48 protein-coding genes (2 of these 48 cut by a window edge) are annotated in these 57,671 nt (G+C 68.9%); 31 read left to right on the top strand and 17 right to left on the bottom strand.

What is annotated here, in order from left to right; translation table 11 throughout:
- Nucleotides 1–1,305, bottom strand: the 5' portion of a protein-coding gene (locus tag HALOF300_RS04445; protein WP_156739665.1) for a peptide MFS transporter. 171 nt of this gene lie to the left of the window's left edge; the window shows 1,305 of its 1,476 coding nt (coding positions 1–1,305); its start codon is at nucleotides 1,303–1,305; its stop codon lies off the left edge, out of view.
- 120 nt (nucleotides 1,306–1,425) lie between these two features.
- Here HALOF300_RS04445 and HALOF300_RS04440 point away from each other — a divergent pair, with 120 nt between their 5' ends.
- The 4 genes from HALOF300_RS04440 (at nucleotide 1,426) to HALOF300_RS04425 (ending at nucleotide 6,349) form a co-directional block, all read left to right on the top strand.
- Nucleotides 1,426–2,379 (top strand): GAP family protein, encoded by a 954-nt coding sequence (locus HALOF300_RS04440; RefSeq protein ID WP_156739662.1) that lies wholly within the window; start codon nucleotides 1,426–1,428, stop codon nucleotides 2,377–2,379.
- Between the two features lie 111 nt (nucleotides 2,380–2,490).
- The gene (locus HALOF300_RS04435; RefSeq protein ID WP_269455261.1) at nucleotides 2,491–3,948 is read left to right on the top strand and encodes a VOC family protein; all 1,458 of its coding nucleotides are present in this window, start codon (nucleotides 2,491–2,493) and stop codon (nucleotides 3,946–3,948) included.
- Entirely contained in the window at nucleotides 3,945–5,516 is a 1,572-nt protein-coding gene (gene amaB, locus HALOF300_RS04430) for an L-piperidine-6-carboxylate dehydrogenase (RefSeq protein WP_156739660.1), read from the top strand. The genes HALOF300_RS04435 and amaB overlap by 4 nt, the downstream gene beginning before the upstream one ends.
- A gap of 74 nt (nucleotides 5,517–5,590) precedes the next feature.
- The gene (locus HALOF300_RS04425; protein WP_156739658.1) at nucleotides 5,591–6,349 is read left to right on the top strand and encodes a hypothetical protein; all 759 of its coding nucleotides are present in this window, start codon (nucleotides 5,591–5,593) and stop codon (nucleotides 6,347–6,349) included.
- A gap of 27 nt (nucleotides 6,350–6,376) precedes the next feature.
- On the opposite strand, the gene HALOF300_RS04420 is transcribed toward HALOF300_RS04425, so the two are convergent.
- Genes HALOF300_RS04420 through HALOF300_RS04410 form a run of 3 tightly spaced genes read right to left on the bottom strand, consistent with a single transcriptional unit; the run spans nucleotide 6,377 to nucleotide 8,924 of the window.
- Entirely contained in the window at nucleotides 6,377–7,066 is a 690-nt protein-coding gene (locus HALOF300_RS04420; RefSeq protein ID WP_156739657.1) for an SGNH/GDSL hydrolase family protein, read from the bottom strand.
- On the bottom strand, nucleotides 7,063–8,052 hold the full coding sequence (locus HALOF300_RS04415; protein ID WP_156739655.1) for a Gfo/Idh/MocA family protein: 990 nt from the start codon (nucleotides 8,050–8,052) through the stop codon (nucleotides 7,063–7,065). Before HALOF300_RS04415 ends, HALOF300_RS04420 begins: the two co-directional genes overlap by 4 nt.
- Entirely contained in the window at nucleotides 8,049–8,924 is an 876-nt protein-coding gene (locus HALOF300_RS04410; protein WP_197522304.1) for a Gfo/Idh/MocA family protein, read from the bottom strand. Before HALOF300_RS04410 ends, HALOF300_RS04415 begins: the two co-directional genes overlap by 4 nt.
- A gap of 89 nt (nucleotides 8,925–9,013) precedes the next feature.
- Between HALOF300_RS04410 and HALOF300_RS04405 the strand changes: the two genes are divergently transcribed.
- Entirely contained in the window at nucleotides 9,014–10,039 is a 1,026-nt protein-coding gene (locus tag HALOF300_RS04405) for a Gfo/Idh/MocA family protein (RefSeq protein ID WP_231955007.1), read from the top strand.
- Nucleotides 10,036–11,031 carry a Gfo/Idh/MocA family protein gene (locus HALOF300_RS04400; protein WP_156739650.1) on the top strand — a complete coding sequence of 332 codons (996 nt, stop codon included), beginning with the start codon at nucleotides 10,036–10,038 and terminating at the stop codon, nucleotides 11,029–11,031. The genes HALOF300_RS04405 and HALOF300_RS04400 overlap by 4 nt, the downstream gene beginning before the upstream one ends.
- A gap of 39 nt (nucleotides 11,032–11,070) precedes the next feature.
- Here the strand turns inward: HALOF300_RS04400 and HALOF300_RS04395 are convergent, their stop codons facing one another.
- The 3 genes from HALOF300_RS04395 to HALOF300_RS04385 form a co-directional block, all read right to left on the bottom strand.
- Nucleotides 11,071–11,754: a GntR family transcriptional regulator gene (locus HALOF300_RS04395; RefSeq protein WP_156739648.1), complete on the bottom strand. Its 684-nt coding sequence runs from the start codon at nucleotides 11,752–11,754 to the stop codon at nucleotides 11,071–11,073.
- Between the two features lie 14 nt (nucleotides 11,755–11,768).
- Nucleotides 11,769–12,572, bottom strand: coding sequence for a creatininase family protein (locus HALOF300_RS04390; RefSeq protein WP_156739646.1), 804 nt, complete (start codon nucleotides 12,570–12,572; stop codon nucleotides 11,769–11,771).
- 65 nt (nucleotides 12,573–12,637) lie between these two features.
- Nucleotides 12,638–13,939 (bottom strand): aspartate aminotransferase family protein, encoded by a 1,302-nt coding sequence (locus tag HALOF300_RS04385; RefSeq protein WP_156739644.1) that lies wholly within the window; start codon nucleotides 13,937–13,939, stop codon nucleotides 12,638–12,640.
- A gap of 135 nt (nucleotides 13,940–14,074) precedes the next feature.
- On the opposite strand from HALOF300_RS04385, the gene HALOF300_RS04380 reads away from it, so the two are divergent.
- The 6 genes from HALOF300_RS04380 to HALOF300_RS04355 all read left to right on the top strand — a co-directional run bounded on the left by HALOF300_RS04380 (nucleotide 14,075) and on the right by HALOF300_RS04355 (nucleotide 21,672).
- Complete coding sequence (locus tag HALOF300_RS04380; protein WP_197522303.1) at nucleotides 14,075–14,488, top strand: RidA family protein; 414 nt, start codon at nucleotides 14,075–14,077, stop codon at nucleotides 14,486–14,488.
- A 238-nt stretch (nucleotides 14,489–14,726) separates the two neighbouring features.
- A complete protein-coding gene (locus HALOF300_RS04375; protein WP_156739642.1) occupies nucleotides 14,727–15,833 on the top strand; it encodes an ABC transporter permease in 1,107 nt (368 codons plus the stop codon).
- Nucleotides 15,830–16,810, top strand: coding sequence for an ABC transporter permease (locus HALOF300_RS04370; RefSeq protein ID WP_156739641.1), 981 nt, complete (start codon nucleotides 15,830–15,832; stop codon nucleotides 16,808–16,810). Before HALOF300_RS04375 ends, HALOF300_RS04370 begins: the two co-directional genes overlap by 4 nt.
- Nucleotides 16,807–18,675, top strand: a complete 1,869-nt coding sequence (locus tag HALOF300_RS04365) for a dipeptide ABC transporter ATP-binding protein (protein WP_156739640.1) — start codon at nucleotides 16,807–16,809, stop codon at nucleotides 18,673–18,675. Before HALOF300_RS04370 ends, HALOF300_RS04365 begins: the two co-directional genes overlap by 4 nt.
- A gap of 92 nt (nucleotides 18,676–18,767) precedes the next feature.
- Entirely contained in the window at nucleotides 18,768–20,564 is a 1,797-nt protein-coding gene (locus tag HALOF300_RS04360) for a peptide ABC transporter substrate-binding protein (protein WP_197522302.1), read from the top strand.
- A 16-nt stretch (nucleotides 20,565–20,580) separates the two neighbouring features.
- Nucleotides 20,581–21,672 carry an SGNH/GDSL hydrolase family protein gene (locus HALOF300_RS04355; RefSeq protein WP_331716204.1) on the top strand — a complete coding sequence of 364 codons (1,092 nt, stop codon included), beginning with the start codon at nucleotides 20,581–20,583 and terminating at the stop codon, nucleotides 21,670–21,672.
- A gap of 5 nt (nucleotides 21,673–21,677) precedes the next feature.
- On the opposite strand, the gene HALOF300_RS04350 is transcribed toward HALOF300_RS04355, so the two are convergent.
- From HALOF300_RS04350 to HALOF300_RS04330, 5 genes are all read right to left on the bottom strand, one after another.
- A complete protein-coding gene (locus tag HALOF300_RS04350) occupies nucleotides 21,678–22,496 on the bottom strand; it encodes an SDR family NAD(P)-dependent oxidoreductase (RefSeq protein WP_156739634.1) in 819 nt (272 codons plus the stop codon).
- Between the two features lie 75 nt (nucleotides 22,497–22,571).
- Nucleotides 22,572–25,001, bottom strand: a complete 2,430-nt coding sequence (locus HALOF300_RS04345; RefSeq protein ID WP_156739632.1) for a DUF4838 domain-containing protein — start codon at nucleotides 24,999–25,001, stop codon at nucleotides 22,572–22,574.
- Nucleotides 25,002–25,224: 223 nt separating this feature from the next.
- A complete protein-coding gene (locus HALOF300_RS04340; RefSeq protein ID WP_156739629.1) occupies nucleotides 25,225–26,982 on the bottom strand; it encodes a right-handed parallel beta-helix repeat-containing protein in 1,758 nt (585 codons plus the stop codon).
- 36 nt (nucleotides 26,983–27,018) lie between these two features.
- Nucleotides 27,019–28,080, bottom strand: a complete 1,062-nt coding sequence (locus tag HALOF300_RS04335; RefSeq protein ID WP_197522301.1) for a Gfo/Idh/MocA family protein — start codon at nucleotides 28,078–28,080, stop codon at nucleotides 27,019–27,021.
- Nucleotides 28,077–29,993: a glycosyl hydrolase family 28-related protein gene (locus HALOF300_RS04330; protein ID WP_197522300.1), complete on the bottom strand. Its 1,917-nt coding sequence runs from the start codon at nucleotides 29,991–29,993 to the stop codon at nucleotides 28,077–28,079. Before HALOF300_RS04330 ends, HALOF300_RS04335 begins: the two co-directional genes overlap by 4 nt.
- Before the next feature lie 213 nt (nucleotides 29,994–30,206).
- On the opposite strand from HALOF300_RS04330, the gene HALOF300_RS04325 reads away from it, so the two are divergent.
- The 12 genes from HALOF300_RS04325 (at nucleotide 30,207) to HALOF300_RS04270 (ending at nucleotide 44,664) form a co-directional block, all read left to right on the top strand.
- Nucleotides 30,207–31,382, top strand: a complete 1,176-nt coding sequence (locus HALOF300_RS04325; RefSeq protein ID WP_156739623.1) for a mandelate racemase/muconate lactonizing enzyme family protein — start codon at nucleotides 30,207–30,209, stop codon at nucleotides 31,380–31,382.
- Nucleotides 31,379–32,329, top strand: coding sequence for a dihydrodipicolinate synthase family protein (locus HALOF300_RS04320; RefSeq protein ID WP_197522299.1), 951 nt, complete (start codon nucleotides 31,379–31,381; stop codon nucleotides 32,327–32,329). The genes HALOF300_RS04325 and HALOF300_RS04320 overlap by 4 nt, the downstream gene beginning before the upstream one ends.
- Nucleotides 32,326–33,639, top strand: a complete 1,314-nt coding sequence (locus tag HALOF300_RS04315; RefSeq protein ID WP_156739619.1) for a mandelate racemase/muconate lactonizing enzyme family protein — start codon at nucleotides 32,326–32,328, stop codon at nucleotides 33,637–33,639. The genes HALOF300_RS04320 and HALOF300_RS04315 overlap by 4 nt, the downstream gene beginning before the upstream one ends.
- 75 nt (nucleotides 33,640–33,714) lie before the next feature.
- A complete protein-coding gene (locus HALOF300_RS04310) occupies nucleotides 33,715–34,428 on the top strand; it encodes a FadR/GntR family transcriptional regulator (RefSeq protein WP_156739617.1) in 714 nt (237 codons plus the stop codon).
- A 33-nt stretch (nucleotides 34,429–34,461) separates the two neighbouring features.
- Nucleotides 34,462–35,349, top strand: coding sequence for an NAD(P)-dependent oxidoreductase (locus HALOF300_RS04305; protein WP_156739615.1), 888 nt, complete (start codon nucleotides 34,462–34,464; stop codon nucleotides 35,347–35,349).
- Entirely contained in the window at nucleotides 35,346–36,128 is a 783-nt protein-coding gene (locus HALOF300_RS04300; protein WP_156739613.1) for an amidohydrolase family protein, read from the top strand. Before HALOF300_RS04305 ends, HALOF300_RS04300 begins: the two co-directional genes overlap by 4 nt.
- Nucleotides 36,125–37,075 (top strand): Gfo/Idh/MocA family protein, encoded by a 951-nt coding sequence (locus HALOF300_RS04295; protein ID WP_197522298.1) that lies wholly within the window; start codon nucleotides 36,125–36,127, stop codon nucleotides 37,073–37,075. Before HALOF300_RS04300 ends, HALOF300_RS04295 begins: the two co-directional genes overlap by 4 nt.
- Nucleotides 37,072–37,794 carry an NAD-dependent epimerase/dehydratase family protein gene (locus tag HALOF300_RS04290; protein WP_156739609.1) on the top strand — a complete coding sequence of 241 codons (723 nt, stop codon included), beginning with the start codon at nucleotides 37,072–37,074 and terminating at the stop codon, nucleotides 37,792–37,794. The genes HALOF300_RS04295 and HALOF300_RS04290 overlap by 4 nt, the downstream gene beginning before the upstream one ends.
- A gap of 43 nt (nucleotides 37,795–37,837) precedes the next feature.
- Nucleotides 37,838–39,358 (top strand): M81 family metallopeptidase, encoded by a 1,521-nt coding sequence (locus HALOF300_RS04285; protein WP_156739608.1) that lies wholly within the window; start codon nucleotides 37,838–37,840, stop codon nucleotides 39,356–39,358.
- Between the two features lie 543 nt (nucleotides 39,359–39,901).
- Nucleotides 39,902–42,421 carry a DUF4838 domain-containing protein gene (locus tag HALOF300_RS04280; protein WP_156739605.1) on the top strand — a complete coding sequence of 840 codons (2,520 nt, stop codon included), beginning with the start codon at nucleotides 39,902–39,904 and terminating at the stop codon, nucleotides 42,419–42,421.
- Between the two features lie 376 nt (nucleotides 42,422–42,797).
- Nucleotides 42,798–43,784: a LacI family DNA-binding transcriptional regulator gene (locus HALOF300_RS04275; RefSeq protein ID WP_197522297.1), complete on the top strand. Its 987-nt coding sequence runs from the start codon at nucleotides 42,798–42,800 to the stop codon at nucleotides 43,782–43,784.
- 118 nt (nucleotides 43,785–43,902) lie between these two features.
- Nucleotides 43,903–44,664, top strand: coding sequence for a 6-phosphogluconolactonase (locus tag HALOF300_RS04270; RefSeq protein WP_156739601.1), 762 nt, complete (start codon nucleotides 43,903–43,905; stop codon nucleotides 44,662–44,664).
- 331 nt (nucleotides 44,665–44,995) lie between these two features.
- On the opposite strand, the gene HALOF300_RS04265 is transcribed toward HALOF300_RS04270, so the two are convergent.
- Both HALOF300_RS04265 and HALOF300_RS04260 read right to left on the bottom strand, forming a co-directional pair.
- Nucleotides 44,996–48,049, bottom strand: a complete 3,054-nt coding sequence (locus HALOF300_RS04265; protein ID WP_156739600.1) for a right-handed parallel beta-helix repeat-containing protein — start codon at nucleotides 48,047–48,049, stop codon at nucleotides 44,996–44,998.
- A gap of 193 nt (nucleotides 48,050–48,242) precedes the next feature.
- On the bottom strand, nucleotides 48,243–48,602 hold the full coding sequence (locus HALOF300_RS04260) for a VOC family protein (protein ID WP_156739598.1): 360 nt from the start codon (nucleotides 48,600–48,602) through the stop codon (nucleotides 48,243–48,245).
- 53 nt (nucleotides 48,603–48,655) lie between these two features.
- Here HALOF300_RS04260 and HALOF300_RS26905 point away from each other — a divergent pair, with 53 nt between their 5' ends.
- From HALOF300_RS26905 to HALOF300_RS04245, 3 genes are all read left to right on the top strand, one after another.
- A complete protein-coding gene (locus HALOF300_RS26905; protein WP_197522296.1) occupies nucleotides 48,656–49,378 on the top strand; it encodes a TetR/AcrR family transcriptional regulator in 723 nt (240 codons plus the stop codon).
- A 52-nt stretch (nucleotides 49,379–49,430) separates the two neighbouring features.
- Nucleotides 49,431–50,426: a cation diffusion facilitator family transporter gene (locus tag HALOF300_RS04250; RefSeq protein WP_231955006.1), complete on the top strand. Its 996-nt coding sequence runs from the start codon at nucleotides 49,431–49,433 to the stop codon at nucleotides 50,424–50,426.
- Nucleotides 50,427–50,810: 384 nt separating this feature from the next.
- On the top strand, nucleotides 50,811–52,778 hold the full coding sequence (locus tag HALOF300_RS04245; RefSeq protein ID WP_156739692.1) for a beta-galactosidase: 1,968 nt from the start codon (nucleotides 50,811–50,813) through the stop codon (nucleotides 52,776–52,778).
- Nucleotides 52,779–52,835: 57 nt separating this feature from the next.
- On the opposite strand, the gene HALOF300_RS04240 is transcribed toward HALOF300_RS04245, so the two are convergent.
- Nucleotides 52,836–53,753, bottom strand: a complete 918-nt coding sequence (locus tag HALOF300_RS04240; protein WP_156739595.1) for an NADP-dependent oxidoreductase — start codon at nucleotides 53,751–53,753, stop codon at nucleotides 52,836–52,838.
- 174 nt (nucleotides 53,754–53,927) lie between these two features.
- Between HALOF300_RS04240 and msrB the strand changes: the two genes are divergently transcribed.
- Complete coding sequence (msrB, locus tag HALOF300_RS04235; protein WP_156739593.1) at nucleotides 53,928–54,407, top strand: peptide-methionine (R)-S-oxide reductase MsrB; 480 nt, start codon at nucleotides 53,928–53,930, stop codon at nucleotides 54,405–54,407.
- Nucleotides 54,404–54,958: a peptide-methionine (S)-S-oxide reductase MsrA gene (msrA, locus tag HALOF300_RS04230; RefSeq protein ID WP_156739591.1), complete on the top strand. Its 555-nt coding sequence runs from the start codon at nucleotides 54,404–54,406 to the stop codon at nucleotides 54,956–54,958. Before msrB ends, msrA begins: the two co-directional genes overlap by 4 nt.
- Nucleotides 54,959–55,050: 92 nt before the next feature.
- Here the strand turns inward: msrA and HALOF300_RS04225 are convergent, their stop codons facing one another.
- Complete coding sequence (locus tag HALOF300_RS04225; protein WP_156739590.1) at nucleotides 55,051–55,545, bottom strand: winged helix-turn-helix transcriptional regulator; 495 nt, start codon at nucleotides 55,543–55,545, stop codon at nucleotides 55,051–55,053.
- Between the two features lie 105 nt (nucleotides 55,546–55,650).
- Between HALOF300_RS04225 and HALOF300_RS04220 the strand changes: the two genes are divergently transcribed.
- Both HALOF300_RS04220 and HALOF300_RS04215 read left to right on the top strand, forming a co-directional pair.
- Nucleotides 55,651–56,145, top strand: coding sequence for an SRPBCC family protein (locus tag HALOF300_RS04220; protein WP_156739587.1), 495 nt, complete (start codon nucleotides 55,651–55,653; stop codon nucleotides 56,143–56,145).
- Nucleotides 56,146–56,191: 46 nt separating this feature from the next.
- A complete protein-coding gene (locus tag HALOF300_RS04215) occupies nucleotides 56,192–57,301 on the top strand; it encodes a mandelate racemase/muconate lactonizing enzyme family protein (RefSeq protein WP_156739585.1) in 1,110 nt (369 codons plus the stop codon).
- Here the strand turns inward: HALOF300_RS04215 and HALOF300_RS04210 are convergent.
- Nucleotides 57,298–57,671, bottom strand: partial view of an SDR family NAD(P)-dependent oxidoreductase gene (locus tag HALOF300_RS04210; RefSeq protein WP_156739583.1) — the 3' portion only. The gene runs 547 nt beyond the window's last position; 374 of the gene's 921 nt are visible here — the last part of the coding sequence; its start codon lies beyond the right edge, outside the window; the stop codon is at nucleotides 57,298–57,300. The two genes, HALOF300_RS04215 and HALOF300_RS04210, sit on opposite strands and share 4 nt — an antisense overlap.

Raw genomic sequence — 57,671 nt, 5'->3', positions numbered from 1 at the left:
GAACAGCGCGATCATCTGCGTGTGGAACGCGTCGGGCGCCAGCTTCGTGGACAGCGACTGGCCCACCGGCGACAAGCACAGCTCTGCGATCGTGAACAGGAACAGGATCAGCACCAGCCACAGCAGCGGCGTGCTGTTCGGGCCGCCGCCCGCGAACGGGATGAACAGCAGGAACGCGATCCCCATCACGACCGTGCCGATGGCGAACTTCCACGGGCTGGTCGGCTGCCGCGGTCCCATCCGCTGCCACATCGCCGCGAACACACCGGCGAAGATGATGATGAAGATCGGGTTGATCGACTGGATCCAGCTCGGCGGCATCACCCAGCCGAAGACCTCACGGTTCAGCCGCTCGTCGGAGTACACGGCCACCACGGTGAACTGCTGCTGGAACAGGGACCAGAACGCCGCGCTCGCGACGAACATCGGGATGAAGGAGATCACCCGGCTGCGTTCGACGTCGCTGAGCCGCGACGAGCTCAGGATGATCGCGAACAGCGCGATCGTCGCGGCCAGGGTCACCACGACCACGATCGTGGACAGGTTGCCGGCCGTGATCGCACCGGCCAGGGCGAGGATCGCGATGACGACGACCGCGCCGATCGCAATGCCGAGGTACCGGATCCGGCCCCGTCGGTCCAGGGGGTTCGTCACTACCTTGCCGGCATCACCGATCGTGGACCGGCGCAGCAACAGGTACTGGATCAGCCCGGCCGCCATGCCGAGCGCGGCGAGCCCGAACCCCCAGTGGAATCCCTGCATCTTCCAGACGAGCCCGGTCAGCAGCGGCCCGAGCAGGGCGCCCAGGTTCACGCCCATGTAGTAGATGGAGAACCCGGCGTCGCGGCGCGTGTCCTCCTTGGTGTACATGTCGCCGAGCACCGAGCTGGTGGTCGCCTTCAGCGTGCCGGAGCCGAGCGCGATGCAGATCAGGCCGATGCCCACGCCGATGAACTCCGGCACGACCGCCAACGCGATGTGCCCGCACATGATCAGCACGGCGGCGCTGAGCAGGGTGCGTTCGGCGCCGAGCAGCCGGTCCGCGACCCACGCGCCGAGGATCGAGGAGAGGTAGACCAGGCCGCCGTACGCACCCACGATCGAGGTCGCCTCGGCCTTCGTCAGCCCGAGACCGCCCTCGGTCGCGGAGTAGTACAGGTAGTAGACGAGGATGCCCTGCATCCCGTAGAAGCTGAACCGCTCCCACATCTCGACGCCGGCCAGGTTCGCCAGCCCCCAGGGGTGTCCGAAGAACGTACGCGTCGGTGCGGCAGCCGGCGCCGTGGCGGTGTCCTCATCCGTCATCAGACGAGCGTGGCACCGAAGGTGAAGGGTCGCACGCGGGAGAATCTCCATCGAAGGGCTGAGGCCACTGACCTGCCTTTGCCCGATGTGGCCGGGGTGGGCGGGCTCCAGGGTGATGGCATGTCACTCTCCTTGCTCGGCCCGCTCGCGGTCCTCGCGCTCATCGACTCCACGAGTTTCGGCACCCTGTTGATCCCGATCTGGCTGATGCTCGCGCCCGGCCGCCTGCGTGCGCAGCGGGTGATCGTGTTCGTCGCGACGGTCGCGGTGTTCTACTTCGGCGTCGGCCTGGCGCTGTTGGCCGGTGCGAGCGGGCTGGCCTCGATCATGGAGTCGGACTCGCCGGTGCTGCTCTGGGTGCAGCTCGCCGTGGGGGTGGCGCTGTTCGTGGGCTCGTTCTTCGTCGGGCGGAAGAAGAAGACGTCCGACGGCGGCGCTGCGGCCGGGGCGGGCGGTGTCGCCGTGAGTGGTCGGTCGGCAGGAGCCGCCGCCGAGGGCGGCGCTGGTGCGAGTGGGTCCGGAACGGGTATGGGTGCGCGTGCTGGTCGTGCGGGAGCCGGCGGCGCTGAGGGTGGAGTCTGGACCGCCGCCGCCGCCGCTGCCTCGGCCGGCACGGCGCCGGGTGTCGGCGCCGACCAGACGGCCCCGGCGCTGACCGGCCGGCTGGCCCGCTGGCGCGAACGCACCGTGGCCACCGAGGGCCGGGGCGGCTACCTGGCCCTGATGGGGCTCGCGCTCGGCGCCGCGGTCCTCGAGGTCGCGACGATGCTGCCCTACCTCGGCGCGATCGGCCTCATCACCGGGGCCGACCTCGCCGGGCCCGAGCGGGTCCTGGTGCTCGCGGGCTACTGCCTCGTGATGATCACACCGGCGCTGGTGCTCCTCGCCGGGCGGGTCCTGGCCCGCCGTGCGGTCGAGCCGGTGCTGCAGCGGCTCTCGGACTGGATGGCGAGGTCTGCGGGGGAGACCATGGCCTGGATCATGGGCATCCTCGGCTTCCTGATCGCCCGGGACGCCGCGTTCCAGCTCGACCTGTTCGCGTTGATCGACTCCTGGTCCGACTCCCTGGGCTGACGACGAGTGGTCCTGCGGTGACCGGGCCAGCGGCTCCTGCGGCCGCGACGGCTGTCCGCATGGTGAGATCTCGACTAGCCTGAGGGCTGGCGTCGAGGCGAGGAGGCGGGCGTGCCGGAGCTGGTCACCTGGGAGCTGCGGGCGGCGTTCGCACGCACTCTCTCCGACATGTACGGCCGCGAGGTCCCCGCCTACACGACGCTGCTGGACGTCGCCCACGAGGTGAACTCCGACGTGATGGCGGCGGATCCCGCCGCGGCGCAGCGGCTGGGCAGCATCGACCGGGTGACCGCGGAGCGGCACGGCGCGATCCGGCTCGGCACCCCCGTCGAGCTGAGCCAGGTGGCGCGGGTGTTCGGTGCCATCGGCATGTACCCGGTGGGGTTCTACGACCTGCGCGACGCCGGCTCCAGCGCCATCCCGGTGGTGTCGACGGCGTTCCGGCCGGTCGACGCCGAGGAGCTCGCGCGCAACCCGTTCCGGGTGTTCACCTCGGTGCTGACCCCGGGGGACCGGCGGTTCTTCTCGGCCGACCTGCAGGCCCGGATCGAGGAGTTCCTGGGCCGTCGCCGCATCTTCTCCCCGGACCTGCTCGCGCTCTCCGACCGCGCCGAGGCGAACGGTGGACTCGACTCCGCGGACGCCGAGGAGTTCCTGCACCTGGCCACCGCGACGTTCGAACTCTCGCCCGAACCGGTGGATCGCGCCTGGTACACCGAGCTGGAACGGGTCTCGGCCGTCGCCGCGGACATCGGTGGCGTCGCCAGTACCCACATCAACCACCTCACCCCGCGGGTGCTCGACATCGACGCGCTCTACGAGCGGATGTCGGAGCGCGGCATCACGATGATTGACGACATCCAGGGCCCGCCGCGGTGGGACGGCCCGGACCTGCTGCTGCGCCAGACCTCCTTCCGCGCGCTCGCGGAGCCGCGCGCGTTCCGGATGCCCGACGGCGAGATCGTCACCGACGCGCTGCGGGTCCGGTTCGGGGAGGTCGAGGCGCGCGGCATCGCGCTCACCCGCGCCGGGCGGGCACGCTACGACGCCGCGATCGTCGAGGCTCGCGAACGCGCCGAGGCGAGCGGTGAACCCGACGCGGTGGCCGGGGCGCCCCGCGTTGGCGGCACAGGGGGCAGGGGCGCGGGGGGCGGCGGTGCGGCGAGGATGCCCGGCGCGGCGGGCGGCCCCGTGGGCGCCGCCGGCAGCGCCGCGGCCGTCCGCCGACAGGAGATCCTCCGCGAGATCTGGGCGCGCGACTTCCCCCGCACCGAGGCCGAGCTCGACGAGGAGGGCCTCGCCCACTTCACCTACGACACCTACAACTCAGACGGCACTGTCGGCGCCCGCACCCCGATCGTCTACGAGGACTTCCTGCCCGCCTCGGCCGCGGGCATCTTCGCCTCCAACCTCACCGACCGCGGCGCGAAGGACAGCACCCAGGAGGCTGCGACACTCGACGCGGACTGGTTGGCCGGAGCGCTCGGCCGCGACCTCCTCGACCCGTTCGACCTGTACGCCGCACAGAGCGAGGCCTCCCGCGCCCGCCTCACCGAAGGACCACGATGACCACGAACGCCACCCCCGCCGTCGGGCACCTCGAGGACGCGGGCACCGACCTGCCGGACCCGCGCGACCAGGCCCTCGAGGCACTGCGCCGGCTCGGCGCGCAGCTGCCGTCGACGCCCGACGGCGCAGCCTCCTTCACGCCGACGTCACCGGTGTCCGGGCGGGCGCTGTTCCCCCTCCCGGTGACGTCGCCCGTGGACGTGGACGCCGCCGTCGAGGCCGCGCACGAGGCGTTCACGGCCTGGCGGATGGTGCCGGCCCCGGCACGGGGCGCGCTCGTACGCCGCTTCGGTGACCTGCTCCGTGAGCACAAGGCGGACCTGGCCACCCTGGTCACGCTCGAGGCTGGCAAGATCACCGCCGAGGCACTCGGCGAGGTGCAGGAGATGATCGACATCTGCGACCTCGCCGTCGGGCTGTCCCGCCAGCTCGAGGGTCGCACGATGCCGTCCGAACGCGCCGGGCACCGGCTGATGGAGACCTGGCACCCGCTCGGCGTGGTCGGCATCATCAGCGCGTTCAACTTCCCGGCGGCCGTGTGGGCGTGGAACACGGCGGTGGCGCTCGTGTGCGGTGACCCGGTGGTCTGGAAGCCGTCCGAGACCGCACCGCTGACCGCGCTCGGGGCGACCGCCCTGCTGCGCCGTGCCGCCGCCGAGCACGGCGCCCCGGAGGGCCTCGCCACGGTGATCCTCGGCGGGCGCGAGACCGGTGCGGCGTTGGTCGCGCACCCGAGGGTGGCGCTCCTCTCGGCGACCGGGTCGGAGCGGATGGGCACCGAGGTGGCGCCGGTCGTCGCGGCCCGGATGGGACGCACGCTGCTGGAACTCGGCGGCAACAACGCGGCGATCGTGACGCCGTCGGCGGACCTGGACCTGACCGTGCGCGGGGTGGTGTTCTCCGCCGTCGGGACCGCGGGGCAGCGGTGCACGTCGTTGCGGCGGCTGATCGTGCACGCCTCGGTCGTCGACGAGGTGCTCGAGCGGCTCGCGAGCGCCTACCGCGGCCTGCCGATCGGGGATCCACGCGAGGGTGGCACGCTCGTCGGGCCGCTGATCTCGGTGGCCGCGCGCGACCGCATGCTCGCGGCGCTGGAGCAGGCCCGGACCGAGGGCGGCACCGTCGTCACCGGTGGCGAGGCCCACGACGTGTCATCCGCGCCCGGCGCCGCGTACGTCACCCCCGCCCTGGTGCGGATGCCGGAGCAGTCGCCGATCGTGCACACCGAGACGTTCGCGCCGATCCTTTACGTGCTCACCTACGCCGACCTGGACGAGGCCATCGCGATGCACAACGCGGTGCCGCAGGGACTCTCGTCGTCGATCTTCACCCTCGATCAGCGCGAGGCCGAGCGGTTCCTCGGGCCCGACGGTTCGGACTGCGGCATCGCGAACGTCAACATCGGCACCTCCGGCGCGGAGATCGGCGGCGCGTTCGGCGGCGAGAAGAGCACGGGCGGCGGGCGGGAGTCCGGGTCCGACGCCTGGCGGGCCTACATGCGCCGCGCCACGAACACGATCAACTACTCGACCGAGCTGCCGCTGGCACAGGGCATCGACTTCGGGTGACCGGCCGGCCTGCCGACTCCTCGAGCGTGGAGGGCGGTCCCGCTACCATCGGGCGCCGAGGCGAGGGGGCGAGCATGGGTGAGGTCGGTCAGCGATCCGAGGTGTCCGGTTCGGAGGATCCGGACGAGCGCGTGGAGGTCATCGCGGTCGTCGCCGTGATCTCGATCATCGCCGTGCTCATCGCGGCCGTGCCGCTGCTCCTGCTCGAGCCGCAAGGGGGCGACGGCGCCGCGCCGATCGGCGCGATCTTCGGCGTCCCGATGGTGGCGTCGGCCCTCATCATCGAGGTCGTGGTCCGGGCGCACATGTCGAACCGGCCGCTGAACCGGATGATGCTCTGGTGGGTGCTCGGCGTGCTGCCGGTGGCCATCGTGGCCTGTGCCATCCCGGCGGTCCTGGACGATCCGGAGTACTTCGCCTACGAGACTCCCTTGGGAGCGGTCGGGACCCTCGGCGGGATGCTCGTCCTGGCCTACGTCGGGATCCTCATGGGTGCCCTGCTGTGGTTCTTCGTGGTGTTCCCGCTCGCGCACCTCGTGATGGCGCTCATCGCCCGGGCGCGGGGCGACAAGGAGGGCGGCAGGATCGGGGTCGGGTCCTTCTTCCTGTTGGCGCTGGCCGCGGTGATCATCATCGGGGCGCTCTCCCTCGACGGGCTGGCGGCCGGCCGCGCGGGCTTGGGCCAGATCATTGCGGCCCTGCTCGGGATTCCGGGTTCCTATGAGGTGGTCTGGCCGGCGGGCCTGTGGATCGTCCGCGGGATCGTGGTCGGGCTGGTGCTGACCTTCGGTGGCTGGCAGGCGATCATGCGGCGGGTGCGACGGCGCCCCTAGCCGGCCGGCTCCGGCGGGTCCGCCGGATCACGGAATGGTCAGGCGCCTGCTCCTGGCGTCCTCGCTCCACACCCCGAAGGCCCGCATCATGGTGCGGGCCATCGCGCGGTGGCCGTAGGCGTTCGGGTGGCAGCCGTGACCGAGCCAGTGGTACCAGGTGTTCGGATCGGTGGCTTGCCACTCGGCGTGATGGTCCACCAGAGGCGCAGCCAGGTCCCGAGCGACGGCGCGGATCTCCGCGGCGTAGGCGTCCAGGTGGGCCAGCACGTGCTCCGGCCCGGTGGGCAGGGTGCCGTTCGGGGTCGCCAGGACGACGACGGCGTCGCTCGCCAGGCGGATCCGCGTCACCAGCTGCCGGTAGGCGCGTCCGAACGCGCCGACGCCGTGGGCCAGGCCCTTCGTGCCGTTCAGCCCGACGCCGATGACGACGACGTCGGGCCGATAGCGCAGGCAGACGGCGTCCAGGTTCTCGGCGAGGTCGGTGACCCGCCAGCCGGACACGGCCGTGTTCACCACGCCGTCGGTGGTGCGGCCGAGCTCGCGCAGGCGTTCGTGGAAGAGCTCCACGAAGCCGCGCTCGCCCCAGGTGTGCCAGCTCGCCGCCGTCACCGAGTCACCGATGAATGACCACACCTGGGGCGTGGGCGCCGCCAGCACAGGCGCCAACGCGTCGGCCGGCCCTGCCTGCCCTGTCGGCCCGGCCGGACCTACGCTCATCGCGGCTTGACCGGCTCGCCCGTGCGCATCGACGTGTAGGCGGCCTCGATGAACGCGACGGCCGCGCGCGCCTCGACGGAGGTGACCAGCGGCCTGGTGCCGCTGCGGACGGCGGTGACGAAGTCGGTCAGCTGACCGAGCTGCTGATCGACCGCATCGAACTCCTCCGGCGCCGCCCCGGTACGCGACTCGTAGTGCGTGAACTTCTCCGACAGCGTGACCGCACTGCCGCCGTCGCCCATGATCGCCACCCGCAGGGGGAGGTTGTTGTACGCCGTGGTGGTCGCGAGGAACGTGAGCAGGGCGCCACCGGCGAACCGGGCCGTGATCGTGATGGTGTCCTCGACCTCGATGCGTTCGTGCGCGAGCAGCCCGCCGTGCGCGTACACCTCCTCGACGTCGCCGAGCAGCCACAGGATCAGGTCCACCAGGTGCACGCCCTGGTTCATCAGCGCGCCGCCGCCGTCGAGCGCCCAAGTGCCCCGCCACGCGCCGGAGTCGTAGTACTCCTGCGTGCGCCAGAGCGCGATCTCGATGTTCGCAGCGGTGACCTTGCCCAGGTGCCCGGCGGTGATCGCCTCCCGCAGGAACTGGTTCTCCGCCGCGAACCGGCGCTGGCTCACCACCGAGAGGGTCTTCCCGGAACGCTCCTCGGCGGCGATGATCCGATCCGCGGCATCGACCGTGACGTCGATCGGCTTCTCGAGGAGCACGTGCTTGCCGGCATCGAGGGCAGCGATGGTGGTATCCGCGTGAAGGCCGGACGGGATCGCGACGATCACAGCGTCCACGTCCGCCCGGGCGAACAGGGACTCGAGCGTCTCGGCCGTGGTGCCGAACTCCTGCGCCGCGGCGGCGGCCGCCTCGGCCGAGACGTCCGCGAGGGCGACCAGCTCGCCCGGGGACTCCGGGGAGCGGAGCCGCTTGAGGTGGGCCCGGCCGATGGTGCCGACGCCGATGACGCCGAACCGCAAGGGCGTGGTCATGATTCGTCCTTTCCGAGGGGCAGGGCCTCGGCGATGGCGCTGAGCACCACCACCGGGCTGAGCAGGTGCTCGTCGGTAACGGGGGAGCGGCCGGTCTCGACCGCGTCGATGAACGCGGCCAGGGCGGGTGCGTTGTAGTCGCGGTCCAGCACCAGCTCGCGGGCGACGACGCCGTTGGTCCGCACGGCGGTGGCGTGGAACGGTACCCGGGTCGCATCCCCGGGGACCACGAACGTGAACGTCACCTCGGTCTCGCCGAGGCGCACGACGGCGGTGGTCGTGTCGCCGTGCTGGCGCACCACGGGCGTGACCTCGCCGGGCGCGAGGACCGGGTTGCCGAGGATCTCCAGGGCGGCCTCCACGTGGTGGATCCCGTAGAAGGCCAGGCCCGAGTACGGGCTGTCCGGATCGGCCGGCCCCACCACATGCAGGTGACGGAACGGCCCGAGCTCGGCTCCGCCGTCGCGCAATTGTTCGACCTGCGGCACGTAGCGCAGCGCGGAACCGGAGAACACCGGCGCCCCGCCCGCGTGGGCGGCGGCCAGGATGGCGGCGGCGTCGGGGACGGTGGTGGCGAGCGGCTTGTCCACCAGAACCGGGATGCCGGCCGCCAGGAGCGGCTCCGCCTGCCGGCGGTGCAGTGCGCCGTCGCGGGTGGAGATGATCGCGGCGTCGACCTGACCGATCAGGTCCTCCGGGTCCTCGACGACGAGGTCGATCCCGCCGCTCGCGGCCAGCGCGGCGTTACGGTCGTTCCGTCCGCCGACCAGCGCCGCTGCGCGATGGCCGGGGTGGCGTTCCTCATCGTTGAGGAAGCGGATGAAGTGGTCGGTGTGGGAGTTCTCGGTGCCGATGAATCCGATTCTTTTCACGCGACGCATCCTGTCGTGCAATCGGTTGCAAGTCAAGAGTGCGACACCGTAGGATGGCGGGACACTCTCACGTCTTGGAAGGGATCCAAGTGAGCTCGCCCGAACTCGGTATCGGCATCATCGGGCTTGGCGCGATCGGGGTCACGCACGCGCGGGCGCTTCGTGCGCTGCCCGGCGTCAACCTGGTGGCGTTCAGTGGCGGGAGCCCTGGGCTGGCGGCCGAGAGTGGCTGGCCGGGGGCGGTCCGGCTCGACCCGGACGCGGTGATCGTGCACCCGGAGGTGGCCGCCGTCGCGGTGTGCGCCCCCACCGAATGGCATGCCCCGCTGGCCATCGCCGCCGCGGAGGCGGGCCGGCACGTCCTGGTGGAGAAGCCGATGGCCACGTCGGTCGCCGATGCGGAGCGGCTCGCCGTGCTGCAGGCCGAGCGGGGCGTGGTGATCGCCATGGTGGCGCAGCGGCGGTTCGAGGCCGAGTTCGCCTACGTCAAGACCCTGCTCGACGGCGGCCACCTGGGCCGGATGCGCCTGGCCACCACCCACGTGCACTGGCACCGCGACGACGACTACTACGCGGCCGCCGGGTGGCGCTCCTCGATGGCTGCGGGCGGCGGTTCGCTGATGAACCAGGGCGTGCACAACGTGGACCTGTTGCGCTGGCTGTGCGGCCCGGTGGCCGACGTGACCGCGCAGTACGGCACGCTCGGGCACGAGATGGACGCCGAGGACACCACGGTGGCCACGTTGCGGTTCACCTCGGGCGCGCTCGGCATGATCAGCACCTCCACGGCCACCCCGCCCGGCTCGCCCGCGACGCTCACGCTGCACACGTCCCTCGGCGTCGTCGAGCTCGGCCAGGGCGAGGTGATCCGCTGGGACCTGCCGGGGGTGCCGCCGCCGCCCGCTGACGACACGGTGATCAGCGGGGCATCGGACCCGGCCGCGATCGGGATCGCCGGGCACGTCGCGATGTGGCGGGAGGTCCTCGAGGCGATCGCGGGCGGGCGCCGGTCCGCGGCAGATGCCACCGACGCCGCGGGGACCGTCCGGCTGCTCTGCGGGATCTACGAGGCGGCCCGGACCGGGCGCCAGGTACGACTGGAGGACCTCTCATGACCCGGGTCGCCATCCTCGGGGCGGCGCACCCGCACGTGAGCTACGCCCTGGACGAGGTGGCGCATCGGCCCTCGTGCGAGCTGGTGGCGATCGCGGAGCCGGATCCGGCGATGCGCTCCGCGCACCTGGCCGGTGCGCCCGACGTGCCGATCTACGCCGACCCCGGCGAGCTGCTCGCCGAGCACGACGTCGACGTGGCCCTCGTCGCGGGCGTGTACGGCGAGCGGGCGGCGGCGGTGCTGGCCGCTCTCGAGGCCGGTGCGCACGTGCTCGCGGACAAGCCGTTGTGCACGTCGCTGACCCAGCTCGACGAGATCGAGCGGGCGGCTGAACGGGCGGACCGACACGTCTCGGTGGTGTTCGAGAAGCGGTTCTACCCGCCCACCTCCGCCGCCCGCCGGCTGCTCGCGGACGGCGTGCTGGGGGAGCTCGCCCTGGTCGCGAGCACCGGCCCGCACAAGCTCAACCTGCCGACCCGCCCGGCCTGGTTCCGCAGTCGCGCCGGCTACGGCGGGATCGCGGCCGATCTGCCGGTCCACGACATCGATCTCGTGCTGGACCTGACCGGCGCCACCTCGGGTTCGGTGGCGGCCGTGACCGGGAACGTGCGGGCCGCCGACCACCCGGAGTTCGACGACCATGTCGCGGTGCTGCTCCGGGCCGGATCGGTGACCGCGACGATCGAGGCGAACTGGCTCTCCCCCCAGGCCGCGGACGTGCACGGGCACTACCGGATGCGCCTGACCGGTTCGGAGGGAACGGCCGAGCTGGACTGGGCGTACAACACGCTCACGGTCGCCACCCACGATCGGGCCCCGTGGGTCCAGACGCTGCCGCCACCACGGCGCCCGGCCGCGTACTTCTTCGACGCGGTCGACGCCGGACGGGAGCCCGAGATCACCACGGCCGCCAGCCTGCTCGCGACCCGCGTCGCGCTGCTCGCGCAGGAGAGCGCGGACACCGATGTCGGTGCCCGGCGCTTCGGTAGCTGACGTCGTCGCCGGCAGTACCTGCGCGCCACCCGATCCCCGTCAGTCGTTGAGGCTGGCGAGGACCATCTCGCACGCCGACGACAGGTGTTCGTGCATCAACTCGCGCGCACCGGCGGCGTCTCCTGCCTCGACCCGCTCAAGGATGGCCAGATGTGCGGCAGCCGCGGTACGAAGGCCGTCCTCCACCACGGACTGTCGTCGCGCCAGGACGGTCTCGATCTGCCGAGTCGCCCTTTCGATGAGACCGGCCATCGCCGCATTGCCACCGAGGGCAGCCAGCTCCCGATGGAAATCGGCATCGACCGGGGCCGGGGGCACCTGACCTGCAGCTGCCATGTCACGCTGCTGCTGCGCGATCGCGCGGACCCGGCCCAATTCGGCAACCGTGAGCGCTCGGGCGGCTGCCTGCTGGACGGCGTGAGTCTCCAGCACGGTGCGAATCTCGTAGAGCTCGCGAACTTCGGACGCACTCATCGCGACCACCACGGCGCCACGCCGCGGGAAGAAGGTGACGAGCCCCTCGGCCTGCAGCTGCCGCAGGGCCTCACGCACAGGAGTGGTCGAAACACCGAAGTATTCCGCCAGTGGAATCTCGCGGAGGCGATAACCCGGTGCGAACGCCCCCGCAATGATCGCGCGGCGCAACGACTGCTGGATCCCCATCACGAGCGATGTGCCGGATACCGCATCGGCCGGATCCCCGAGGGCAGCAAGATCGCTCACAAGCCCAGTATCCCTCAGCGGCCGGTTCCTACTGGAGTGCTGGCGTGGAAGGTGACCATCAAGTCAGCGACGGCCTCGGCAATCACCGTCAGCGCCCGGTCGCCCAAGCCGGCGTGGGCACCGGCGGCACTATCGGTGCGGCCATCGCTGGCCATCCAGATGCCTGCGCGACTCACCACTGCCCCGCTGAGGCCGGCGTCAGCGAGTGGCTCACGGGCGGGCTCCGGATCCGGCAATCGGTCCAGTCGCACACTTGCCGGGTCGATCGCCAGCATGCACGAGGTCTCGAAGGTCCCGGCGTGCCCCGGCGTGGGGCCGAGGATGTCGCTGAACTCGGCCAACAAAGGTCCGGCGGCGGTCCAATAGGACGTCGCGGCGACACTCACCGGCAGCGCGCACTCGGTGACCAATCGGGCCCCGACGGTCTGGACGGCGGGATCATTGCCGCCATGGCCATTGAGGAACATCAGGCGACCGAAACCTGACCCGACGAGACTCTGGCCGAGCTCGGTGAGCATATCGAGATAGACCGCGTGACTGACACTGCCGGTGGCGCCGAAGGGAACGTGGTGCCCGGCCACGCCGAACGGCAGGGTGGGCAGCACCACCACGGGCACGCGATCGCCGACCAGCACCGTGGCGCGGTGGGCGATCTCGGTGATGATCCGGGTGTCGGTGCCGCTGGGTAGGTGCGGACCGTGCTGCTCCGTCGACCCCATCGGGATCACCGCGAGCGCGCGGGGTGCGAGATCGGCGAGCTCGGTCCGGGTCAGCCGGTCGAAATGCACCGGTGTCGTAGCGTGCGGAGGCGTGTTCATGTTCCTGCCGTTCGGATTGGGAAGGTGACCGCGGAGCGGTCGGTGACCATCGGCTGGGGCGCGGGTCAGGCCAGTTCGGCGATCGCCGCCCTCATAGCGGCGATGGTCGTCTCCACCTGGACCTGGGTGTGCTCGGTGGACAGGTACCAGCGTCCCCCTGGTAGGCAGAACACGTTGCGCCGCAACAGTTCCACCACCAATGCGTCGTAGAACGCCCAGTCCGCGCCGAAGTACGCGTCGACGGTCGCGGCGTTCGCGACGCCCGGAATCACCTGCAGCGCAGGACCTACATGATGAATCGTCGCCTCGAGACCAGCCGCGGCGAAGGCTTCCGTGAAGCCGTCCGTGAGTGCGCCGGTCAGTGCTTCGAACCTCGCGTACACCCCGGGTCGGTCCAGGATGTCAAGTGTGGCCCGGCCGCCGGCGATGGCCGTGAGGTTTCCGTTGTAGGTGCCGGCGTGCACCACGCCGCTGCGTACCTGATCGATGATCGCCGCCTGCCCGACGACGGCGGCCAGCGGGAGGCCTCCGGCGATCGCCTTGGCGAGGAGCACCAGGTCGGGTCGGACACCGAACCGCTCGACGGCGCCGCCGCGGGCGATCCGGAACCCGGTGATCACCTCGTCGAACACCAGCACGACCCCGTGCCGGTCGCACAGTTCTCGCAACCGCAGGAGGAAGCCGTCCGGTGGAGTCAGGACCCCGGTGTTGCAGAGCACCGGCTCGCAGAACACCGCAGCGACGTCGGATGTCGGGTCGGCCAGGATCGCGGCGAGCGCATCGGCGTCTCCCCATGGTGCCAGTGTGACGTCAGCGATCGAGCCTGGGTTGTGCCCGAGCGTGCCCGGCCCGCCCAGCGAGCCGTCCGGGCTGGGCCGGTAGCCGGTCAGGAAGGCGTCGGTCCATCCGTGATAGTGCCCACCGAACTTGACCACCCGGCGCCGCCCGGTCGCGGCGCGGGCAAGCCGCAGTGCGATCTGTGCGGCCTCGCTGCCGGTGTTGGTCCACAACACCCGCTCGGCGCCCGGGATGCGGTCCATCACCACGCGCCCGAGTTCGACCTCGTCGTCGGAGACGGCGCCGAAGCTCTGTCCCCTGGCCAGGGCGCGGGTCACTTCGCCGATCAACTGTGGATGTGCATGACCGACGATGTTGGGTCCCCACCCGAGCACGTAGTCCAGGTAGGTGTTGCCGTCGACGTCGGTCAGTCGGGCACCGCTGCCCGACTCGAAGAACAGGGGGTGCGGCCGGAACTGTGCTCGCAGGCCGGTACTGACGCCCCCGCCGAGCACGTCGGGCGCCCTGGCCCAACGACGCTCGGACTGCGGCCAGGACTCGATGACGGTCTTTTCCGTGGCGGTTCGCATCGGTTGCCTCCCAAGGGCGTGTCTGACGGTTCGGTGGTCCGCACGTCCCGGTCGGCCCCGGCGCCGATCGGTCAGGTTTCGCAGATGCGGACCGAATCCGGACTATTCTGCATAATACATGGAATGGAGTACAAGATGACCTCGTCCGCAGCGCCGGTGCCTCTGACCCCGCCCGGCGCGAACAGCGGCCTACCGCTCTCCTTCGGGATGCTGAGCCGGGATCGGTCCGGCGCGACCGTTCACGTCTCGGGGATGGTCGGCTACCAGCGCGGAACAGGCCAACTGGTTGGGCCGGGCCTCGAGGAACAGGCCCGCACCACCTTCGACAACGTCGTCGCAGTGTTGGCGGAGGCGGGCCTGGACCTAGATCACGTCGTCCAGGTGCGGATCTACCTCGCCGATATCGTGCGCGACTTCGCCGCCTTCAACGCGGTCTACCGTGAGTATTTCACCGGGCCTGTTTTTCCCGCGCGCACGGCCATCGGCGTCACCCTCGCCGATCCCGCACTGCTGGTCGAGGTCGACGCCGTGGCTCGACTCGGGGGGTAGTCCCGCCAGGCGCCGGCCGGAGTCGCAGGCTCCGGGTGCGCTGCTGGCCCGCCGCGAACCAGGTCTTGACCTAGGACCTCAGTTCGCGCATGATGAGCCCACTGCACTGGCATCGCAGCCATTGTCGTGTCAACCCGTACGGCCGGCCAGGAGGTCGCAATGATGATCGCTCGCTCGCCCGGGCTGCCGAGACACACCCCTCGCTCGCCCCGGGCTGCCAAGCGACTCGGTCGCACTGGTGGTGCGTGAGTTGCTCGGCTATCTCGCCCGCAGGCTGGTGCGGTTGGTGCTGTCACTGCTTGCCGTCTCGGTGATCACCTTCGGCCTCCTGCAACTCGTACCCGGCTCGTTCGCCCAACTCTCGGACGTCGGCACAACCACCCTTGGCAACTCCTCCGGCGGTGCGGACCCGAGCGGTCAAGAGGGTGCGGCCGGCTGGCTCGAGTACTTCCGGTTCATGGGGGGAGCCATCACCTGGGACATGGGCCCGACGTACAAGTACCCGCAGTCCACGGTGGAAGGGCTGATCGGCGAGGCATTTCCGGTCTCCCTCTCCCTCGCGGTACCTGCCACCCTGCTGACCCTGCTTGTGGCCATCCCGGTGGGAATGCTGGCGGCCATCAAGAAGGACAAGCCGGCCGATTACGGCTCGATCTTCGTCCTGACCACCTTGCAAGCTCTGCCCGGCTACCTCTTCGCGCTGCTGCTCATGCTGATCCTCGCGGTGGGCCTCGGTTGGCTACCGGTGCGCGGATGGGCCGGGCCGGAGTACATGATCATCCCGGTGATCGCACTGGCCGTGCAGCCGACGGCAATGCTCGCCCGATACGTCCGGTCCTCGATGCTGGAAGCGCTACGAGACGACTACGTCACTGCGGCGCTGGCCAAGGGTGGCAGCACCCGAACGGTTCTGATCCGTCACGTCCTGCGGAACTCACTGATCCCGCTGGTCACGGTGGTTGGCCCGGTCTTCGCCTCGCTGGCAACCGGAACAGTGTTCATCGAGGTGCTGCTCGGGATCCCCGGTCTCGGCAGGCTCTTCACCCTCGCCGCACGGACCAGGGACATGCCGCTGCTGATGGGCACAACACTGTTCTTTGCGTTGATCCTGATGCTGGTCAACCTGATCGTCGATGTCGTCTACGGTCTGCTCGACCCGAGGATCGCGCACCAGCGACGGCTCAGTGGCTGGCGTCGCCCGGCCAGGCCAGCCTTCTTGGTGGGCTCCATGCATCGGAAGCGGTCGGATGGCGGCTCGACCAGAGCGGGACCGAGAACGGCATCGAACCGCCCCGACGCGGTTCGCGTCGACTCCGCGAGCTCCGATGCGGAGGTCTCCGGATGAATCCGAGCGGGGTCCAGGACCGTCATGAGCCGGGCAGTAGGACTGTGGACGCCGACCACGACGGTCCAACACCGACCGTCCGCCGACTGGCGCGGCGCCAACGCTCCGACGCAGCGGCACCACGTGCGCAGAGCGAACTGAGTCGCGGCTGGACGCGTTTCAAGCGGAACCGGCTTGCGTTTGCCAGCCTGGCCTTCGTCGTTGTGCTGGTGGTCGTTGCCGCCGCAGCCCCGCTGCTCGCACCCCACTCCTACAGTGAGCAGGACCTGCTCAACGGTCTGCTGCCACCGCTGAGCGAGGGACATCTGCTCGGCACCGACCAACTGGGTAGGGACGTGTTCTCCCGGCTCCTCTACAGCCTCCGGACGGCCCTGATCATCGGCTTCACCGCAGAACTTGTGGCGCTGGTGATCGCCTTGGTGATCGGGTTGTGGGCGGGCTGGCTCGGCGGTCGGGCGGAGTCTGCGTTGATGTCCTTCACCGACGTCATGTACGCGTTCCCGAGCTACCTGTTCTCGGTGCTGCTCGTCGTGGTCATGGGTCGGTCGCCGTTGTCGATCATCCTGGCGATCGGAATCGCCGGCTGGGTCACACAAGCACGCCTGGTCCGAGCGCAGGTGTTGAAGATCAAGACGTTCGAGTACATCGAGGCGTCGCGATCGATCGGCACCGGCGGGTTCGCGATCGCAGTCCGACACATCCTGCCGAACGCAGCCGGGCCGCTGCTGGTCACGACGAGCTTCGGGATACCCGGCGCCATCATCGCCGAGTCTGGACTGGCTCTGGTGGGACTGGGCGTGGCGCCGCCCACTCCATCCTGGGGCGGAATGATCGTGGACGGCTACACCTTCGTGCTTTCTCACCCGTATCTGATCATCGCGCCCCTGGTCCTGTTCGGCCTCACCATGCTGGCGTTCACCTGGATGGGTGATGGTCTGCGAGATGCCTTCGATTCCAGCGAAGAGGACCACGCATGACGGCCTCGTTCGGTAGCAGCGCCACGCTGGATGGCGTACAGCCCACAGCGCATGATCCCCAGGCCCTGCTCTCGGTTCGTGATCTGCGGGTGAGCTTCGCCAAGCCGCGTGGTGGCCCAACGGCGACCGTGGTCGAAGGCGTGAGCTTCGACATCGAACCGGGCGCCTCCCTGGCGGTCGTCGGCGAGTCCGGATCCGGCAAGACGGTGACGATGCGCGCCCTGCTGCGGCTACTGCCAGAGACAGCGTCCGTGACCGGACAGGCCATGTTCGGCGGCCAGGACCTGATCAGCTTGCCGGACAAGCAGTTGAGGGCCGTGCGGGGCGCACAGATCGGCATGGTCTTCCAGAACGCCATGTCCGCTCTGAATCCGACGCGAACGTTGAAGGTCCAACTCACCGAACACCTTCGATGGCACGGGATCACCGACCGCGCCCACGCCCTGGAGCGCGCCATCGAGGCATTGGATCGCGTTGGGATTCCAGAACCGCGCAAGCGGATCCGGATGTACCCGTTCCAGTTGTCCGGCGGGCAGCGGCAGCGCGCGATGATTGCCATGGCGATCGTGGCCCGGCCCAAGCTGCTGATCGCTGATGAGCCGACGACAGCGTTGGATGTGACCATCCAACGCCAGGTCCTGGATCTGCTGGAAGTGCTGCGCGGCGACGGGATCTCGTTGGCGATGATCACCCACGACCTTGGGGTGGCACGCTACCTCTGTGATGACGTCGTGGTGATGCGTCACGGTGTCGTCGTCGAGGCGGCGACGGTGGATGCCTTCGTCAATAGTCCGTCCCATCCGTACTCGCGCCAGCTGCTACGGGCAGCTGAAACTGTCACCGCCCTGGATCCGGCCACGTCCAGAGGTCGGACCGTCACCTCCACCGGTGAAGCAGGTCACCACGCCGCGGCGCCGACGGGACACCCGCACCAGGCAGACGGGCCCGGCCGCGCCCGCCAGGAGCCGTTCGAACGGACGACAGACCTGGTCGCGGCGCGGGATCTCGTCAAGGTCTTCCAGGTTCCCGGTGGGGAGATCACAGCCGTTCGCGATGTCGACCTGACGATCGAGTCGGGCGAAACGGTGGGGATCGTCGGAGAATCGGGATCGGGCAAGTCGACCTTGGCCAGGCTCATCGCCCGGCTGATCGAACCGACAACCGGTGCCCTCGAGTTCGACGGTGACGATGCGTTGACCCTGAGCGGACAAGACCTGAAGGCTTGGCGCCGGCGGGTACAGCTGGTGTTCCAGAACCCGTATGCCTCGCTGCTGCCACACCTGACGGTGGCTTCAAATGTCGCCGAACCGCTCAAGGTGCACCGGGTCGGCACTCCGGCGAGCCGGCGGGCACGCGCGCTGGAGTTGTTGGAGCTCGTCGGCATCCCAGAGACTCGCGCCGACCAGTACCCACGACAGTTCTCCGGCGGGCAGCAACAACGCATCGCGATCGCTCGTGCGCTCGCGCTCGAACCGGACCTGCTGGTGTGCGATGAACCAACCTCGGCACTCGACGTGTCGATCCAAGGACAGATCCTCGACCTGCTGCAGAGGCTCAAGGCGGAGATGGGTCTGTCGATGCTCTTCATCACCCACAATCTGGCGGTGGCGCAACGCATCTGCGATCGCATCATCGTGATGGCCAACGGCACGATTGTGGAGTCAGCCACGGCGGCCGATCTGTTCGGCGCACCACAGCATCCGTACACCCGCGAACTGCTCGCCTCCGTGCTCCCGATCCACGGGAGCCGTGCCGTCGCCGGCGAGCCCATCGGCACCGCCGCCCTGCGGGACGAACCGGAGCTCGACCTGACCGGGGAGCTGGTTGAGACCGCCCCAGGGCACTGGGTACGCAGTCCCGGCTGATGCCGGCCGCGGTGCGCCGGTCCACCACCACAACTGGATCACCTTCCCTCTCGATCAGCCCCCCAACCACGCCCCATCCCCAAGGAGCCCCGATGCCGCACTCCGCACGCCCCGTCAACTCCAGTTCTCCAGCACTTCTCCTCGGTCGCCGCTCGTTCCTCGCGGCGACCATGGCAACGGCCACCGGTGTGTTGGCCGGCTGCGGCTTCTCCGACGACGGCGGCAACGATGCCACCACTGCACCCGACCAGGACGCCGACCCACAACGAACTGGCACCTTGCGCCAGTCGATGCTCCCGGTCGCCGCCCTCGACCCGGCGGTGAATGGCAACTCCTCCTTCGGACAGATCATGATGATCGGCCTGTGGGAAGGTTTGGTCGCGATCGACGCGGACCAGCCCGACCAGGTGGTACCGGGGGCCGCAGAGTCGTGGACGGTCTCGGAAGACGGGCTGGTCTACACATTCACGATCCGGGCCGATGCGGTCTGGTCGAACGGAGACCCGGTCACGGCAAACGACTTCGAGTGGAACTGGAAGCGCATCCTCACCCCCGGTATCGCAGGAGAGGGATCGCCCTCATACGTCCACACCGTTGTCGGTGTCCAGGGCGCCGACGCCTACATGGCCGGTGTGACCGAAGACTTCGCAACCGTCGGCGCGAAGGCGGTCGATGATTCGACGTTCGAGCTCACCCTCGTTCACTCCAACGCCGACCTGCTGGTCCACCTGGCGGGCTTCTGGGCCCTGCCGCTGCACCCGGCGACGGTCGAGGAACTGGGCGACGCGTGGCTGGTGCCCGAGGGCTGGGTGAGCAATGGACCATTCCTGCTGGACAGCTTCCGCGTCAACCAAGGCGCCGTGCTGGTCCCCAACGACACCTACTGGGACAAGGACAGCTACTTCCTGGAGCGGTGGGAGGTCACCTTCAACGACGGCGGCACCACCGCGGATCTGCTGGCCTTCCAACAGGGCGAGATTGACATCACCGGTCGGATCGAGGACAACCTCGAGGCCGTGACGGCCTCCGACGTGGCCGATCAGCTCGTCAGCTCGCCGACCAATCAGGTCCGCCGGCTGGTCGTGATGAACAGCGAGCACCCGGCGCTGCACGACGTCCGGGTCCGGCAGGCGTTGGCGTTGGCGATCGACCGGGACGCACTGGCCGGGATCGCGGAACCCGCGGTCGCGGGGACCTCGTTGCTGCCCTCCGCCGTGCCGGGCGGCGATGAAGTGCCCGGGATCTCCTTCGATGTCGACCAGGCCAAGGAGTTGCTGAGCGAGGCCGGCTATCCGGACGGCGTGGGCATGCCGACCATTCAGCTGCTGGACTTCCAGGCGAGCCCGTGGGTTGAAGCCATCGGGCAGATGTGGCGCGACAACATCGGTGTCACCGCGACGCTCGACGTGGTGGAGGTCGGTGTCTACTCGAGCAAGCGTGCCCTGGTCCATCCGGCGGACTACACAGGGTTCTACGTCCAGAACGGCGCGATCAATCCGCCCACCATGCTGGCGGCCGTCCAAGGCATCTTCCCGACGGCTCCCCAGATCTACGGCGCGAACCTGATCCCGGCCGCCGAGGCGGCCCAGGTGCTCGCATCCATCGAGAGTGAGGCCCCGCTCGCGGAACAGATGGCGATCATCGACGGGAGCCGCCCCGCCGAGCTCCAGCAGACCTCGGAACTTGTCGCCGCGGCGCTGACCGAGACCGATGTGGACAAGCAGCGGGACATGCTCACTGAGGCCGCGACAGCCTGGGTGGACGCTTTCGCCATGATCCCGGTGCTTTGGGGTGGCTACAACCTGCTGGTGAAGCCGCACGTGGAGAATCTGCGTCCGTGGTACTACGGCACCGTGTTCACCACGAAGGGCGTCACGATCACCAGCTGACCCCTCGCCGTCGGGCGTGGCGAAGCCCTGCCCGCCCGACGGCGAACAGGTGCGCGAACGGAAGGAGCGGGACTCGTGGGCGTGTTCGGCGGGGGGAACATCAGTGATTCGCATTGAGCCGAACGATGAACGGATCGTCTGGGCGGGCGCCGCCGAGGTCGAGCACGGGCGGGCAGGGTCGCGGGGTTGGCGACTACCCTTGAGTCGACTGCCGCTGTTTCCCGGCGAAGGGCTGCGCAGCCGGGCGGCCATGCAGGCAGGGATCCGACTGGTGTTCCGCACCGACGCCACCGTGATCGGAGTCGCGGTCGCGGCCCTGGACGACCTGCTGACGGACCGCATCGATCTGTTCGTCGACGGAAGCACTGCGGGATCGGCGGTGCTCGACGCGGATGGCCACGTCGCGTTCCGCGGCCTACCACCCGCCATGAAGTCCGTCGAGGTGTGGCTACCGCAGTACGGCGAGCTCCGGATCACCGGCCTGTTCCTGAGTCCCGGCGCGCGGATGGTCGCCGCACCGGCGACGGAGCGACGCGAGCTGATCGCCTACGGGAGCTCGATCACGCAGTGCCGGTCGGCGGCATCGCCGTCAACCACCTGGCCGGCCATGGTCGCGAAGTCCTTGGACATGGAACTGACCTGCCTCGGTTTCGGCAGTGAGTGCCACCTTGACCCGATGATCGCTCGATGGATCCGCGACCACCCCGCCGATCTCGTCATCACCTGCCTCGGGATCAATGTGTACGGATCCGGAACGTTCAGCCAGAGGTCCTTCCTTCCGACAGCTCTGGGATTCCTGAGCACCATCAGGGACGGCCACCCCGATGCGCCCCTGGTGGTGATCTCGCCGATCGTCAGCCCCGATCGGGAGAATCTCGTCGGTCCCACCGGCATGACCCTCGCTCGGCTGCGCTCAGAGGTGGAGATGGCCGCGATGCTCCTGGCTGACACCGATAATGCGATCCATCTGATCTCGGGCCCGGAGATCTTCGGTCCGGAGCAGGCCGACCTGCTGCATGACGGGCTGCACCCCTCCGCGGCAGGCTACGCGCACCTGGCTGCGGCGTTGCTGACCAAGCTCGAGACCGGCGGCATCGCCGCTCGCTGACAGACCTACGTGGCCGCGGCTCCCGCTTCCATACTCCATTCGGGGGAGCGGTGGTCGAAGAGCATGGCGCTGGTGCCGGCGTCCGCCCAGACCTCGCTGCCGGTCATTGACAAGGCGTCGTCCGAGAGCAGGAAGCCGACGACCTTGCCGATGTCGGCGGGAGTGACGGGTCTCGGCATCATCTGCCGCTCGGCGAGGAAGCGGCGGTGGCTGGGGGTGGCACCCGTCCGGTAATCCTCGGCCAGTTGTTCCGGACTCACCACCGCACCGGGATGGACGATATTGCACCGCACGAACTGCCGACCATAGTCACACGCGATTCCGCGAGTCAGTCCGACGAGCGCCGCCTTGCTCGCGGCATACGCCGAGTACCCCTGGCTCGCCCCCGCCTTGTGGACGGATCCGATGTTCACGATGCTACCCCCGCCGGCGTCGATCATTCCCGGTAGCACCGCTCGTGCGCACAACCAGGATCCACGGACGTTCACCGCCATGATCCGGTCGAACTGCGGCGTGGAGACGTCAGCAGCAGGCAGTTCCAGGCCTGTTCCCGCACTGTTGACCAGCGAACGAACGGTTCCGATCCGGCCGCGGATCTCCGATAGTGCCCGCTCGATCGAGTCGGGGTCGCAGACGTCCAGGTCGACGGCGTCGGCTCGGTGGCCCGACGCCCTGAGCCGCGTGGCGAGCTGCTGGGTGGCGCCACCGTCGGTGTCGCCGATGACCACATGGAGCCCGCGGGCAGCCACCATCGTGCTCACCCCATGGCCGATCCGTGCGCCAGCGCCACCGGTCACCAGGCAGACGCCTTCTTCATTCCGCATCGTTCGTCCTTTCGCGAATTTGCGGTGTGCTACGCCGACCTCTTTCGCACGCTGGTTTACACCGAAGCCGGCTGCCTATCCGCTGAGCTGGGTCAGCACCACGGTGTCGATCATGACGGGTGCCCTCACCTGAGCGTTGAGCGCGATGCGAACCGAGGTGGTCGCGTCAGGCAGAAGGTCTGCGACCGTTACGGCGCTCCAGGCCTGCGCATCGGCAACAGCGGCCCACGGCGACCAGAACTGGCGAATCATCGAACCGTCGGCGTCGAGTGCCTGGGCTTGGGCAACGAGGTAGTACCCACCCGCCTGCGCTGTGTCAGCTGCGCGGATCTGTGCGGTGAGGTGAAAAACGCCGGGCGATGCTGCGACCTCTTGGTGGATGGTGCCTTGGAACCCTGCGGGCAGCCGGAGGTGAGTGCTGTTCGCCTCCGTCACCACCCGGGCCTGGTCAGCAGTCTTCCACTCGTTGTCGATCACCCACGGCTCGAGCCCTCCGGACTCGAAGCCGGCGTTCTCCAGACGCGTGACGATCCGGTCGTCGGACACGGCGAGCGCGTGCCGGGCGAAGGCGCCAATGCGCCCGGGTTCGCCGGCCAGGGTGGCCAGTCTTCGCCGGACCATCTCCGACTCCTGGTTGCCCTTGAGGAAGGAGGCGAGCGCCCATATCGCGTAGACGTTCCAACCCGACCACCCGATTGCGTACCACCGCTCAAGGTCGATCGAGTGCCGCATCACGGGGCTGGCGTTGAATTCCGACAGCAAGGTGGTACGCCGGGTCGCAAGGTCCACATTGCGGTCGAGGGAACTCTCGATCGACCGAATCAGCTGCAGCGCGTCTCTCGTTCCGGCCGGTTCATCCACCATCCGTGGGTAGCTCCGGGCAGATGACTCGTAGAACTCGAACTGCCTGCGGAGCACCTCGACACGGGCTGCCTGCTCCGGTTGGCCGGCCAGTCGCGCAGCCTTGTCGAGCAGGTTCCGAGAGGTGGCGATGTCCTCCTCCGTGACGACCTGGAGGTAGGCCTGATCGGCGAAGTAGTAGTACATGCGAGGGGTGCGGAACCACGTGGTCTGGGGGACCCGTTCCCGCCAGAATGACTCCCACAGCCGGTAGTAGGAACGGATCGCCGGCGTTGCGGCTGAGCCGACTGCGAGGTCGTACCAACGGTCTTCGAGTGCACGGACGTCCTGGTGTGGGTCCCACGTCAGTTCGGAGAGCACCCACGGCTTGGGGCCCTCGCCCCAGTTCGGGTAGAGCTCGGCGTAGTGGTGTGTGACGCCGGCCGTCGCTGCCCAGGCCATCGCACGGCCAACCACGACGGAGTCCACTCTGGGGACGGCGTATGGAGCCCCGTAGCGGTAGTCGTACCAACCGACCTCAGTCGCCAGAGCCTTCCAGGCGAGGGTGGCCCGCTTGTCCTCCGCCTCGATTGCGGGATCGACCCATCCGTAGCGATCACGGGTCAGGAACGGCACCACGTTGGCGTGGAGCGGGAACGTGGGCGGATCGGAGACGTTGGTGTAGGCAAGGAGTCCGAGCTTGATCTCGGGGCGTTGCGCAGCCACGATCTCGGCGACCTCGTTGACGAACCGGTAGTACGGCTCGGAGGCGTCCGCGTAACCCATGGAGTTCAATTTCGCGAGATCGACTTCATCCTCACTGAAACCGCCGGAGTCGTTGACGCCGAGCGAGTAGCTCTCCAGGTGCGGCCGGGGTGCGAGGTAGGCGAGGATCTCCGCAGCTGCGGCCGCCGCTATTCCGGGGGCGCTGAAGCGCGGCTGCCACTGGATGGTGGTGCCGGTCGGCGGAATGTACGTCTGCCCATCATGGATGGGATAGAAGTCAGGCCGATAGGTGGGCAGCGCGGGATCTCCATACTTCTCAACCGGGAAGAGCCTCCACAGATTGTGGTGGAACTCGATCCGCCAGTGCATGCGTTGATGTGCGGCCCATTGTTTCAGTGGATCCGGATCGGTCAGGGTGTCGGTGTGGCCGGCGTTGAACAACGGGCTCAGCGCGCGGGAACGGAACGTTGGCGTGCCTTGCACCATCTGAGCAGGCGCATACAGCGCCGTTGCGGACGGCACGTAAGCGCCGACGTCGTCGGGCATCAGCCAGACGGCGCCGAAACGACGGCACATCTCGATCGCCCCGAACTGCGATCCCCATGCGCTGTTGCCGATCACCGTCAGACTGCGGTCGCCCGGCGCCAGGACGAAGCCATCCCGATCGAGGCCCGAGATCATGTCGTCAAGCCCCTGCGCGCTCCACGCACCTCGAGTGTCGACATAGATCCGGTTCAGTTCACTCTCGGTGGGTGAGATCGAGTCCTCGGTGGTGACGGTCAGTACCACGCCGGTCGCCCTCTGCACGGTATCCACGAGGAGCTGCGCGGCAGCGGTCACCTGAGCCGCACGACTCCGGGCCAGCACCACGACGGCCGCCGCCCGTCCATCCGAGACCAGTGCCACCCCTTCGGCGGCCAGGGCTCGAGGTGTGCCCACGGAGGTGGTCAGCAGTGCACCTCCCGCGCAGGCAAGGGCAGCCAGGACCTGGCGGCGACTGATGGATTGCGCAGCATTCTCCGGTCGGGTGGAACGCCTGAGATTCAGCGGATTCGCGGGTTCGACGGCGCAGTTCTCGTTCACTTCTACTCCTCCATCGATGGTTCGGTGCGGAAGGCGGCGTTCTTGGTGACGCCGTGCCCCATGTGCGCAGGCACCACGTTCAGCTCAGGGCGCGCCACGTCCCCGGCTGGCCGGCGGTGATACAGATCCAGGCGAGCGGGCCGTCAGCCGCCGGGTCCGTTCGCCAGCAGATGTCGCCCACCGCGTACAAGGACGAGGCAGGCAACGTCTCGGGCGAGGCTGCTGCATGGAACTCGCGGTGCCCCCGTCCCGAGACGACCGAGTCCCCCCGGGTCTCGGCACCGATCGATGCCTGCGGGGAGTAGCGAGTGTCCGAGTGCCGGATCGTGCCGTCGACCCGCAGTGGCGCGGCGGTCAGGTTGATGTTGTCCGACCAGACCGTGGTCACCGGCGAACTGATTCGGACCAAGGCAGTCAGCGTGTCCGGCTCACCCGAGGGAGCGGAGTGCACATTGTCGGTCAGCACGGCTACCGGCTCTGGCGTGCGAGGCTCGGCCGGGGTGCCGAGGTATACGTGGTGAGACCACTCCGTGCGGCCGAGATCGCCGGGTTGGGTTCGTGGCGCGATTGCATTGTCGACGAAGACGTTGCCGCGAATGGTTGTGAGTTCGTCCACCTGGGCCCACAGGCCTGTCCAACCGGTTCTGCGGATGCTGTTGTCCGTGATGTCGCCCGAGACGAATCTCAGGTAGATGCCGTAGTTGCCCGTGTCGTCGATGTGGTTGTCGGCGATCCGCGAGTCGACGCCCGCGGTGTGGTAGATACCGCTCTCGCGCGCGCCACGGATAATGTTGCCGACGATCGACACGTTCGTCAGGTGCCGGCTCTGGGCGACGCCACTGGTGGTGGCGATCACGATGGCAGTCTGATTCTCCACGAGCAGGTTGTGACTCACGTCCACCTCGGAGACATCGCCGGGATAGGACTCCGCGACCTGATTCTTGATGCCGAGTCCGTACGTCCGCGTGATCACGTTGTCAGTGACCGTCACGCGTGAAGTCGCCGAGAGGTAGATGCCGTGCTGACCGGGGATGTCGTGGATCCGATTCCCGGAGATGACGACCCGGTCGCCACCGGACACACCGATGCCGAAGCACGACGCGGAGATGTCGTTCCCGGTGATCGTGATGTCAACGTTGCGCGTCGCCGCGAACCCGCCGATCGCGAAGTCGCTGTTGTTGGCCAGCGGCTCGATCGATGGCACCCCGATCCCGACGAACGTGTTCTCGACGAACCACGCACTCTCCAGCGCGCCGCTCCAACGCAGGCCACCGCCCGCATGGTTGCGGACGGTGCAGTGTTCGATCAACACCCCGGTGACGTCGAAGAGGAAGATCGCAGCGACACCGTTGAAGGACGTGGCGGTCGGCTCATTGCTGTGTTCGGTGCCGCAGCCCACAAACGTCAGGTCACGAACGGACAGTCCGGTGCACGAGCGGAACTCGAAGGTCTTGGTCAGTTCCTGGACCTGGGTGATCGCGACCCCGCCGGCACCGCGCACGGTGAGGTCGGTGAATCCGTCGAACACGATCGAGCCACTGACCGAGTACGACCCTGCCGACCACAGCAATGTGCCGCCACTTGGCGGCAGGGCCGCAACGGCCGAGCGGATGGCGTCGGTGTCGTCCGTGGTGCCGTCGCCGATGGCACCGTACGCACGAACATCGACCCAGGGCACCGGTCCCTTGACGATCAGGTCATCGGCGATGACCGTTCGGGGGTGGCGGGGTGGGTCAGGCTCGGCGCGTGCCGGGACGGCCAGCCCCGCGAGGCCGAGAGCCCCGGCGCCGATGAGGATGGCGCGGCGGGAGGACCTGGTTGCGTCTCGATCGGTCATTCCTAGCTCCTTGGTCGATGTGGGACGACTCCGTGGTCATGCCGGGGAGGGAGGACGTACTCCGGACGCACGCGCCCGGGCAATGAGTTCAAGCTGGAGACGGATGTCCGCGAACGAGACCGGCGGTTCCCCCGAGCCGGTCAGCGCGCCGTGCAGACTGCGGTAGTAGTCCGCCGCACGCTGATCACCGGGCGGCAGTCGAATCGTCTCGGTCGACCAACCGGGGGGTTCCTCGCTCGTGTAGAGCCGACCGGGAGCCGCACCCGGCTCGGGCACCAGAGCCCCGAACGTGTCCGGGTCGAGCCAACGGACCTCGAGTCGGTCCCCGGAGACCGACAGACCGCCGGCGGTACCGGCCACCCACCACGTCGGCTGTGGCAGCGCGATGGTCGCGCTCGCCTCGATCTCGTAGAGAGGACCGTCCTTGATCTGCAGCATCAGTTTGATGTGGTCCTCCGCGTCGCCGACCGTGATGGTGCGTCGGAGGTCAGCGCTCAGCTCGATCTCGCGTCCGGGATACATCCGCAGCATCTGGTCGATCGCGTGCGACCCCGTGTTGGCAAGCTCCCCGCCGCCGTGTACGCGCAGCGACTGCCAGTCCGCGCGGCGCCCGTAGCGGTGGTAGGTCCGGCGGATCAACACCGGGTCACCGATTCGACCACTCGCGATGGTGTCGCAGACGGCTTGGAAGGACGGCTCGAATCGGTTGTTGTGAAAGCAGGTGACCACAGTCGACGCTGCCTCTGCAGCCGCCTGTAGCTCGTCGAGCTCCGCGACGTCGCGGACCATCGGTTTCTCCAACAGCAGATGCTTGCCGGCGCGCACCGCCGCCAAGCCGAGTGGCAGGTGTGTGTTAGTCGGTGTCGACACCACGACCAGGTCGACGTCCGGATCGGCGATCAGCGCCTCGGCCTGTTCATAGCCGCCGGCTCCGAACCTTCTGCGCCCCTCGTCGAGCCGTTCGGCGACCGGGTCGGCTACCGCGACCACCCGGTACAGATCGGGCAGCCCGGACAGTGCGTGGGCGTGGATGTTCCACCCGCTGCGCCCGAGGCCGATGATCCCGACCCGGACCGTCTGTGCAGTCGCCGGGATCATGCGATCGTGCCGAATCCCTTCCAGGTGCCCGGGTCCCCAGCCTGGGTGCACACCCAGCCGACCGGCGTGCCGGTCGTCGGAGCAGTGTTCCAGACCATGGAGCCGCTGGTAAACGCGCCGGTCGACGGAGCTTGGGCTCCGTATCCTTCGCTGACCCATTGACCCGGTGCGGCGACCTTGAAGACTCTGCCGTCCGCATGTACGGCACGGGACCCGTTCGCCCCGCGGGTCGGAAGTTGCTTCAGCGCGCCGGACAACGCGCTGCCGAACACCACGCTCATTCCGGCGTAGGCCGACACGTAGCTCGTCAAGCTGTCCGACGTCGCGGACTGCACATCGACGGCACTGTCGAAGAACAGTGTCTTGGGACTCGTGCTGCGATCGCGGTAGTAGACGACGGTCGGTGTTGTTGTCGCCTGATGGAAGCTGATCTTCCCGCCACGCACCACGGGCGCATCCAGGAACGTGGAGTCGAGAAAGACCACCGATGCGCGCCCGGTGGACGGCGAGGAGAGGGAGTTGATGCAGCAGTCCAGCAGATTGTTGTCGGAGATGTGAGCGGCCCGGACCACTCCGCTGGACACCACGACAGCTGCGAACGGCGCATTCATCACCGTGTTGCCGGAGATCTCCAGCTGGTCGACCGGCGCACTCGGGTTGCCTGTGTTGGCGATGGAGATGGCCGCCATGTACGACGGAACCTCGGTCCGCAGGGCCGGGACGTCCGTTCCATTGCCGTACACGAGGTTGTTGCCGCACACAGACAACGCTCCGATGCGGTTGTTGAGGCTGCCGGCGTACAGGCTGATGGCCGCACCGCGCGGCTGCGCCCACGCCGTCGGGTACTTGTCCATGCGCATCGTGATGGAGTTCTGGCCCACGTTCACGCCGATGGCGCCGCCCTGGTCGTGGTCCGTGTCGCCGTTGAACGCCTGTGACCAGACCGCGATCCCGAAACGGCTCGCCGAGATGGCGTTCCCCGTGGCGTTGATGGCGTAGTCGGTGCTGGGACGGGAGATTCCGGTGAGGTTCATGCCCACCTGGAATCGGGTGACGACGCAGCCGCTCACCGACAGCTGCGTTGCGTGCACTTCCATCGCGGTGCGAGGGGCTTGCTCCCAACGCGCACCTTCGAAGGCGCAACCGTTGACGATCACGTTCTCACCGGCCAGGTTCAGCAGCGACTGGTCGTAGTCGCCGGCCGCCTGGCTGTCCGCAGCGAGCCATCGGCTGTTGACGACGGAGATGTTCTTGCCCGGGGTGAACCCCTGCGGGAAATACATGCTCACAACGCTGTCGCAGTTGATGACGTCGACGGTGTCGATCGTGACCGCCGAGGAGAATCCGCCCGAGGGCGGTCCCGGATAGGACGAGACCGAGAACCGCAGCCGGGCGGTGTACTCGCTGAGTGCGCCGAGCGGATTCCCCTGCTGGTTGTGGTCGAAGGCAATGTCGCGGACCTCCCAGTGCTCGGCATTGAGCACCTTGCTGCCGAGGATTCCCCAGTAGTTGCCGGCGTTGTCCGCGATCGCGATGGTCGTGGTGTCCCTGGACTCGCCGAAGATTGAGATCCGGTTGGTCTTGATCTCCAGAATGAACTCCGCAGGATCCGTGGGGGCCACGAGGTAGGTCCCGGCCGGGAAGTACAGCCCAGTGCCGTCGCTCAACGATTCCAGCGCCTGGACGATCGCGGCGGTGTCGTCGGTCACCCCATCGCCGGTTGCGCCGAACGTACGGACGTTCACCGAGAGATCAGCGATCCTCGCCGGACGGTTGCGGGTCGGACCTGCCGCCACGGGCGGGCTGTCCGCTGCGGCGGCGGCGGGGATGAGTGCGGCGGTCAAACCGGCCGCGCCGACGAGCATCGCGCGGCGTGAGGTCATCTTGGGCTTGTTGTCCTGGTTCTCGTGCACCGGTGCCTCCGTTGGCATTGGGGACATGCATCTGGCATAGGGACGTACGTCGGGACCTGCGATCAGGGATGTCGGTTCGCCACCGAGGTGTGACCTATGACCTAGGCTGGAAGGTATCGCGCGCCATCGGCGCGGTCAAGGGTCGCGGTTGCGACCAGTTCGTACCTAGGACCTAGGCTGCTAGTCTCTGTCCGACATGGAGGGAAGGCCAGCATGCGGATCACCGGCGTCAAGAAGTGGGTCGCGGAGTTCGGGTACTACAACGCCATCTATGTGCGCATCGAGACCGACGAGGGTGTGGTCGGAGAGTCGGAGGTGGCGATGCGGCGTCGAACCCGCACTGTCTGCTCGCTGATCGACGAGCTCGGCGAGTACCTGATCGGCAAGGATCCGACCCGTATCGAGCAGCACTTCGAGCGGATGTACCGGGACTCGTTCCTCGGTGGCACTCTGCTGACCATCGGCATCTCAGCTCTGGATGTAGCGCTGTGGGATCTCAACGCCCGAGCTCTCGGCGTGCCCGTGCACCGACTACTGGGGGGGAAGTTCCGCGACAGCGTGCCGGTGTACACGCATGCCAGGGCCACGGAGACGCCCGAGCTGTTCGCTGCCGAGGTCGCGGACCGGTTGGCCAAAGGGTTCACCGCGATCAAGACCACGCTGCCCGGCTTCTACACCAAGGTCTCCAGCGTTCACCACGAGGCGCCGGCCGCGATCCCCGCGCGCCACACCGAGACAGAACTGCTGCCCAACTGGATCTGGGGCCTGGTCGGCGAGTACTTCCAGGCTGCCAGGGACGTCGCCGGCCCCGATGTGCAACTGATGCTGGACTGTCATGGCCGACTCAACGTCGCGAACTCGATCCGGCTGGCCGAAGCGCTGGAGCCGTTCAACCTGACCTTCATCGAGGAGCCGACGCCGCCCGAGCGACCCGACTGGCTGGTCGAGGTCTCGCGGCGCTCGACCACACCGATCGCCGCGGGCGAACGCTGGGCGAGCCATTACGGCGCCGCGCCGTTCCTGGAGCAGCCGGCGGTCGCGATCGCCCAGCCGGACGTCCTGTTCTGTGGCGGCATTACCGCCGCGAGGCGCATAGCCAACCTCGCCGAGACCCACGGGGTGTCCATCGCCTTCCACAACCCATTCGGACCCTTGGCCAGTGCCGCGACCTGGCAGCTCGCCGCTACATTGCCGAACTTCATGATCTCGGAAGCGATGCTCACCCCGCAGCAGATCAAGTACTGGGACATGTACACCGAGAACCCGCCGGTGGTCTCCGGGGGCGAATGGCTGGTGACCGACGATCCTGGTCTCGGTCCGCGTCTGCGGGTGGACGAGATCGTCAAGCACCCGTTCCGTGTCGAGTACGACCAGGGGGGAACCCGGTGACACCGACCTGGGGTGGCGTGTGGCCGGCTCCCTTGACCATGTTCGACGCCGCCGGTGCCGTGGACGAGGAGGCCACGGCCGGGCATTTCGAGTGGCTCATCAGCCAAGGCGTCGACGGTCTGGTGATCGGCGGTACCAGTGCCGAGTTCGTGGGGATGACGGACGCCGAACGGCGCCGGATCACCGAGCTGGCCGTCGGGAGCGCTGCCGGCCGGGTCCCGATCCTGGCCGGAACCGGTAGCTACGGCACTGCGGCGACCATCGGGCTCACCGAGCACGCGGCGGCCGCGGGCGCCGACGGCGCCCTGGTGGTACTGCCCTTCTTCCAGCGACCGTCAAGAGCCGAGGTGCTCGCGCACTATCGCGCAGTGGGCTCAGCAGTGGACCTCCCGCTGTTCGTGTACAACATCCCGGCCAACGCCGCGGCCCCGGCGGTATCGGTTGCCGACCTCGGCGAGCTGTATCGCGACGGTGTGATCTCCGGCGTGAAGAACACCGGGCCGCTCGTGCAGCAGGTGAACGAGCTCCGCGCGACGGTGGACGAGGGGTTCCGGGTCTTCTACGGCGGCTTGGCCGCTCCGCTGGAAGCCGCCGCCGGTGGTGCACACGGCTGGGTCAGTGGGCTGCTCAACGTGATCGCGTCGGACGCCGTGACGTTGTGGGCTGCGGCAACGGACGGCGACTTCGCCTCAGCGCGGGACATCTGGACCCGACAGCTCGTCTACCGTCAGCTGGTCGCGGCGCCCGTGGTCCCCGGGGCGAGCGACCTTGCGATCTACCGTGGCCTGCTCCGGTTGTCGGGCCGGCCGGCCGGCTACTGCCGCGCACCTCTGCGGGACTTGGACGATCAGGGCATGCGCGCGCTCGAGAAGGTCGTAGCCTGTGCCGGCACCGACGGTGCAGCCCGCACCGTCGGCCGTCCGGTACTGGAGGGACAGGTCTCATGACGTTGAAGGTCACCGATGTCGAGCGCTTCTGGATCAACGTGCCGTTCCGGGAGCGGGTGCGGACCTGGAACGAGCTGCTTGTCGCGAAGTGGGGCGTTATCGAGATCGTCAGGGTGACCACGGACGCTGACGGTGTTGTCGGCTTCGGCGAGACGCTGGTGCACTACACCTGGCAACAGGTCACGGATGAGGCGATCGCCAGGGTCATCGGCACCAACCCGGCCCAGCACCTGGCCGACGACTCGCTCGGCGCGGGCCTTCAGATGGCGCTCTACGACGCGGTCGGCCAGGCTCTCGGAGTGCCGATGCACGCATTGCTGGGCGATCCTCAGGTGCGCGATTGGTGTCCCATCTCGTGGTGGAACACCAAGATGCCGCCGGCACTACTGGCCGACGAGGCGCGCGACGCGGTCGCCGAGGGCTACCGCGCCCACAAGATCAAGGCCAGGCCGTGGTTCGATGTGCGCGAGCAGGTCGCCGCGATCAGCGCGGCCACGCCGGACAACTACCTGATCGACATCGACTGGAACGGCATGCTCAGGACGCCGTCCGAGGCCCTGCCGGTGCTGCGCGATCTGGACCGATGGCCGAAGGTCGGGCTGTTCGAGAGCCCGATCCGGCAGGACGACGTGATCGGCCATGCCCGTCTTCGACCGCACTCTCCGCGGCCGCTGGCCGAGCACTTCCGCAAGGATCTGTTCCCGCTCTGGATGCGCGACGACTCCATCGACAGCTTCGTCGTGTTCGGCGCGGGTGTCAGCGGGATGATGCAGCAGGGACACCTGGCGGCCGGCTTCAACAAGACCTTCTGGCTTCAGGTGGTTGGCTCTGGCATCACCACCGCGTTCACGCTGCACCTGGGCGCAGTGCTGACCAACGCCACCTGGCCGATGGTCACCGGGATGAACACTCTGGCCGATGACCTGATCGTCGATCCGATCGAGATCCGCGACGGACTGGCCCGCACTCCGCAGGGGCCTGGCCTCGGCGTCACCATCGATGAGGACGCGCTCGAGCGCTATCGCGTCGACACGTCCGCGGTTCCGCCCCTGCCACGCCGGATCCTGAGGTTCGACCTCGGGGACGGACGTCGTCGCTACTTCACCGACATGACCCAGCTCTGGCGTGACTGCCGGGAGGACAGGAACACTCCGGTTCAGCCCGTGAACGCGCAGCTATCGGTGTTCGACGATGACGGATCCGCCGACTTCGACGCGGTGCACGAACAGGTGACGGTGACGCCGGCCTGGTCACAGGATCTGCCCTCCCGGTCGCGGCTGCGTTCGGCAGACTCGTCCCCGACGGCGTGAGCCGACCAGGGCCCTATGTCTTTACTGGGTGGGTAGGCTGATAGGACCTGATGGAGGGGTGGGAATTCAGTGGCAATGAGTCCAGGGTCTGGCAGCGGCGAGAAGGTCCTGCTGGGTGCCGGCGTCGCCGAGCGGATCGCCGAGCATATCCGCAGCGAGTCGCTTGTCGAGGGCGACCCGCTGCCATCGGAAGGTGCCCTTGCCGAAACGTACGGAGTCAGCCAGCGAGTGGTCCGCGACGCACTGCGCCTGCTCAGCCAGCAGGGCGTGATCTGGACCAGGCAGGGCAAGCGTGCCGTCGTCAGTACGCTGCGTCCGGTCGCGGTTCTCGGCTACTTCCAGCATGCCGTGGCGGGTGACGCTGCCGCGATCCATGAGTTGCTCGAACTGCGTCAGGCCATCGAGACCCAGGCGGCAGGCGCCGCTGCCCAGCGGATGCAGGCCGACGACCTTGTGTCGCTGTCGGAGCTGCTCGACCGCGCCGAGGCCGAAGCCGTGACGTCGTCCGCGCGCGTCGAATCGGACCTCGCGTTCCACCGCGCGATCGTTCGGTTCTCCGGCAACCGGTTCTTCGACGGCATCCTCGACGTGCTGACCACCACTCTCACCGAAGAGCGGCGCCGTGGGCAGGAGATCACCGAGCAGGCTGGTGGCACTCACGACACCAGTGATCGCGAGCATCGCGCCATTCTGCTCGCCCTGCAGGCGCGGGACAGTGCTCTGGTCGAGCAGGCCATGCGGACCCATCTCGATCGCGTGCGCCAGGCATTCCTCGACACGCAACCCTAGCCCGGACCTAGGTCTTTAGTTTAGGGTCAAGTCATGACTGACCATGGGCTGCGTGTGGGTTGGATCGGGACCGGACTGATGGGTCTGCCGATGGCACAACGGGTGCTGGCGGCCGGTCACAGCGTCACGGTTCACACTCGGCGTCCGAACGGCGCCGCCGCGCTGATCGGTCGCGGCGCGGTGGCCGCCGGCACCGTCAGCGAGTGCGTCCGGGACGTCGATGTGGTTGTCACCATCGTCTCGGCACCCGCCGATGTGGAGCAGCTCTATCGCGGCACCGACGGCATCCTGGCTCACGTGGCGTCCGGCACCGTCGCCGTGGACTTGACCACATCGGCGCCCGACCTGGCCCGGAACCTTGCCGAGACCGGCGCCCGGCGCGGTGTCACGGTCCTGGACGGTCCGGTCAGCGGCGGGCCGGCCGGCGCCGAGGCGGGCACCCTGTCGGTGATGCTGGGCGGTGATGCGGTGGGCATCGAACGGGTGCGCCCGGTGTTGGACGCCTTCGCTGCCTCGATCGTCCACCAGGGTGCGGCCGGATCCGGACAGTTGGCCAAACTGGTGAACCAGACCCTCGTCGCAGGCGTGACCCTGGCAGCCTGCGAGGCCTACTCCCTGGCCAGCCGGAGCGGCCTCGACCTGGACAGGTTGGTCCAGTCCGTTCGTCCCGGTATTGCCGGGTCGCGCCTGGTCGACTTCATCTGGGGACGGTTGCGTGAGGAGGACATCGAGCCCGGGTTCAAGCTCGACCATCTCCGGAAGGACCTCGGTCTGGTCGCCGAAGCGGTGAGCGCGACCGGAGGTGTCGACCTCCCCGGCACCTCGCTGGTCGCCGAACTGGTGGACAAGGTCAGCGCGGAGCGTGGTGGGGACCGCGGCACCCAGGCACTGGTCACCGCGTTGACGGACTGGCGCTCGTGATCATCGACTCCCACGTGCACGTCGGGGCCTGGAAATACCCACCGGTCGAGGAGTACCAGGCAGCGATGTCCGGTGCCGACGTCGGATTCGCCGTCCTCGCACAGTTCGTCGGCGCCGCGGACAATCGCTATCTCGCTCGTTGCGTCGAGCGCTCCCCGGACCGGTTCGCTGCCATTGCGATGGTGGAACACGAGACTCCCGGTGCGGCCCAGCAGATCGCCCGGATCGCCGCGACCGGATCGTTCGTCGGCATCCGGCTGCCTGCCGCAGCGCGCACGCCCGGTGCGGATCCACTGGCCGTCTGGCGCGCGATAGCGGCGCACGGCCTGGTCGCCAGCGTGCGCGGCCCGCTGGCCGACATCGCCGCTCCGGAGTTCGCCGAGATCGTCGACGAGGTACCCGACCTGAAGATGCGCCTGGAGCACGTCGGATTCACCCAGTTCCCGGCGGCTGGCGCCGACCGGAGCCACTTCGACCGCTTCCTGCAGCTCGCCACTCGTCCGCAGATCCACAGCATGTGGGCAGGCTTCTACGCGAACAGCGGCGCCGGGTATCCCTACCCGGACGCCGACCCGTTCCTGCGCGACCTGATCGCGGCCTTCGGTGCACAGCGGATCACCTGGGGCGGCGATTGGAACCAGCCAGACGCTGCACCGGGCGCTTACCAGGCCGCCGTCCGGCATGTGCTGGAGCGGCCGTACCTGACCTCGGACGACACTCGCTGGATCCTCGGCGGCGCTGCGGCGGCGCTGTTCCACCTGCCCGGCGGTGCGCAGTGATCAGCGTCGGTCTGGTCGGTGCGGGTGCGATCGCCGAACGCCACGCGGCCGCGCTGCGTGACGTCGGCGCCCGGGTGGCAGCGGTCGCCGACCCCGAAGCGGCGCGAGCGGCCGCCCTGGCCGGTGGTTCAGCCGCAGTGTTCAGCACGGCCGACGAACTGTTCGCCCACCCTGGGCTCGATGCCGCCGTCATAGCCTCTCCGAACGATCTGCACGCCACGCAGACCATCGCTGCGCTTCGCGCCGGTCTGCACGTGCTGACCGAGATCCCTGTCGGAGTCTGCCTGGCCGAGGCGAACGCGGTCGCCGTTGCTGCGACGCAGGCAGGCAGGTATGCCGCCGTCGCTCACACCCTGCGCTTCTGCCGGCCGTATCTGGCCCTCAAGGCACGGATCGATGCGGGTGAGCTCGACGCCCGACATCTGATCGCGAGAACCCTGATCCATCGTCAGCACAACACGGGGATGGATGGCCGGATCCGCGCCTGGACCGACGACGTCCGTTGGCATCACGGCGCGCACACGGTCGACGCCGCTCTCTGGCTGCTGTCGGCGGAGACGGCGACGGCGCATGGTCTGCTCGGCGCGCCCTGGCCGACGAGTGGCCGGCCGATGGACGCTGGTCTGGTGCTCGAGACGCCGGACGGGGTCCTGGTGACGATCGCGTTGTCCTACCACTCGCGGCTGAGTTCCCGCGAGCTGATCGCCATCGGCGAGAACGACACGTTGCGCATCGATGGCGGTGTGCTTGCTTCGACTGACCACGTCGTGGTGGACGCCGGAGGCGAAGCGCTGATGGAGCAGCAGGCCCTGGTGCGTCAGGACGAGGATTTCGTGCGCGCACTCGCGGATGGGCGACGTCCGGCGTGTGTGATCGATGACGTGTTGCCGGCAATGCGGGTACTGGACGCGTTCGGTTCCCAGGATCGGGCAGGGGCCACGCGGTGAGGGTCCTGGTGATCGGAGGATGCGGCGATGTCGGTCGGCTGATCCTGCCTGCCCTCGCCGAACGCCACCGGGTCAGGGTGTTCGATCTCGCGGAACCGACGCCGGCAATGGCGGAGGACTTCTGCCAGGGCAGCGTCACCGACCCCGATGCGGTCGCCGCCGCGATGCATGGACAGGACGCCGTGGTCTTCCTGGCGATGGGCCCGAAGGCAGACTGGGGGACGCCACGCTGGGCGGCCGCAAACTTCGACGTCAGCGTCACGGGCCTGCATCTGACGCTGAATGCCGCCGGCGCCGCGGGGGTCAAGCGGTTCGTGCACACCAGCTCCGCCTCGGTGTTCACCGACTACAAGCTCCAGGACCATACCCGTGATCCTGCGCCCGACGCCGACGATACGTACGGGCTTTCGAAGCGTCTCGGTGAACAGGTCTGCGCGGCTGCCTCGCGACAGTTCGACATGTCCGTCACCTCACTACGGCTGGTCGGCCCGATGAGCGATGACGACTGGCAAACCGACATCAGCGAACATCGCGATGTGGTGACTGCCGGCAGTGACGTGGCACGTGCCTACCTCGCCGCGCTGGACCTGCACCACAGCGGATTCCGTGCGCTGATCATCTCGGGCGACACCGACCGTGCCGTGATCGACTGGTCGGGCTCCAGAACCGCCCTTGGTTGGAGTCCACAAGCGCGGCGAGACGGTTCCGGCACGTCGTAGCGCGAACCCGCGTACTGCACGTCAGAAGGATCATGGAGGAGTCATGACCAAGGCAGGTCCCCGCGTCGCAGTAGGAGGCATCTACCACGAGACGAATACGTTCGCCGTGGGAACCACGGGCCTGTCCGGTTTCGAGGCCTATCAGTACTTCGTCGGCGACGAGTTGAGGGGCCTGAGCGCCACCCGCTCCGAGACCGGCGGGTTCCTCGGTGCATTGGAGCGCGCAGGCGCCGTGGTGGTCCCGACCGCCTACGCGGCTGCGGTGCCGAGTGCGACGGTCGCCCATGCCGACTACGCGACGCTGCGCGACTTGATCCTGTCCGCGATCTCTGCCGAGCCTGTGGACGGCGTGCTCCTGACGCTGCATGGCGCCATGGTCACCGATGGCAGCGCCGACCCGGATGGTGACCTGGTGTCCGCCGTTAAGGAACTCGTCGGACCCGACGTGCCTATCGCAGTCACCATCGACCTGCACGCCAACGTCTCGGACGCGATGGCCACCGGAGTGCAGGCGCTGGTCGCCTACGACACCTATCCGCACGTAGACATGCACGAGCGGGGGTATGAGGCCGCCGAGCTGCTGTTGCAGGTGTTGGAGGAACGGCGCGAACGGCACATCGTCCACCGCAAGCTGCCGTTCATGACGGCCCCTGGCATGCAGTCCACCGACGGCGATCCGATGCGCGACCTGATCGCGATCGCCCACCGGCTGGAACGCGATGCGGACGTGCAGGTCTCACTCGCCCCTGGCTTCTCGTACGCCGACGTCTCCAGCGCCGGGTTCTCGGTGGTGGTCAGCGGCTGGGACGCCTCCGCCGTCGCCGAGGCAACGGACGCGATGGCACATGCGGTGGACAACGCCAAGGAACGCTTCTCCTACGAGGCGCTGAGCGTGGCAGACGCCTGCGAACAGGCACGAACGGATCAGAACCGGCCGGTCATCCTCGTGGACTCCGCCGACAACATCGGCGGTGGAGCGCCAGGAGACGGGACCGCGATCCTGCGCGAATGGCTCAGCACGGGAGGGACGGGTTTGGTCATGACCATCGCCGATCCCCAGAGCGTCGCCGCCGCCGTCGCGGTGGGTGAGGGACAGCGGGTCCAGCTCGAACTCGGTGCGAAGACCGACCGCGCCCATGGCTCGCCCGTCCGCGTCGACGCCGTAGTTCTCAGACTGACGGACGGCCGCTATACGCACCTGGGGACCTACAACCGTGGCTATGAGGTGTCGATGGGCCGCACCGCCGTGCTCGATGTTGCAGGCAACACCATCGTGGTGAGCGAGACCAAGGCGATGCCCTTCGACGCGCAGCAGCTCCTCTCGCAAGGCGTACAGCCGGCCGAGGCCGACGCGATCGTGGTCAAGTCGGCGATCGCTTGGCGCGCAGCATACGGCGACGTGGCCGGTACCGTGCTCGAAGTGGACGGCCCGGGCATCTGCACCAGCAGGCTCGACCGTCTCGCCTGGTCCCCGGCGAGAGCCGCGATGTTGCCCGGTCGAACGGTCCCCGACTACCCAAGCCAGTCCGGACGGTTCGCGGGCGACGGCGTTGCGGAGCGCTGAGGTCGGGGGTTCCGGCAGTGTCCGGGCGCGCCGTGGTTCCCAGCGCGCACCTGGCGTCGTATGGACCTGCCGAAACGCGACGTGACCGGGCGGCACCGTGACAACGGGCTACGAGCGATTCTCGTGCTCCGGTGTGCGAGCGTCGCCTGGTCAGTGGTCACGCCGAATGTCGTGACCGCCTGGCCTTGGCGGCCGGGACCGGCACCAGCGCCGTCCAGTGGCGTGGCAGCCATGGACCCAATGCGTGGTCCGGTCCGAGGCGATTGCTCCCAGTGCACACACGCATTCTCGCTCGACGACTCCTGACATTCCTGCCACCGGTTGCAAACTGATCCCTCGAATGTGTTGACGGCGCTCGGGCGCTACCGGTACGGTTGCAGCATAAGTCCTAGGTCACAACAAGGTGATCTCCCAGGTTCTGCCCGATCGGGCGGGCCATCGCTCCGGGCGCCCAGGCACGTGGCGCACTTTCGGACAATCGCGTCGCGCATCGCTTTCGTGCGACGTCAGGAACGTATCCAGGCCTGATCACAGGAGGTATCGATGTCTCCCAAGCCATCATCTGCGCCGCGTCAGCTCTCACGTAGGCGTGCCCTCGCCCTCGGCGGCGTGGGCGTGGTCGCTGCCGCAGGCGGAGTCGCCTGGGGCTCCCCGCCCGCAACTGCCGCGCCCGAGGCCGGTGTTTCCGTTGTGGACGCCGGGGCTGCACGAGCCGTCGTCGTGACGGCAGACAACGCGAGCGCAACGGTCCGGCACGCCGCCGACGAACTCATCACGTTCGTGGCCAAGTCGACCGGAGTCACGCTGCCCAATGCCACCCTGCCGTCCGGTCACCTTCCGGTTGGCCTGGCTCCCATCTATGTCGGATTCGCCGGTCCAGGTTCCCACTCAGCACTGCGGGGGGCCATGCGCAGGTTGTCCGATGATGGATTCGTCATCGCGCCGGACATCCAGCCCGCGAGCATCACCATCCAGGGGCCAACCGACTGGGGCACGCTCAATGGTGTCTACGACTTTTTGGAGCGTTACCTCGGTGTCGCCTGGCTCATGCCGACGACCGTCGGTGAAGACGTACCCCAGCGAGCTGAGATCAGAGTGCCGCCCAGGATCGTACGTAGCGCGCCAGCATTCGGTCAGCGCGCTGTCAGCCCACTACTCCTTGAGCCGGGAACGGGCGGACCGTATCCGTCACAGTACGAGTGGGCGCAACGCAACAGGCTGCAGGGCAACTACAACCGACCTGTCGAGTTCCATCACAACCTCCACACGTTCTTCCCGGTGGCGACGTACGGTGACCGACCTGACCTGTACGCGAACGGCATCGTGCCCGCATCCGGCGTCGTCGTCGGATGGCAGCCGGCGTTCAGCAACCCCGAGACGGTGGACATCGTCGTCGGCGACATCTTGGCGATGCTCGCCGAGGACTCCTCCCTCACATCGGTGTCCCTGGGCGTGAACGACGGAAGTTTCACCAGTTACGAGTCCGGGCGGCCGATCCCCGAGACGTACTACGGCTGGGTCAATGAGGTTGCTGCCCGTGTCACCGCCGTCCACTCGGACATGCGGTTCGGACTTCTCGCCTACCACGACCTCGAGGTCCCCCCGCCGTTCGAGCTGCACCCATCCGTGATCCCCTTCCTCACCGAGGACCGCTACGCCTGGATCGATCCTGAGACGCGCCAGTACCGCGAGGACCAACTGCTCGAGTGGTCCCAGCGCGCCACCGAGCTCGGCACGTACGACTATCTGTACGGTTCCCCCTATGCGGTACCGCGCATGTACCTGCCGCTGCTGGCCGACGTGTACCGGACGACCTATGACCTCGGTGTGCGCTACCACTACGCCGAGTTGTACCCGAACTGGGGCGAGGGTCCGAAACCGTGGGTTGTCCCGCGACTGCTCTGGGATCCGAACGCAGACGTCTCGGGCCTGGTCGCCGACTGGTGTCGTCGAGCGGTGGGCGATTCTGCCGCCGTCGAGCTGGCAGCCTATTACCAAATCTGGGAGGACGTTTGGTCCAATGAGATCGCCCAGAGCCCGTGGTTCATCGGTCGCCGGACATATCAGCCGTTCGACTCGCCGAGCTATCTGGCCGCTGTCGCGCCATCCACCCTGGACCAGGCCAAGGCGCTGATGGAGGACGTGGTCGCGACCGCAGCGACTGCGACGCCGCAGCAACGAGAACGTGCCCGCACTCTCGCGAGCGCTCACGAGTACTACGACCTCACGGCACGACTGTTTCCCCGTACGGTCCCGATTCCTGCGACGACTGCCGCCGCGCTCGAGCTGGCGCAAGCCACTCTTGGCGACCTGCCGACGCGCGAGGCGCTCGTGGCCCGCCGTACAGACTGGCTCGCAGAGGCAGCGACCGACCCGTTGCTCGTTCAAGCGCTCGACCCCAGCCGTGGTGGCCTCAGCGGGCTGTCCGCCAACAACCACTACCCGATCTGGACACTGATCCAGTTCCTCCGCTCCCACGAGCCGTCCGGTGGTGAGGTCAGCCGGTGGCTCGCCGATCACCGGGCCGATCACCCCTCCTTCACGCGCATCGCGGACATCATTGCGACGGCGCTCGACCCAGGCGCCAACGTCTTCACGAACCCCGGCTACGAGGAGGGCATGGAGGGCTGGGAGAGCTGGGCGACCACCACGGGCGAGCACACCATCTCCACCGCGGAGACGCGTTCCGGTAGCCATTCCCTCGAGGCGTGGTCCGTCGACCGAGGAGGCCCCATCCAGGTGCTGGGTATCGGACCAGGGATCCTGGCGTCGCAGTTCTGGTTAAAGGCCGGGCCGGATATCGGCGAGGCGACGATCCAGTTTGCGTTCAACCTCTTCAACAGCGCCGCCCAGCGCGTCGGAACGGTACGCGGCGAGGCGCTGCCGTTGAAGCAATTCGTGGGCGAATGGCGGTCGCTGACAAGCGTGGAGGAGTTCGCGATTCCCGCTGATCCGAGGCGAACCGTGGCGACGGCTCAGTTCTGTCCCATCCTGACCGGGATGCCGGATGGCAGCAGTGTGTGGTTCGACGACGCCGAGGCGTACTTCGTCCCGTCAACCTGACGTAGGAGCCCTGAGGAGCGGTGAACCGGTCGTTCATCCCGGGTGTCGGGCCACGCTGCCGTGGCTCCACGGTTCAGTGCCCGACGGCATAGGTCGCCCCCGGGAGCGAGGTCTCGAGAGCGCGGGACGCAGGCTCCGGGCGGCCGGGAACCTCGGGCCAGGTGGCCCGAGCCGGATCTGGCGAAACTTTGTGGTGGTGCGCTGCGAGACGCCTCACCGGCATCGGGGGGACGCGTTGTGCGTCATGATGGGGCAGTCGCCACCAGTCGACCTGGCGTGCGCGGAGTATGCAGCTGCGGGAGACGTCCGAGGGCAGTCGTGGGCGGGATGGCGCATCGGTCCGGACGGTACCCGCAAAGAACGGTCGGAGGGACTCGTGAAGGCAGCCACCATCTACTCGCTCGCGGCCGAACTCGGCATCTCCGGCTCGACGGTCTCCCGAGCGTTCTCCCGGCCCGACCTGGTCAAGGACGATGTCCGGGAACGAATCCTCGCAACTGCTGCGGCTCGTGGTTACGCTCCCAACCGCGCGGCCCGCGGGCTCGCCACCGGCCGAACCGGACTGATCGGGCTCGTGGTCCTGGACATCACGAACCCGTTCTTCCCGCCGCTCGTGCGATCCATCGAGCACGCCGCGGCGGGGATCGATGCGTCGGTGCTGCTGGTCGACGCCGCGGCAGTCGGCCCGGAGGATCCTGGCCTCGTGCAGCGACTGAGCCCGCAGGTGGACGGCCTGATCGTCGCGTCCTCGCGGCTGCCCACGGCGGACCTCAAGGCTGCGATCGGCGCCACCCCCGCGGTCCTGGTGAACAGGACTGCGGCCGGCCTGTCCTCGGTGGTGTGTGACAACTCGGAGGCGCTGCGGGGCGCCGCCGACCACCTCGTCGAACTGGGTCACCGGCGCCTGGTCCTGCTTCGCGGCCCGGCCGCGTCCTGGGCGGCGCAGCGGCGCACGGCGGCGATCCGGACCTGGGCGAAGTTGGCACCGGCCGACGTGCAGGTGTTCGAGCTCGGACCGTTCGAGGCAGTGTTCGAGTCCGGTCGTGACGCCGTCCCGGACATCCTCGAGTCGGGTGCGACGGGGATCCTCGCCTTCGACGACTTCATGGCGTGCGGCGTGATCGCCGGACTCGCCGAGCGGGGGATCGCGGTCCCGGCCGACCGCAGCATCGTGGGATGTGACGACGTCCTCCTGGCTCGAACGCTCACCCCGCCGCTGACCACCGTCACGGCACCGTTCGAGGATCTCGGTCGACACGCCGTCGAGCTCCTCGGTGAGGTGATCGCTCGCGGCCCACGGCCCGCGAACGTGAAGGTCGCCGGATCACTGACCGTGCGGGGGTCGACGGCACCGGTGCGCTGACCGTCGCCGCCTTTCGGGGCCGGCGCCGGCCGGCTCTGCGCCGTCGAGGATTGACCCTGAGGCGCGTCCCGGCTACTGTCACTTGCAACCGATTGCAAACGCTACAAGGGTGAGTGTCATGACGGAGACCGGTGTGCAGCAGTCCAGGATTGGGGTCGGGTCCAGGGTGGATGAGGTCGCGGCCGAGGCCGCCCTGGTGGCGGCGACCGCGATCATCGCCGGGATCGAGGCTCGAGGCACCGCCCACGTGCTCTTCGCGAGCGCGCCCTCCCAGGAGGCGATGCTCGCGCACCTGGCACGGGATCCGCGCATCGACTGGTCCAACGTCCGGTCCCTGCACATGGACGAATATGTCGGTATCTCACCGGACGCGCCGCAGTCGTTCGGCCGGTGGCTCGAGGACCGACTGCCCGACGCTGCGCTCGCCGGCTTCTCCCGCCTGCGCACGGACGGCGACGTGAAGGCGGAGGTCCTACGGTACGCGGCCCTGATCGCCGGCGCCCGGCTCGACGTCACGTGCCTCGGGGTCGGAGTCAACGGCCACGTCGCCTTCAACGAACCGGATGCCGCCGCGTTCGACGATCCGGACGCACTGCGCCTGGTGGAGTTGGACCTCGCCTCGCGGCAACAGCAGGTCGACGAAGGGCTGTTCGCGGACCTTGCGGCAGTTCCGTCATCCGCCGTGACCCTGACCGTCCCGGTTCTGATGAGTGCGCGCACGATGGTTTCGACCGTGCTCGGTTCGCACAAGGCCGCCGCCGTTGCCCAGGCCCTGCAGGGCCCGGTGAGTGTCGGCTGTCCCGCCAGCGCCCTGCAGGTGCACCCGGCCGTCCACTGGTTCCTTGACCGCCCAGCTGCGTCCTTGCTGTCCGACGCGTAGCCGACCGAGCGCCTGGAGGGTGCCGACGAGGCGTGAGCCGCGCACCTGAGCGGCGATCGGCCTCCGGGTGACGATCGAGGTCGCAGTCGACGGTCGAACGTGTACCGCCAGAGCAGTCCCTGTCCACTGATCGCGCTGCTGTCCGCAGCGCGCCTGCGTCACGGTCTCGTGGCCGGTCCGGCAGGGGGCTCGATACGTGAGGTGACGCGGCGCCTCCGGAGGCTGACCACGGCGGACGTGACCCCGAGTGGCAGGAACCGTCCGGCGGGCCCGGCAAGCCCGACGGCGATGGTGCCGGTCATGGCGAGCCCCGGCACCCGGTCGACGGTCGTCAGGAGCCCGATCGCTGGTGCTGTTGGCGTCGGCGCAGGAGCAGCGCGGCGGTTCCGAGGAGCAGCATCGCCACACTGGCAGCCAGGGCGGGCAGCGCGTCCGATCCGGTGTCCGGCAGGCTCTGGCCGGCGCCGCTCGGCGGTGCACCCGCGTCGGTCGGCAGCACGTTCGGGTCGGGGCTGCTCGGCGGGTCGGTCGGTGCGGTGGTCGGCGGGTCCGTCGGCGCGGTGGGTGCGGCCGCCACGCTGATCGTGAACACCTTCGTGATGGGGTCGCCCACGAACACCGTGAACGTCACGTCGCCGGCGACCTCGGGAGTTCCCGAGATCTCACCTGACTCGGTGTCGAGCTCGAGACCGGCCGGAAGGTCTCCGTCGAACACGCCCCAGGTGTAGGGGCCGCCGTTGCCGCCGGTCGCCTCGAGCGTGACCGAGTACTCCTCGCCGACCTCTGCGTCCGGCAGCGAGTCGGTCACGATCACCAGCGGGTCGAGCACGGTCAGGGTGCCGTCGACGTACACGAACGTGTAGAAGTCATCCGCGCCGCCGCTGCAGAACGTGGTGCCCGCCGCGATGTCGTAGCCGCACGTGGGCAGCGTGTCCAGGTCGTCGACGGTGTCGCCGGCCACGAAGCCGGTGTAGTCGGCGGTCACCTCCGGCTCGAACGCGCCCTCGTAGGTGGTCGCGTCGCTCGCGGTCACGGTGACCACCCCGCCGGAGCGTTCGACCGCTCCGGCGTCACATGCGTCACCCACGAGTCGGGGGAATCCCCCGCCGCGCTGATCGAACTGGCCGGGGCACAGGTCGATCGTGGCCGCGCCCCAAGGCACCGAGGTGCCGGTGGGGACCAGGTTCACCGCCGGGCTCGTCGGTCCCGGGAGCGCGGTGCGCGACGGGCCGCCGTTGTCGCCGAGGGCGTCGAGCAGTGGGTCCCCGACGATTGTGCCGGCGTCGAGCGCGCACGTGTCGTCGGAGGCGAGGTTGAAGCCGGCGTCGGTCAGACTGGACGTCTCACCGGTACAGACGGGTACGCCGTCGGGGCTATCCACGATCGACCCGATCACGGTCACCTCGGCGTCCTCGCCCAGGGCGAGCACCCCCTCGGCATTCTGCGCGACCGTGCTGCCGGCGAGCAGCAGCGGCTCCACGGGGTACTCGTCGGTCAGTTCGCCGATCCCCCAGCCGATGCCGGCGCCACCGTTGCCGGCGACGGTGCTTGCCTGGATGAGGCCGCCGGCCCGATAACTCAACAGGAGGCCGTTGGACTCGTTGCCGGAGACCTCGGTACGGACCAGTTGGACGTCCCCGGGCCAGAACGCGCCGGCCTCGGTCGCAAGGATGCCGTGGCCCGTGAACGGCACCCCGGCGGGATTGTCGAACGGCGTCCTCACGCTGTCCGTGATCGTGCTGTCCGTGAGTGAGAGCGCACCGCCCTGCACCATGGCGCCGACGGAGTTGCCGGCGATCGTCAGATCGCTCCCGGTGACGGTCGCAGCGAATCGGATGGCGATGCCCCCGAAACCGTAAACTGCGCCACCGTTGTTCAGACCGTTCCCGGTGATCGACGTGCCCGTCACGTCCACCGTGGTCCTCAGCGTCGCGTAAGGCTCCTCAGCCGCGAAGATCCCGGCCCAGTCGTTGTCGGACACCTCGCCGCCGGTCACCGTGACGTCGGCAGCGGTCACGTACATCCCGATCAGGTTGGCGCTGATCTCGGTGTTGGTCACGACGGCATCGACAGGACCCCCGATGAACACGCCTGCCGGGACCATCGAGCCCGGCGCGCCGATGTCGACGGGGGCGTTGCCCGTCACGACGCTGTCGGTGAGTTCCAAGCTCGCTCCGGCTTCCCCGGCTGTGGAAGAGATCCCGGCGAGGTTGTCGGCGATGGTGCTGTCGCTGATCTGCGTCTGAGCGCCCTCCAGGGTCAGCCCGACCCCATTGCCGGAGACCTCGGTCCCGGTGAGCGAGACGGTGAGCGGGATGGGATCGCCGCCCGCCGACTCACCTGCCCGGCCGAAGATCCCCTGACCCGACTCCTCGCCGAGGTTGCCGGTCACGGCGCTGTCGGTCAACGTGACGGTGCCGCCCTCGGGCAGCATCAGGCCGTTGTCGTTGCCCGAGATCGTGACGTCCTCGCCGAGGAACGTGCCGCCCTGGTAGAGCACCACGCCACCACGAAACGTCCCGCCCTCGGGCGCACCGCTGTCGGTGATCGACGTACCGGTCACGTCGAACACCGCACCGCTGGTGTAGCCGGTGAGTCCGGCACCGAGGGTGCCGGACACCGATCCACCGGTGATCGTCGCCTCGCCCGCCAGCAGACCGACCCCCGTGCCGGTGGCAGCGATGGTGGATCCGCTGATCGACACGGTGGCCGGCGCCGGGTCCCCGGGCTCTGTCGAGAGGCCGCCGGCCGCGACGCCGTTGAAGGTTCCGCTGATGGATGCGTCCTCGATGGTGACCGTGCTGCCACCATCCGTCAGCACGCCAACGGTCGCGCCGATCAGGCCCGACGGCCCGGCACTGATGACGATGCCCGAGAGGGTCGCGGTCCGGTCCCCGGCGAGATGGATCACCGGCTTGACCGCGCCGCTGGTGTTCTCGGCGACGAAAGTCAGGTCGGCGATCGTCACGGCGCCGTCGGCATCGACGAGCACGGTTGCCGTGTCGTCGACGGCGGGGTTGGTCAGCACCACCTCGCCCGCGCTGACGCCGTGCAGCGTGACCGGGGTGGTGATCGTCAGCGTCTCGGCGTAACTGCCGGCCGCGATCTCCACGACGTCATCGGCGGTGACCTGCGCCAGCGCCGCACCGATCGTGGCGCACGCGCCCGCGCCGGCGGTCTCGCCACAGTCCGGCGCGTCGGCTCCGACGCCCTGGTCGACGTACCAGGTGAAGCCCGCGGCGACCGCCGGCGGTGCCCCAGACAGCGACAGCGCCACGGCGGCCACCGCCACCGAACCGAACGCCACCAGGCGTCGTCGCGGGAGGAGTCGATGGTCGCCCATCCGGTCGTCGAGCATGGCGTTGCGGCCCCCGGCGCTGCGCATCGCAGTTCCCCTGCTTATGTTGTGTGTTCAAGCAACCGGTGAGACTTTATCGCTCATTCCGTGATACGGGAACCCCCGACTGTGCCATTCGATTCGAATCCGTGACTATCGGTTCCGTTTCTACGGCGTGGCTGCCGCTGGAGGTTGGTCCGGTCAGGTGAATAGGGGTCGGATCGGGCTCCACGTGCCCGAATCAGCCCTCGGGGGCCTCGTCGGTGGAGTGGTAGATCCGGAACACATTGCCGTCCGGGTCCTTGAAGGCTGCGTACCGGATCGGCGGCAGGTCCATCGGTTGCACGACGAAGTCCACGGAGTCCTTCTTCTCGGCGAAGTACGCGTCCACGTCGGCGACCTCGTAGAACCCGGACTGGCCGTGCGGGTCGTCGGTGGGGATATCGAGCATCACCTCGATCTCGGAGTCCGGGATCTTGAAGGCAGCGGTGGTGTCACCCATCCGCCACGCCTCGTCCCACCCGAGGGTGTCCCGGTAGAAGGTGACCGCTCGATCGAGATCGGCCACGGGCTGGTAGATCATCGTGAGTTTGAGTGCCATGATCAGCACCGTAAATGGATTACGTTTGTCCGTCAATGGATTATGGTGTCGTGATGACGGACTGGATCCCGCTCCCGGGCAGCGCGAAGGCGCGACTGCTGGACGCGGCGATCGACCACCTCCAGCGTCAGGGGTACGAGGCGCTGAGCGTCCAGGCGGTCGCCCGCGCCGCGGGCGTGACCACCGGGTCGCTCTATCACCACTTCGGCAACAAGCTCGGCCTGTTCACGGTGGTCCGCGACGAGATGGACAAGCGTATGGTCGAGCGGATCGAGACTGCTCTCGACACGCTCGCGGCGGCCGGTGGCGCACGACGCAAGGGCGTCGACGGCGAGGCCCCGCCCGGTCGGGCCGATGCGCCCGACGGTGGTGGTCCGGTGGGAGGGAACGGCGGGCCCGACCGCGGTGGTCGGCCGGTCGGGAACGGCGGGCGCGACGGCGGTGGTCGGCCGGGCGGGAACGGCGGGCGCGACGGCGGTGGTCCGGTAGGCGCGGATGGTACGGGCGAGGCGGCGGACCGATCCGCCCTCGCGACGGCGCTCGAGGTGGCGTTCGACGCGGCGGTGCGGTTTCGCGTGACCCGCGTACTGGCGGAGCCGCGGCCCGACGGCGGCGCCGACGTGATCGCGGCCGCGCTGGTGCCGGCGGTGCCCGGGCGGTCCGAGGCCACGGCCTCGGTCCTCGCGGCGGCGTGGCGGCAGGCGCTGCGGGCGGTCGCCGACGGCGGGGACCCCGCCGAGGCGCGCGCCGGTCTGCGCTGGCTGTTGGCGGGGTGAGGTGCCGAGCCGCGGGTGGCTGCGGCCTGGCCGAAGTGCCAAGGTGGCCGACGTGAGCGAACGGCGGCAGCGGGTGAGCGCAACGGTTCTCATCGCCTTCGGGGCGAACCTGTTGATCGCGGTCGCGAAGTCGGTGGCGGGGGCGATCACGGGATCGGCGTCGATGGTGGCCGAGGCTGCGCACTCCTGGGCAGACACCGGGAACGAGATCTTCCTGATGATCGCCGAGCGTCGTGCCCGCCGTCCGCAGGACGCCGGGCACCCGCTCGGGTACGGCCGCGAGGCCTACGTCTGGTCCATGTTCGCCGCACTCGGACTGTTCGTCGCCGGGTCCGCGGTCTCGATCATGCATGGCATCCAGAGCCTCGTCGACCCCGAGCCCGCCTCGAACTTCGCCGTCGCCTACGTGGTGTTCGCGATCGCACTCGTGCTCGAGGGCACCTCGTTCCTGCAGGCATACCGACAGGTGAACCGAGCGGCCAAGGAGAGCGGTCGGGACCTGTTCGAGCAGGCGATCGAGACCTCCGACCCGACCCTGCGCGCGGTCTTCGCCGAGGACTTCGCTGCAGTCATGGGCATCCTGATCGCGTTCGGTGGCGTGCTCGCGCATCAGCTCACCGGCTCACCGATCCCGGACGCGGTCGGCTCGATCCTGGTCGGGATCCTGCTCGGTGTGGTCGCGATCGTGCTGGTGGACCGGAACCGGCGCTTCCTGGTGGGGGTGGAACTGCCGCCCGCGGCGCGTGCCCGTGTGCTGGTGAGCCTGACCTCCGTGCCGGAGATCAGCCGTGTCACGCAACTGCACGTCGAGTTCGTCGGTCCCCGGCAGGTGTACCTGGTCGCCGCGGTGGATCTGCTCGGCGACGACACCGAGTCGCACCTCGGAAGCCGCCTGCGGGCGCTGGAACGCAGGATCGAGGCGAGTCCCGGGGTGGTTCAGGCGGTCCTGACGATCGCCGAGCCGTCCGCGCCCGACCTCAGGCCCGATCACGCGCCGGACCCGCCCAGTAATGAGCGCCAGACGGGGCCCGAGGTCGGTGCCGCCTGATTAGGTTCCGCGCGAGCGGTTGAATACGCTTCCCGCATGTCAGTCGACCCCGCTGCCAGCACACCGGACTCGAGCGCGGTTGACGGCCGCGAGCAGGAGTCGCGCGCGGACGCGCCCACAGCACCCCAGCCGGCGGACGCTTCGGCGCAAGCGCGGGTCGACGCATCCGCCGACGGCGACGCGCCCGCCGACGGCGACGCGCCCGCCGACGGTGACGCGCCCGCCGACGGTGACGCGCCCGCCGAGAGCGGGGCGGCCGACGGGGGATCGGACGCACAGAGCGAGGGTGCCGCGACCGACGAGGTGACTTCCGCCGTCGGGACCGTCGAGCCGGAGCCGGAACCGGAGGCGACGCCGGACGCCTGGCCGATCGCGCTGACCGGCATGGGCTTCGGCGGCGACTACAACCCGGAGCAGTGGCCGATGGCCACGCGTCTCGAGGACATCCAGCTGATGCGCGAGTCCGGGGTGAACATCGTCAGCCTGGCGATCTTCTCCTGGGCCACCATCGAGCCGCGCGAGGGCAAGTACGACTGGGCCTGGCTGGACAACATGATGGACCGGCTCTCGGCCGCCGGGATCCGGGTCGCGTTGGCCACCGCGACCGCGTCGCCGCCGCCGTGGCTGACCGTCGCGCACCCGGAGATCCTGCCCGTGCTCGCCGACGGCACGGTCCTGGGCCAGGGCGGGCGGCAGTCCTACGCGATCTCCTCGAAGGTCTACCGCGACTACGCGGTGAAGATGGCCTCCGCCGTCGCCGAGCGCTACGCGGGGCACCCGGCGCTGGCTCTGTGGCACGTCGACAACGAGATCGGGTGCCACGTCCCGCACGACTACTCCGAGTCGGCCGAGAAGTCCTTCCGGGCCTGGCTGATCAAGCGCTACAAGTCGATCAACTCCCTGAACGACGCTTGGGGCACCGCGTTCTGGTCGCAGAAGTACAACTCGTTCAAGGACATCCTGCCGCCGCGGTCCGCGCCGACCTACGCGAACCCGACCCAGCAGCTGGACTTCGCGCGGTACTCCTCGGACACCCTGCTCAGTTACTACACGCTGCTTCGGGACGCCGTCCGCAAGATCACCCCGAGCGTGCCGATCACCACGAACTTCATGGTGGGCCCGGGCACCAAGTGGATGGACTACTACCGCTGGGGCGACGAGGTGGACGTGGTCGCGACCGACCACTACACCGTCTCCGCCGACGCCGAACGGGAGGTCGAGCTCGCGCTCGCCGCGGACATGACGCGAGGCACCGCCAAGGGCAAGCCGTGGATCCTCATGGAGCACTCCACCGGCGCCGTCAACTGGCAGCCGCGCAACCGGGCCAAGGGGCCGGGGGAGATGCTGCGGAACTCGTTGCAGCACGTCGCCCGTGGGGCGGACTCGGTGATGTTCTTCCAGTGGCGCCAGTCCAAGGCCGGCGCGGAGAAGTTCCACTCCTCGCTGGTGCCGCACGCCGGCCGGGACTCGCAGATCTGGTCCGACTCGGTGCGCCTCGGCGAGACGCTGCGGGCCATCGCACCGGTGCGCGGCTCGCGGGTGCAGGCGCGCGCGGCGATCGTGTTCGACTACGTGAACTGGTGGGCCGTCGAGCTGGACTCGCACCCGAGCGAGGACGTCACCGCGTTCGACCGGCTGCGCGCGCTCTACCGAGAGCTCTGGCGCCGCGGCGTGACCGTGGATGTCGTGAACCCGACCGCCGACCTGTCCGGTTACGACCTGGTCCTGGTGCCGACGCTCTACCTGGTCACGGATGAGGGCGCCGCGAACATCGCCGATGCCGCCGAGCGTGGCGCGAGCGTGCTGATCACGTACTTCTCCGGGATCGTCAACGAGAACGACCACATCCGCCTCGGCGGCTACCCCGGTGCCTTCCGGGACCTGCTCGGTGTCAACACCGACGAGTTCTTCCCGCTGCTCGCGGGCGAGCGCGTCGCGCTCGACGACGGGTCGACGGCGGACGTCTGGACCGAGCGGGTCCGCGTCACCTCCGCCGAGGTGCTCCGGTCGTTCGTGGACGGCCCGCTGCCAGGTGGGCCGGCGGTCACCCGCAACGTCGTCGGGGAGGGCGCCGCCTGGTACGCCGCGACCCGTCAGGACGAGGCTGGGATCGCCTGGCTGGTCGGCGAACTCCTGGCCGAGTCCGGCGTGGCTCCCGCGGCCGACGCGGCGCCCGGTGTCGAGGTCGTCCGGCGGGCCGACTCCGACGGCGTGAACTACCTGTTCGTGCTCAACCACACCGACAGCGACGTGAGCGTTCCCGCGAACGGGACCGACCTCGTCACCGGTGCCGCGCACTTCGGTGACGTGACCGTGCCCGGCTGGGGCTACGCCGTCGTGCGGGAGGCCTGAGCGGCGGGGAACCGAAGCGCGTGGCGCCGCTGGTACGGGTGGGGCGGCTCCGCACCGCTAGGCGCGAACGCGGATGATCGTCCTGCCCCGGACCCGCTCGGTCGGGTTGAACGCGGCGACGGCGAGATCGAGGGTCGCAGTGTTGCCGACGTTCGGCCGGAGCCGGCCGTCCCGGACCCGCTGGACGAGCTCACCCAGCTGTGCGCGGTCGGCCTCGACGACGAAATCCACCGCGAGCCCGGCTGCCGGCACCACCTCGGGTGGGCCGGCAATGGTGACGAGCATTCCTCCGGGGCGAACCAGCCGTGCGGACCGCGTGCCGATGTCCCCGCCGATGACGTCGAAGACCAGGTCGACGCCGCCGACGTCCTCCAGCGAGTCGTTGTCGAGGTCGACGAACTCCTGCGCGCCGAGATCGAGCGCTGCCTGCCGGTCCGCGGAGCGCCCGGTGCCGATCACATATCCGCCCGCCTCCCGGGCGAGCTGGGTCACCATCGAGCCGACCCCGCCGGCTGCGCCATGGACCAGGACGGCCTGCCCCATCTGGAGGCGGCCGTGCACGAACAGTCCCTGCCAGGCCGTCAGGCCGGAGACCGGCAGGCTCGCGCCGATCGTGAAGTCGACATCGCCCGGCAGCGGTGCGAGGTTACGTGCCTCGACGGCCACGTACTCCGCCAGCGTGCCGTCGCGGGTCCAGTCCGCGAGCCCGAACACCCGCTGGCCCACGGTCAGCCCTCTCGTGCCGTAGCCGAGCGCACTGACCACCCCGGCCAACTCATGGCCAGGGATCGACGGCGTTCGGTCCCGCCCGAGGCGATCGGTCCACGTGCCCGGCCACGTCAGTTCGCCCGGCGTGAATCCCGAGGCGTGGACCTCCACGACGACGTCGTTGCTCGCCGCCTCGGGGTCGGGCCGCTCCGCCAGCATCATCCCGGCCGTGCCTGCGGCTTGATCCGTCACCACGATCGCCTTCATCACGCACCTCCATGTCATGTCCTCATCGCCACCGTAGTTCCAGTCGGTGAGCGGCGGCGAGATCCGAGGTGCCACAACGATCGGATCGGGTTCGCAGAGCCCGGGACCAAAACGACGCGCTGCGTTGTTCTGATCAATGACGCCGCAGCCAGCGACGCCAGAAGAGGAGAGATCGTGCCACACGACTACCGCAAGACCCCCGAGGCGCTGAGCCGCCTGAGCCGCAGCCAGTTCAAGGTGACGCAGAAGAACGGCACCGAACCCGCGTTCCGCAACGAGTACTGGAACAACCACGAGCCCGGAATCTATGTGGACGTGGTCTCCGGCGAACCCCTGTTCTCGTCGACCGACAAGTTCGACAGTGGCACCGGGTGGCCGAGCTTCACGAGGCCGATCGGAGCGGAGGCAGTCCGGTCCGAGACCGACCGGACGTTCGGAATGACTCGCACGGAGGTGCGGTCCGCGATCGCCGACAGCCACCTCGGGCACCTGTTCGATGATGGTCCGACCGCCGCCGGCGGGCAGCGGTACTGCATGAACTCGGCCGCCCTGAGATTCGTCCCGGCCGCCGAACTCGACGCGCAGGGCTACGGCGAGTACGGCTCGCTGTTCGACTCCGCCGACCCCGACAGCAACCAGGAGCGTGCATCATGACCAGCGGAATCAACGACACCGGAGCGGTCACCCGCGAGCCCGGAGCGGAGACGGCCGTCCTGGCCGGCGGTTGCTTCTGGGGCATGGAGGACCTCATCCGACGCCAGCCCGGAGTCCTGGCCACCCGGGTCGGATACACCGGCGGGGAGAACGACCACGCCACGTACCGCAACCACCCCGGGCACGCCGAAGCGGTCGAGATCGTCTTCGACCCGGCGCAGACCAGCTATCGGGACATCCTGGCGTTCTTCTTCCAGATCCACGACCCGTCGACCCTGAACCGCCAGGGCAACGACATCGGCGCGAGCTACCGCTCAGCGATCTTCCCCGTCACGCCCGAACAGGACACGGTCGCTCGCGACACGATCGCCGACGTTGATGCATCGCGCTTGTGGCCTGGCAAGGCCGTGACCACGATCGAACCCGCGGGACCGTTCTGGGAGGCCGAGCCCGAGCATCAGGACTACCTGATCGCGTTCCCGAACGGCTACACCTGCCACTTCCCGCGTTCGGGCTGGGTGCTACCCAGGCGCACCGCCACGACCGCCTGACTCTGCGCTGACGTGGGCGCGTCCGACGCTTCGGGCGAAGGGCGCGCCCACACACCGCCACCTTCGGGCCGGCGACGCAAGAGTCGGACCAACTAATCCGCCGCCAACCGTTGGCGAATGACGTCCGCGCGGTCCTGCGGCATACCCGGTCCGGGGTACGCCTCCACCTGGGTGGGGTCGGCGAGCGGGCCACAGGTCGTGCAGGTGAGGTGTGGGGCGACCGTGTCACCGCACCCGATGTGGTGGTAGATGATCGGCGGGCCGTCCGGGGCCGCCCAGCGGTCGCCCCAGGCGGTCAGGGCGACGAGCGCGGGCACGAGGTCGCGCCCCTTGTCCGTGAGCACGTACTCGCTCGCGGCGGGCTGCTCGCGTGCTGGGCGACGCTCCATCAGGCCCGCCTCGACGAAGCCGTCGAGGCGTGACTGCAGCACGTTCGTCGCGATGCCGAGGCTGCGGCGGAACTGGCCGAACCGGGTCATGCCCGCGAACGCCGCATTGCGGATGATCAGCAGGCTCCAGCGCTCCCCGACCATCTCGAGGGTCCGGGAGATGGAGCACACCTGGGTGTCGTAGGAGTTGCCGAGCATGAACAGGATTCTAGTCAAGGGCTTGCGTGATGCAAGCGCGCGGGTCTAGCGTCGGTTGCGTGATGCAAGCGCATCGGGCGCGGGCATCGACCAACGGAGGTAACGATGACCGACCAGGACTACACGACGACCATCGCCGTCGCCCGCGCGGCCGAGGACGTGTTCGCCGACATCAGTGACGTGGGCGCGTGGTGGGGCGTGATCGAGGGACGAGCCGACGCCGTCGGCGCGGAGTTCGTCTACGAGGTCCCTGACATCCACTACTCGAAGTTCCGCGTCACCGAACTGGTAGCAGGTGAGCGGATCGTCTGGCGGGTGCTGGACAGCCGGCTGACCTTCGTCGCGGACGAGCGGGAGTGGGACGGCACCGAGATCCACTTCGACCTGGCCGCCCGCAGTGACGGCACCGACGTGACGTTCACCCACGTCGGCCTGAACCCCGGCGGGGAGTGCTACGACGTCTGCTCCACGGCCTGGCAGCACTTCATCGAGCGGAGCCTTCGCACCCTGCTCGTCACCGGGACCGGGATGCCCGGCACGAACCCCGATGGCGAGCCGGAGGCACACGAGGAGTGGCTGGAGCGGTTCCGGGCCGGGTGACCGGGGTGCGTGTCCGGCCACTGGGGTGGCCAGTACGCTCATCACTGTGCCAGCCGACCAACGCATCGCCGCGATCGAGACAGCCGAGCTCGTCACCCGCTACCCACGCACGATCGGGCGCAACGCCCGCCTCGGCAGCCACGGTTCCGGGCCGACCGCCCCTGCGGTCGTGGTTCGGACGGCCGATGGCGCGAGTGGGTGGGGCGTCGTCGGGAGGGGAAGCCTCGACGAGGTCGCCGCGCTGGTGGGCGCCGAGGTGGGGACCGTGTTCGACCCGAGCATCGGCGTCATCGATCCTCGGGCGTCGGCGCTCGACTTCGCACTCCATGACCTGGCGGCGAAGGACGCGGGCGTGCCCGCGTACGAACTCCTCGGCGGTCGCGGCGAGACCGCGGTGCCGTGCTACTCCGGTGCCATCTACTTCGACGACCTCGATCCCGACGACGCCCCGCGCGGCGTGAGGGCGGTTCTCGCGAACTGCGCGTCGGACCGGGAGGCGGGCTACCGGGCGTTCAAGCTCAAGATCGGTCGCGGTCACCGCTGGATGGACGCCGAGGCCGGCTTCGCGCGTGACGTCGAGGTCACGCACGCGGTCCGCGAGGCCTACCCGGACGCGCGGATCCTGGTCGACGCGAACAACGGCTTCAGCCCGCACGAGACGGTCCGGTACCTACGGGCCGTCGCCGACTGCGAGCTCTACTGGCTCGAGGAGCCCTTCCACGAGGACGCGATGAGTCTGCGGGTCGTCCATGACTTCCTGCGGGAGAGCGGCTCCTCGACCCTGATCGCGGACGGCGAGTTCGAGCCCGACGAGGCCCAGGTGCTCGAGCTCGCGCAAGCCGGGCTCATCGACGTCCTGCTCATGGACGTCGTCTCGTTCGGCCTCACGGACTGGCGGCGGGTGATGCCGGCCGTCCGTGAGTCTGGCGCAGACGCCTCCCCGCACGCGTGGGGCCTGCCGATCAAGACGTACTACGCCGCCCAGATGGCGGCGGGCCTGGGGTCGGTACGCACGGTCGAGGGCGTGCCCGGAGTGACCGACGGCGTCGACGCGAGCGGCTACGACCTCCTCGACGGCGTGCTCAGCGTCCCGGACGCGCCGGGATTCGGCCTCGAGCTCACCGCACCCACGCGGCCGCTCCAGCCGACGCGCTAACCGGACGCGCCGCCGTCGGGCGTGTCGAGCCCGACGAGCCGCGCGCTGTCGGCCCACAGCGCGTCGGCGAGGTCGTCCCGCACGGCCAGCGTCGAGGGGTCGGTCCAGGTGAGGCGCCCCGAGCGCAGCGCGGCGTAACCGCGCTCGTCGGGGGCGCGCCGACTGCCGTCGGCGAGATCGGTCAGTGCCCGCCCGGCGGCCTTCGCCGTGTTGAGGGTCGGTTGGAACCGGCGCAACGGGGCACCCGCCCCGGTGCCGAGCACCGCCCACGCCGCCCGCATCGGTGCCGGGAGGTCGCGGACGAGTCCGGTACCGAACACCTGGCCCGGGTCATAGGCGATCACGGTCGCGTCACGCTCGCGGACCTCGG

Origin of the sequence: Occultella aeris (genome assembly GCF_902703175.1) — a bacterium.
GTDB lineage: Bacteria > Actinomycetota > Actinomycetes > Actinomycetales > Beutenbergiaceae > Occultella > Occultella aeris.
This window is presented reverse-complemented; position numbering and strand designations above follow the sequence as displayed.

Coding starts and splice junctions, on each gene's coding strand:
- HALOF300_RS04440 (WP_156739662.1), top strand. CDS start 1,426: ATGTCACTCTCCTTGCTCGGCCCGCTCGCGGTCCTCGCGCTCATCGAC.
- amaB (WP_156739660.1), top strand. CDS start 3,945: ATGACCACGAACGCCACCCCCGCCGTCGGGCACCTCGAGGACGCGGGC.
- HALOF300_RS04425 (WP_156739658.1), top strand. CDS start 5,591: ATGGGTGAGGTCGGTCAGCGATCCGAGGTGTCCGGTTCGGAGGATCCG.
- HALOF300_RS04420 (WP_156739657.1), bottom strand. CDS start 7,066: ATGAGCGTAGGTCCGGCCGGGCCGACAGGGCAGGCAGGGCCGGCCGAC.
- HALOF300_RS04415 (WP_156739655.1), bottom strand. CDS start 8,052: ATGACCACGCCCTTGCGGTTCGGCGTCATCGGCGTCGGCACCATCGGC.
- HALOF300_RS04400 (WP_156739650.1), top strand. CDS start 10,036: ATGACCCGGGTCGCCATCCTCGGGGCGGCGCACCCGCACGTGAGCTAC.
- HALOF300_RS04390 (WP_156739646.1), bottom strand. CDS start 12,572: ATGAACACGCCTCCGCACGCTACGACACCGGTGCATTTCGACCGGCTG.
- HALOF300_RS04385 (WP_156739644.1), bottom strand. CDS start 13,939: ATGCGAACCGCCACGGAAAAGACCGTCATCGAGTCCTGGCCGCAGTCC.
- HALOF300_RS04380 (WP_197522303.1), top strand. CDS start 14,075: ATGACCTCGTCCGCAGCGCCGGTGCCTCTGACCCCGCCCGGCGCGAAC.
- HALOF300_RS04370 (WP_156739641.1), top strand. CDS start 15,830: ATGAATCCGAGCGGGGTCCAGGACCGTCATGAGCCGGGCAGTAGGACT.
- HALOF300_RS04365 (WP_156739640.1), top strand. CDS start 16,807: ATGACGGCCTCGTTCGGTAGCAGCGCCACGCTGGATGGCGTACAGCCC.
- HALOF300_RS04360 (WP_197522302.1), top strand. CDS start 18,768: ATGCCGCACTCCGCACGCCCCGTCAACTCCAGTTCTCCAGCACTTCTC.
- HALOF300_RS04350 (WP_156739634.1), bottom strand. CDS start 22,496: ATGCGGAATGAAGAAGGCGTCTGCCTGGTGACCGGTGGCGCTGGCGCA.
- HALOF300_RS04340 (WP_156739629.1), bottom strand. CDS start 26,982: ATGACCGATCGAGACGCAACCAGGTCCTCCCGCCGCGCCATCCTCATC.
- HALOF300_RS04335 (WP_197522301.1), bottom strand. CDS start 28,080: ATGATCCCGGCGACTGCACAGACGGTCCGGGTCGGGATCATCGGCCTC.
- HALOF300_RS04325 (WP_156739623.1), top strand. CDS start 30,207: ATGCGGATCACCGGCGTCAAGAAGTGGGTCGCGGAGTTCGGGTACTAC.
- HALOF300_RS04315 (WP_156739619.1), top strand. CDS start 32,326: ATGACGTTGAAGGTCACCGATGTCGAGCGCTTCTGGATCAACGTGCCG.
- HALOF300_RS04310 (WP_156739617.1), top strand. CDS start 33,715: ATGAGTCCAGGGTCTGGCAGCGGCGAGAAGGTCCTGCTGGGTGCCGGC.
- HALOF300_RS04305 (WP_156739615.1), top strand. CDS start 34,462: ATGACTGACCATGGGCTGCGTGTGGGTTGGATCGGGACCGGACTGATG.
- HALOF300_RS04285 (WP_156739608.1), top strand. CDS start 37,838: ATGACCAAGGCAGGTCCCCGCGTCGCAGTAGGAGGCATCTACCACGAG.
- HALOF300_RS04280 (WP_156739605.1), top strand. CDS start 39,902: ATGTCTCCCAAGCCATCATCTGCGCCGCGTCAGCTCTCACGTAGGCGT.
- HALOF300_RS04270 (WP_156739601.1), top strand. CDS start 43,903: ATGACGGAGACCGGTGTGCAGCAGTCCAGGATTGGGGTCGGGTCCAGG.
- HALOF300_RS04265 (WP_156739600.1), bottom strand. CDS start 48,049: ATGCGCAGCGCCGGGGGCCGCAACGCCATGCTCGACGACCGGATGGGC.
- HALOF300_RS04260 (WP_156739598.1), bottom strand. CDS start 48,602: ATGGCACTCAAACTCACGATGATCTACCAGCCCGTGGCCGATCTCGAT.
- HALOF300_RS26905 (WP_197522296.1), top strand. CDS start 48,656: ATGACGGACTGGATCCCGCTCCCGGGCAGCGCGAAGGCGCGACTGCTG.
- HALOF300_RS04245 (WP_156739692.1), top strand. CDS start 50,811: ATGGGCTTCGGCGGCGACTACAACCCGGAGCAGTGGCCGATGGCCACG.
- HALOF300_RS04240 (WP_156739595.1), bottom strand. CDS start 53,753: ATGAAGGCGATCGTGGTGACGGATCAAGCCGCAGGCACGGCCGGGATG.
- msrA (WP_156739591.1), top strand. CDS start 54,404: ATGACCAGCGGAATCAACGACACCGGAGCGGTCACCCGCGAGCCCGGA.
- HALOF300_RS04225 (WP_156739590.1), bottom strand. CDS start 55,545: ATGCTCGGCAACTCCTACGACACCCAGGTGTGCTCCATCTCCCGGACC.
- HALOF300_RS04220 (WP_156739587.1), top strand. CDS start 55,651: ATGACCGACCAGGACTACACGACGACCATCGCCGTCGCCCGCGCGGCC.